Source organism: Streptomyces sp. DSM 110735, assembly GCF_016482685.1.
Taxonomy (GTDB): Bacteria; Actinomycetota; Actinomycetes; order Streptomycetales; family Streptomycetaceae; genus Streptomyces.
In genome coordinates this window covers 228,991-286,661 of record NZ_JACYHF010000006.1, presented here as the reverse complement: position 1 = coordinate 286,661, position 57,671 = coordinate 228,991, and the positions used below count along the sequence as shown (strand labels likewise).

39 protein-coding genes (1 of these 39 running past the window's edge) are annotated in these 57,671 nt (G+C 73.6%); 21 read left to right on the top strand and 18 right to left on the bottom strand.

The genetic code is table 11. The annotated features are described in order from the left end of the window. A protein-coding gene (locus tag IF655_RS12885) for a carboxylesterase/lipase family protein (RefSeq protein WP_199584729.1) crosses the window boundary here: on the top strand, positions 1-1,339 show its 3' portion. The gene continues 236 nt to the left of window position 1, outside the view; the window shows 1,339 of its 1,575 coding nt (coding positions 237-1,575); the start codon falls outside the window, past its left edge; the stop codon is at positions 1,337-1,339. Between the two features lie 704 nt (positions 1,340-2,043). Here IF655_RS12885 and mmuM read toward each other — a convergent pair. Genes mmuM through IF655_RS12865 form a run of 4 tightly spaced genes read right to left on the bottom strand, consistent with a single transcriptional unit; the run spans position 2,044 to position 5,576 of the window. After that, positions 2,044-2,976 carry a homocysteine S-methyltransferase gene (gene mmuM / locus IF655_RS12880; RefSeq protein WP_199584728.1) on the bottom strand — a complete coding sequence of 311 codons (933 nt, stop codon included), beginning with the start codon at positions 2,974-2,976 and terminating at the stop codon, positions 2,044-2,046. After that, positions 2,973-3,677: an alpha/beta fold hydrolase gene (locus tag IF655_RS12875; protein ID WP_199584723.1), complete on the bottom strand. Its 705-nt coding sequence runs from the start codon at positions 3,675-3,677 to the stop codon at positions 2,973-2,975. The genes mmuM and IF655_RS12875 overlap by 4 nt, the downstream gene beginning before the upstream one ends. After that, entirely contained in the window at positions 3,670-4,251 is a 582-nt protein-coding gene (locus IF655_RS12870) for a TetR/AcrR family transcriptional regulator (RefSeq protein WP_199584721.1), read from the bottom strand. Before IF655_RS12870 ends, IF655_RS12875 begins: the two co-directional genes overlap by 8 nt. A gap of 53 nt (positions 4,252-4,304) precedes the next feature. Further along, positions 4,305-5,576 (bottom strand): FAD-binding protein, encoded by a 1,272-nt coding sequence (locus IF655_RS12865; protein WP_199584719.1) that lies wholly within the window; start codon positions 5,574-5,576, stop codon positions 4,305-4,307. Positions 5,577-5,782: 206 nt separating this feature from the next. Between IF655_RS12865 and IF655_RS12860 the strand changes: the two genes are divergently transcribed. Together IF655_RS12860 and IF655_RS12855 are read left to right on the top strand one after the other, a co-directional pair. Beyond that, entirely contained in the window at positions 5,783-7,102 is a 1,320-nt protein-coding gene (locus IF655_RS12860) for a radical SAM protein (RefSeq protein WP_199584716.1), read from the top strand. 236 nt (positions 7,103-7,338) lie between these two features. Beyond that, entirely contained in the window at positions 7,339-8,823 is a 1,485-nt protein-coding gene (locus IF655_RS12855) for a cellulose-binding domain-containing protein (RefSeq protein ID WP_199584710.1), read from the top strand. Positions 8,824-8,830: 7 nt separating this feature from the next. On the opposite strand, the gene IF655_RS12850 is transcribed toward IF655_RS12855, so the two are convergent. From IF655_RS12850 to IF655_RS12840, 3 genes are all read right to left on the bottom strand, one after another. Beyond that, the gene (locus IF655_RS12850; protein WP_199584709.1) at positions 8,831-11,611 is read right to left on the bottom strand and encodes a hypothetical protein; all 2,781 of its coding nucleotides are present in this window, start codon (positions 11,609-11,611) and stop codon (positions 8,831-8,833) included. Continuing rightward, a complete protein-coding gene (locus IF655_RS12845; protein WP_199584708.1) occupies positions 11,608-19,791 on the bottom strand; it encodes a hypothetical protein in 8,184 nt (2,727 codons plus the stop codon). Before IF655_RS12845 ends, IF655_RS12850 begins: the two co-directional genes overlap by 4 nt. A gap of 234 nt (positions 19,792-20,025) precedes the next feature. Continuing rightward, positions 20,026-20,535: a hypothetical protein gene (locus tag IF655_RS12840; RefSeq protein WP_199584705.1), complete on the bottom strand. Its 510-nt coding sequence runs from the start codon at positions 20,533-20,535 to the stop codon at positions 20,026-20,028. Positions 20,536-20,907: 372 nt separating this feature from the next. Here IF655_RS12840 and rsgA point away from each other — a divergent pair, with 372 nt between their 5' ends. From rsgA to IF655_RS12825, 3 genes are all read left to right on the top strand, one after another. Continuing rightward, the gene (gene rsgA, locus IF655_RS12835) at positions 20,908-22,014 is read left to right on the top strand and encodes a ribosome small subunit-dependent GTPase A (protein ID WP_199584703.1); all 1,107 of its coding nucleotides are present in this window, start codon (positions 20,908-20,910) and stop codon (positions 22,012-22,014) included. 139 nt (positions 22,015-22,153) lie between these two features. Beyond that, positions 22,154-23,527, top strand: coding sequence for a bifunctional transcriptional activator/DNA repair enzyme AdaA (locus IF655_RS12830; RefSeq protein ID WP_206775798.1), 1,374 nt, complete (start codon positions 22,154-22,156; stop codon positions 23,525-23,527). Positions 23,528-23,669: 142 nt separating this feature from the next. Beyond that, a complete protein-coding gene (locus tag IF655_RS12825) occupies positions 23,670-24,863 on the top strand; it encodes a GDSL-type esterase/lipase family protein (RefSeq protein WP_199584920.1) in 1,194 nt (397 codons plus the stop codon). A 21-nt stretch (positions 24,864-24,884) separates the two neighbouring features. Here the strand turns inward: IF655_RS12825 and IF655_RS12820 are convergent, their stop codons facing one another. Next, positions 24,885-25,367, bottom strand: coding sequence for a DUF456 domain-containing protein (locus IF655_RS12820; RefSeq protein ID WP_199584699.1), 483 nt, complete (start codon positions 25,365-25,367; stop codon positions 24,885-24,887). A 189-nt stretch (positions 25,368-25,556) separates the two neighbouring features. Here IF655_RS12820 and IF655_RS12815 point away from each other — a divergent pair, with 189 nt between their 5' ends. Together IF655_RS12815 and IF655_RS12810 are read left to right on the top strand one after the other, a co-directional pair. Further along, positions 25,557-27,311 carry a protein phosphatase 2C domain-containing protein gene (locus IF655_RS12815; protein ID WP_199584698.1) on the top strand — a complete coding sequence of 585 codons (1,755 nt, stop codon included), beginning with the start codon at positions 25,557-25,559 and terminating at the stop codon, positions 27,309-27,311. A 70-nt stretch (positions 27,312-27,381) separates the two neighbouring features. Then, entirely contained in the window at positions 27,382-29,124 is a 1,743-nt protein-coding gene (locus IF655_RS12810) for a pyruvate dehydrogenase (RefSeq protein WP_199584696.1), read from the top strand. Between the two features lie 45 nt (positions 29,125-29,169). On the opposite strand, the gene IF655_RS12805 is transcribed toward IF655_RS12810, so the two are convergent. Next, positions 29,170-29,367 (bottom strand): hypothetical protein, encoded by a 198-nt coding sequence (locus IF655_RS12805; protein WP_199584694.1) that lies wholly within the window; start codon positions 29,365-29,367, stop codon positions 29,170-29,172. A gap of 62 nt (positions 29,368-29,429) precedes the next feature. Between IF655_RS12805 and IF655_RS12800 the strand changes: the two genes are divergently transcribed. Further along, entirely contained in the window at positions 29,430-29,906 is a 477-nt protein-coding gene (locus IF655_RS12800) for an ATP-binding protein (RefSeq protein ID WP_374100273.1), read from the top strand. 78 nt (positions 29,907-29,984) lie between these two features. Here the strand turns inward: IF655_RS12800 and IF655_RS12795 are convergent, their stop codons facing one another. Then, positions 29,985-31,025 (bottom strand): DUF2637 domain-containing protein, encoded by a 1,041-nt coding sequence (locus IF655_RS12795; protein ID WP_199584691.1) that lies wholly within the window; start codon positions 31,023-31,025, stop codon positions 29,985-29,987. A gap of 222 nt (positions 31,026-31,247) precedes the next feature. Continuing rightward, positions 31,248-32,093 (bottom strand): (2Fe-2S)-binding protein, encoded by an 846-nt coding sequence (locus tag IF655_RS12790; protein WP_199584690.1) that lies wholly within the window; start codon positions 32,091-32,093, stop codon positions 31,248-31,250. Between the two features lie 201 nt (positions 32,094-32,294). On the opposite strand from IF655_RS12790, the gene IF655_RS12785 reads away from it, so the two are divergent. Next, complete coding sequence (locus tag IF655_RS12785; RefSeq protein ID WP_199584689.1) at positions 32,295-33,125, top strand: GntR family transcriptional regulator; 831 nt, start codon at positions 32,295-32,297, stop codon at positions 33,123-33,125. 717 nt (positions 33,126-33,842) lie between these two features. Here IF655_RS12785 and IF655_RS12780 read toward each other — a convergent pair. After that, positions 33,843-34,625, bottom strand: a complete 783-nt coding sequence (locus IF655_RS12780; protein WP_307814915.1) for a hypothetical protein — start codon at positions 34,623-34,625, stop codon at positions 33,843-33,845. Between the two features lie 1,220 nt (positions 34,626-35,845). After that, a complete protein-coding gene (locus tag IF655_RS12775; RefSeq protein ID WP_199584918.1) occupies positions 35,846-37,519 on the bottom strand; it encodes a PucR family transcriptional regulator in 1,674 nt (557 codons plus the stop codon). Positions 37,520-37,816: 297 nt separating this feature from the next. On the opposite strand from IF655_RS12775, the gene IF655_RS12770 reads away from it, so the two are divergent. The 5 genes from IF655_RS12770 (at position 37,817) to IF655_RS12750 (ending at position 43,636) form a co-directional block, all read left to right on the top strand. Further along, positions 37,817-38,713 carry a xanthine dehydrogenase family protein subunit M gene (locus IF655_RS12770; RefSeq protein ID WP_199584688.1) on the top strand — a complete coding sequence of 299 codons (897 nt, stop codon included), beginning with the start codon at positions 37,817-37,819 and terminating at the stop codon, positions 38,711-38,713. Then, positions 38,713-39,264, top strand: a complete 552-nt coding sequence (locus IF655_RS12765; protein ID WP_199584687.1) for a (2Fe-2S)-binding protein — start codon at positions 38,713-38,715, stop codon at positions 39,262-39,264. Before IF655_RS12770 ends, IF655_RS12765 begins: the two co-directional genes overlap by 1 nt. A gap of 1 nt (position 39,265) precedes the next feature. Next, entirely contained in the window at positions 39,266-41,677 is a 2,412-nt protein-coding gene (pucD, locus tag IF655_RS12760; protein WP_199584685.1) for a xanthine dehydrogenase subunit D, read from the top strand. Between the two features lie 28 nt (positions 41,678-41,705). Continuing rightward, on the top strand, positions 41,706-42,857 hold the full coding sequence (locus IF655_RS12755) for an XdhC/CoxI family protein (RefSeq protein ID WP_199584683.1): 1,152 nt from the start codon (positions 41,706-41,708) through the stop codon (positions 42,855-42,857). Positions 42,858-42,991: 134 nt separating this feature from the next. Next, positions 42,992-43,636 carry a LysE family translocator gene (locus IF655_RS12750; RefSeq protein WP_199584917.1) on the top strand — a complete coding sequence of 215 codons (645 nt, stop codon included), beginning with the start codon at positions 42,992-42,994 and terminating at the stop codon, positions 43,634-43,636. Positions 43,637-43,679: 43 nt separating this feature from the next. Here IF655_RS12750 and IF655_RS12745 read toward each other — a convergent pair whose 3' ends face one another. From IF655_RS12745 to IF655_RS12730, 4 genes are all read right to left on the bottom strand, one after another. Beyond that, complete coding sequence (locus IF655_RS12745; protein ID WP_199584681.1) at positions 43,680-44,120, bottom strand: SRPBCC family protein; 441 nt, start codon at positions 44,118-44,120, stop codon at positions 43,680-43,682. A gap of 303 nt (positions 44,121-44,423) precedes the next feature. Then, on the bottom strand, positions 44,424-45,215 hold the full coding sequence (locus IF655_RS12740; RefSeq protein ID WP_199584679.1) for a trypsin-like serine protease: 792 nt from the start codon (positions 45,213-45,215) through the stop codon (positions 44,424-44,426). Positions 45,216-45,450: 235 nt separating this feature from the next. After that, complete coding sequence (locus IF655_RS12735) at positions 45,451-48,282, bottom strand: AAA family ATPase (RefSeq protein WP_199584677.1); 2,832 nt, start codon at positions 48,280-48,282, stop codon at positions 45,451-45,453. A 172-nt stretch (positions 48,283-48,454) separates the two neighbouring features. After that, on the bottom strand, positions 48,455-49,303 hold the full coding sequence (locus tag IF655_RS12730; protein WP_199584675.1) for a helix-turn-helix transcriptional regulator: 849 nt from the start codon (positions 49,301-49,303) through the stop codon (positions 48,455-48,457). A gap of 164 nt (positions 49,304-49,467) precedes the next feature. Between IF655_RS12730 and IF655_RS12725 the strand changes: the two genes are divergently transcribed. The 3 genes from IF655_RS12725 (at position 49,468) to IF655_RS12715 (ending at position 53,530) form a co-directional block, all read left to right on the top strand. Next, complete coding sequence (locus IF655_RS12725; RefSeq protein ID WP_199584673.1) at positions 49,468-51,141, top strand: AMP-binding protein; 1,674 nt, start codon at positions 49,468-49,470, stop codon at positions 51,139-51,141. Continuing rightward, positions 51,138-52,760 carry an AMP-binding protein gene (locus tag IF655_RS12720; RefSeq protein ID WP_199584672.1) on the top strand — a complete coding sequence of 541 codons (1,623 nt, stop codon included), beginning with the start codon at positions 51,138-51,140 and terminating at the stop codon, positions 52,758-52,760. The genes IF655_RS12725 and IF655_RS12720 overlap by 4 nt, the downstream gene beginning before the upstream one ends. A 326-nt stretch (positions 52,761-53,086) precedes the next feature. Beyond that, positions 53,087-53,530 (top strand): hypothetical protein, encoded by a 444-nt coding sequence (locus IF655_RS12715; RefSeq protein WP_206775756.1) that lies wholly within the window; start codon positions 53,087-53,089, stop codon positions 53,528-53,530. Between the two features lie 23 nt (positions 53,531-53,553). Here IF655_RS12715 and IF655_RS12710 read toward each other — a convergent pair whose 3' ends face one another. Next, complete coding sequence (locus tag IF655_RS12710) at positions 53,554-53,784, bottom strand: hypothetical protein (protein WP_199584670.1); 231 nt, start codon at positions 53,782-53,784, stop codon at positions 53,554-53,556. Between the two features lie 563 nt (positions 53,785-54,347). Here IF655_RS12710 and IF655_RS12705 point away from each other — a divergent pair. The 3 genes from IF655_RS12705 to IF655_RS12695 all read left to right on the top strand — a co-directional run bounded on the left by IF655_RS12705 (position 54,348) and on the right by IF655_RS12695 (position 57,552). Continuing rightward, positions 54,348-56,762, top strand: a complete 2,415-nt coding sequence (locus tag IF655_RS12705; protein ID WP_199584669.1) for a GH92 family glycosyl hydrolase — start codon at positions 54,348-54,350, stop codon at positions 56,760-56,762. A gap of 167 nt (positions 56,763-56,929) precedes the next feature. Beyond that, positions 56,930-57,187, top strand: coding sequence for a hypothetical protein (locus IF655_RS12700; RefSeq protein WP_199584663.1), 258 nt, complete (start codon positions 56,930-56,932; stop codon positions 57,185-57,187). Beyond that, positions 57,184-57,552 carry a helix-turn-helix domain-containing protein gene (locus tag IF655_RS12695; RefSeq protein WP_199584661.1) on the top strand — a complete coding sequence of 123 codons (369 nt, stop codon included), beginning with the start codon at positions 57,184-57,186 and terminating at the stop codon, positions 57,550-57,552. Before IF655_RS12700 ends, IF655_RS12695 begins: the two co-directional genes overlap by 4 nt. Positions 57,553-57,671 lie beyond the last annotated feature (119 nt).

Here is a 57,671-nt window from a genome sequence, read left to right as displayed (position 1 = left end):
CGACCCGGTCGTCCCGGGCGAGGAGTGCCTCAACCTCAACGTCTGGACCCCCGAGCCCGGTCCCGGCGCCCGGCTCCCCGTCCTGGTCTGGCTGCACGGCGGCGCGCTGACCAGGGGTTCCTCGGCGGTACCGGTGTACGGCGGCGGTGCCTTCGCCCGTGACGGGGTCGTCCTCGTCTCGGTCAACTACCGGCTCGGTGTGGAGGGCTACGGGCTGTTCCCGGACGTGCCCGCCAACCCCGGGCTGCGCGACCAGCTCGCCGCGCTGCGCTGGGTCCACGAGAACATCGCGGCGTTCGGCGGCGACCCGGACAACGTGACCCTGGCCGGCCAGTCGGCCGGTGCCATCAGCGCGGGCGTCCTGCTCACCGTCCCCGAGTCGCGGGGGCTGGTCCGGCGGGCCGTGCTGCAGAGCGGCGCGCCGGAGGTCTCCGAGCGGGACAAGGTGCGGCGGATGGTGCGCCGTATGGCCGCCCGGTTGAAGGTCCCGGCCACCGCGGTCGCCTTCGCCGCCGTCGACCGCGACCTGCTGCTGCGCGCCCAGGCCGAGGTGGGGCGGCTGAGCAGCCCCGTGCTCGGCGGACCCGCCTTCGGCATCGTCCCCGACGGCGACCTCGTGCCCGCCGACCCGCTCCAGGCGCTGGTCGACGGCACGGCGGCACCCGGCGTCGACCTGCTCATGGGCTGGACCCGGGACGAGTACCGGCTGTGGCTGGTCCCCGGCGGGCTCGTGGAGCGCGTCGACCGGCTCGGCGCCGTCGCGCTGGCCGGAGCCATGGCCCGCTGCCGGGTCGGCCACGAGGTGCCGCGCGGCTACCGCGCCCTGCGCCCGGGGGCGGGCGCCGCCGAGATCGTCGGGCAGATGGTCACCGACCACATGTTGCGCGTGCCCATGCACCGCATCGCCGACGCCCGTCCCGGCACCGCGCACCTCTACGAGTTCGCCTGGCCGTCCCGCCGACCGGGGCTCGGCGCCTGCCACGCCCTGGAGCTGGGCTTCGTCTTCGACACCGGCGAGTTCCCGGAAGCCGTCAAGCTGGCCGGGCACGGCGCGCCGCAGCACCTCGCCGACACCATGCACGCCGCCTGGGTCCGCTTCGCCGCCACCGGCGACCCCGGCTGGCCCGCGTGGGACGCCACCCACCCCGTGCGGGTCTTCGACGACGGCGACGCCCCCGCCGTCGCCTACGGCCCCCGCGACCCCGAGATCGCCCTCTGGGCCACCGCCCCACCCCTCCGGGACCCCACCCCCACCCCCTCCATCGTCCGCATCCCCCACACCGACCTCTCCTCGGCGGTACGCCGCCTGCGCCGGTCGTCTGCGACGCGGAAACACTGAGGACTCTCGGGGCGCGGGCTCCTCCGGCGCGGGCGTTGCGGCCCGTGGCTGTGCGGGACCGAGACGCGGGCTGCGGCAGGTGCGCGGTCGCGGCGGCCGTCCGGCCTGGGCGCACGCGTGCTGTCGGTCCGACCGGAGAGGCACCAGCCGCCGGTACCGCCGCCAGGCCCCGTCCCCGCTCAGCGGACTCCGTCCCCGGCGGACAGCGCCCGCTGCGGTCGCGGCCACCGTTCAGTGCCGCGCGCACGCCGCCACCGGTCCGCCCGCGAGCTACAGCCCGCCAGGGCCCGCCGACGTCGCCCTTGCGCGCGGTTCAGCGAGGCTTAGCCCTCGGCGGGCAAGCCCCTGTTGCGAGGGCGGCTGCTGTTGGGGGGCGTGTGCACGCCGCGACCGGCCCGTCTGGCGAGGGGTTCCCTTCAGGGCCTGCCGACGTTGCCCTTGTGCGGTGTCCGGTGGGACTCCGCCCCCGGCCGGACAAGCGCCCCGCTGCGGTCGCGGTCACCGTTCAGCGCGTGTGCACGCCGCCACCGGTCGGAGCGGCGAGGGGGGTCTGTCAGGGTCCGCCGACCGGCCCTTGCGTGCGGCTCGGCGGGACTCCGCTCCCGGCGGGCAAGCCCTCGTTGTGGACGCGACTGCTGTTCCGGGCCGTGCACACCCGCCACCGGCCCGCCCAGAGAGGCACGCCCCGCCAACCCCACCCCCGGTCACCGCACCCCCGCCACCCGCCCCGCCACCGCCCCGATCGTCTCCGGTCCCACCCGGCAGCACCCCCCGATCAGCCGCGCCCCCGCCGCGCGCCACGCGTCCACCAGGCCGGTGTCGAAGGTCGTGCGGCCGTCCCACGTGCGGGTGTCCGCGTTCCAGGACTCGCCGCTGTTGGGGTAGACGACGACCGGTTTGCCCGTCACGCGGTGGGCTGTGTGGACGGCGGGCAGCGCGTCCTCGGGGGCGCAGCAGTTGACGCCGACCGCGATCACCTCGTCCGTGTCGGCGGCGAGCCGGAACGCCTGCTCCAGGGGCTGCCCGGCTCGGGTGTGCCGCCCGGAGACGGTGTAGGACAACCACACCGGCACCCCGAGCCCCCGTACCGCGCGCAGCAGCGCCTCCGCCTCGACGGTGTCCGGCACGGTCTCCAGGGCCAGCACGTCGGGCGCCGCCTCCGCGAGCACCTCAAGGCGTGGCCGGTGGAAGCGTTCCAGGTCCGCGGTGCTCAGCCCGTACCGCCCCCGGTACTCCGAGCCGTCCGCGAGCATCGCCCCGTACGGTCCCGCCGACGCCGCCACCCAGAGCGGCCGGGCCACGTCCGCCGCGCGGGCGGCGTCCCGCGCCAGTTCCACGCTCGACGCCATCAGCCGCGCGGCCGTGGGCCGGTCGATCCCGCGTCTGCCGAAGCCTTCGAAGGTGGCCTGGTAGCTCGCGGTGATCGCGACGTCGGCGCCCGCCGCGAAGTAGGCGAGGTGCGCCTCGGTCACGGCCTCGGGGCGCTCGGCGAGCAGACGGGCGGACCACAGCTCGTCCGAGAGGTCGTGCCCGGCGGACGCCAACTGGTTGGAGAGACCGCCGTCCAGCACGAGCGGACCGGCGGCCAGTGCCTCGGCCAGTGAGGGGATGCCGCGCGTACCGGGATCGCTGCTCATGCCCCCGAAGCTAGTCCCCCGAGCAGCACCTCGGTCAGCCGGTCCGCGAACTCCGCCGGATGCTCCAGCGTGCCGAGATGCCCGCCGGGGAACTCCAGCGACCGGCTGCCGAACCGGGCGGCCAGGAACTCGGCGGACCGGCGCGGCAGTTCGCCCCGCGAGTCCGCCCCGACGGCGAGGGTCAGCCGTTCCGGCTCGTCCGGCGCGGCGGGCACGTACGCCGTGAAGGGGCGCAGCACATGCGCGAGGAAGACCCCCATCGGACCCTCGGGGCGCGCTCGGTCGTCCCCGTCCAGCGCCGCGATCAGCTCGCGCCGCCGCTCCTCCCCGTCCGGCAGGACCAGCGCGCAGGGCGGCTCGTGCGCGACCACGTGCGCCAGCCGCCCGGGGTGCCGGGCGAGCAGGTCGAGGGCCGCGATGCCGCCCGAGCTGGTGCCGAACACGCGGGCCCGCTCGTCCGGCGGCAGGACGGCTTCCAGCACCCGCCGCGCCCCGCCGCTCCAGTCCCGCGGACGCTGGTCCGGCACCGGCAGCCCCAGCCGCCCGTGGGCGAGACCCAGCGGGTCGTACGTCACCACGGTGAACCGGCGGGCCAGCCGCTCGGTCAGCGGGTCCAGACCCATGGGATGCCCGGCGCCGCCCGGCATCAGCAGCAGCACGGGACCGCCACCGGTCACGTCGTAGTACGGTCCCTCACGCATCGCCGGACTCCCTCGGCCAGTGGGTCAGCGCCCGGTGCAGAGCCTCCACGCCCTTGTCCCAGGACGCCGTGACGTCGCGGTCGGCGCCGAAGCCGCCCGCCGACTCCAGGACGCAGTAGCCGTGGAAGGTGCTGCGCAGCAGGCGGACGGCGTCGGTGAGGTCGGGCTCGGCGAGGCCGTAGGCGCGGAGCATCCCGTAGGTGATCTCGGCGGTGCGGCGCAGGGCGGGGGAGTCGGCGATCAGGGACTGGTCGACGCGGATCTGGGTGGCGGCGTAGCGGCCGGGGTGTTCGAGCGCGTAGGAGCGGTAGGCGCCCGCGAACGCGGTCAGCGCGTCGCGGCCCGCGCGCCCGGCCACCGCCGCCGCGATGCGGTCGATCAGCTCGCCGCCCGCGTGGAGCGCGAGCCGGGTGCGCAGGTCGTGCAGGTTGCGGACGTGCGAGTAGAGGCTCGCGTCCTTCACCCCGAAGCGCCGCGCGAGCGCGGACAGCGTGACGTTCTCGAAGCCGGACTCGTCCGCGAGTTCGGCGGCGGCCGCGACCAGCCGGTCCACGGTGATGCCCGCGCGGGCCATCGGTCCACCTCCCTAGGATTCCTCGGCTGAATCCTAGGGCATCTAGGAAGTCGTTACGGCAGCTCCAGCGCCTCCCGCACGAACGCGTTCGTGAACTTGCCCGTCGGGTCCAACTCCCGCGCCAGCGCCCGGAAGTCGCCCAGACGCGGATAGCGCTCGCGCAGCACCTCCGGGGGCGTGGCGAACACCTTGCCCCAGTGCGGGCGCGGCGCGAACGGGTCCAGCGCCGCCTCCACCGCGCGCACGGCGGGCAGGACGGCAGGCAGGTCGTCCACCCAGGTGAAGTGCAGCGCCACCGAGTCACGGCCGTAGGCGGGGCTCAGCCACTGCGTGTCGGCGGCGATCGTGCGGACCTCGCAGGTCAGCAGCGGTCCGGAGACCTCCGCGCGGACGGCCTCCAGCGCGCGCAGCGCGTCCGTGGCGGCGGTCCTCGGCAGCAGGTACTCCGACTGGTACTCCGCGCCGCTGCTCGGTGTGAACTCGGCCCGGAAGTGCGGCAGTCGCTCGTGCCACGGACCCGGCACCCCGAACTGCCCGGTGCAGTTGACGGCGGGCATCCCCGGCACCGGATGCGCCGCCTCGGTGGCGGGCGCCGCCCACGGGAAGTCCACGGGCGCCTGATCGGTGCGCCGCTTCACCCACACCGTACGAAAGCCCGGCGCCCGCCAGTCGGTGAACAGGCTGACGCTGTACGCCGATCCGGCGACCGCCTCGAAGTCCAGCCCGTCGAGGGGCAGTTCGGTGAAGACATGCTGCTCCACCTCGTACGCCGGTTCCAGGTCCAGGGTGAGCGCCGTGACCACCCCGAGCGCGCCCAGCGAGGTCACCGCGCCGTCGAACCCGGCGTCGCCGCGCGCGAGTTCCACCGTCGTGCCGTCCGCCGTGAGCAGCTCCACCCGCCGCACCGCCGAGGCGAGCGGGGCATTGCCGATGCCCGAGCCGTGTGTGCCGGTCGCCACCGATCCCGCCACCGAAATGTGCGGCAGCGAGGCCATGTTGGCGAGCGCGAGCCCCTGCGCGTGGACCGCGCGGGCGAGTTCGGCGTACCGGACGCCGCCCGAGACCCGGACCGTACGCGCCTCGGTGTCCACGTCGACGACCGGCGGCAGCGCGGCCAGCGAGACGAGGACGCCCTCGCCGCCGGGGTCCGCGACCGTGTTGAACGAGTGGCCGCTGCCCAGCACCCGTATCCGCGCGGCGGCGGCGACCAGGTCCCGCAGCGCCGCCACGGACTCGGGGCGGTGGAACTCCTTCGCCGTGTAGGTGATGTTGCGGGCCCAGTTGGTGACCGCCTGCCGCCCGGCCGTGCGCGCCGTCTCCGTCATCGTCGTCGTCCCTCCCCGAGAGTGCTCTACGGCCCGACCTTCTCACCCCGCGACGCCCCGGGGAAGATCACTCGGGGGACGGCGCACCGCACGTCAGGGGCTCCTTACCGGCGCGGACACCACGCGCCGGGGCGCCCCCGGGACGCCTGCACCGGGAACGGGGGCATACGGTGAGGGGTGAACGCGTGAGCCGGGAGGAGACAGGGATGGGCAGCCGTACCGCGCTGGTCGAGGATCTGATGGAGCGGTTCCCGCATGTGCCGCGGGAAGCCGTCTTCAAGGAGGACCTGCTCCGGGGCGGAGTCGCCTTCGACGCCTCGGCCCTCAGCGACAACGAGGACGGCGAGGTCAAGCCGAAGTCGTACTTCATCTTCTCCTTCGACCACGGCACCCTCCCCGAGCTGGGCGAAGCCGCCCTGCGCAGGCCCCCGGAGGAGATCATCCTCACCGGTGGCCCCTACGACCTGCGCCGAACGGTCGTCTCCGTACGGGTGAACCCCGCCTCCCCCTACCGGGTCGCCGCCGACGAGCACGGCCAGCTCGGTCTGTACCTGGACGGCAAGCGGATCTCCGACGTCGGTGTGCCGCCGATGCCGGAGTACTACCGGCACAAGCTCTCCAACGGGAAGTCCGTCATGGAGGTCGCCCCCACCATCCAGTGGGGCTACCTGATCTACCTGACCGCGTTCCGCGTCTGCCAGTACTTCGGCGCCAAGGAGGAGTGCCAGTACTGCGACATCAACCACAACTGGCGCCAGCACAAGGCGGCGGGCCGGCCGTACACGGGCGTGAAGGACGTCGACGAGGTCCTCGAGGCGCTGGAGATCATCGACAAGTACGACACCGCCAAGATCTCCACCGCGTACACCCTCACCGGCGGCGCGATCACGACGAAGGTCCAGGGGCTGGACGAAGCCGACTTCTACGGGCGGTACGCCAAGGCCATCGAGGAGCACTTCCCCGGCCGCTGGATCGGCAAGGTCGTCGCCCAGGCGCTGCCCAAGCCGGACGTGCAGCGCTTCAAGGACTACGGCGTCCAGATCTACCACCCCAACTTCGAGGTGTGGGACGAGTATCTGTTCAAGATGTACTGCCCCGGCAAGGAGCGGTACGTCGGCCGCGACGAGTGGCACAAGCGCATCCTGGACTCCACCGACGTGTTCGGCGCGCGCAATGTGATCCCCAACTTCGTGGCGGGCGTGGAGATGGCCGAGCCCTTCGGCTTCAAGACGGTCGACGAGGCCATCGCCTCCACCACCGAAGGCCTGCGCTTCTTCATGTCGCAGGGCATCACGCCCCGCTTCACCACCTGGTGCCCCGAGCCCACCACCCCGCTCGGCAAGGCGAACCCGCAGGGCGCGCCGCTGGAGTACCACATCCGGCTGCTCGAGGCGTACCGCAACACCATGGACGACTTCGGTCTCTCCTCCCCGCCCGGCTACGGCCCGCCCGGACCGGGCAACGCGGTGTTCTCCGTCAGCTCCTTCATGGACAGCCTGCCCGCCGAGACGCCGGTGGAGGTCTGACGGCAGGACCGGACGGACAGATGAGGGGCGCCCGTGTTGAACACGTGGGCGCCCCTTGCCGTATCCCCCTCAGGAGTGGCGCGCGCGGTCACACCGAGCAACCGGAGGCTCACCGGATTCGCACGGTCCGCTTGTCAGCCGCCGTAGTGGCGTGAAAAGCTCCTGCCGCCGCGGGGTATCGCCAACTCCATCGCCTCTGTGGTGAGTTGACCTCGTTCGTGGACGCGGGAGTTCGATTGTCCGACCTGCCGACCCCTCAGGACGCCGACGAGACCGCGCTGTTCTCCGAATGCTGGGACGCGGTCCTGTCGTACGCGGACCTGTGCACCGCCGGCTCCATGACGGCACGCCGACTGGCCGACGAAGCCTTCACGCTGGGTGTACGCCGACTGCGCGCCGAGGGAACAGCCGTACGCGGACCGGGCCGACGCCCCGCCCGGCTGCCCGTCGTCCCCGAACTCCTCACCGCCGTACGCGAGACGGCCGCCGTGTGGGAGAGCGAGGGGCAGGGACAGGGGCTGGACCCCGACCTCAGGCTGTGGCTCAACTCCGAGGCAGCCGCGCGGTATTCAGGACCGCCGCTCACCCGCCCCGTCGCGCTGCGAGGACTGCGGGACATGCCCGAGGCGGACGCCTCGCTGCTCTGGCTCGCCGAAGTGGAGGCGCTCCCGCTCAGCGTCGTCGCCCGCCGCCTCGGACTCGACCCGCAGACCGTCGGCACCGAACTCGACCAGGTACGCGTGCTGTTCCGCGAGCGCTGTCACCGCGCCCACCGGGACACCCCGCTGGACGCCGAGTGCCGCAGCTACGCCCGGCTGCTCGACGCCGTCACCCGCTCGCCCGGCGCCGAGGAACCCGAGGACCTCTCCCGCCACCTCGCCACCTGCGTGCCCTGCGCCGAAGCCGCCGCCTGTCTGCGCCTGACCGGCGGAGCCCTGCCCGCGGCGCTGGCCACAGGCGTCGTCGGCTGGGGCGGGCTCGCCTATCTGGAACGCCGCCGCCGCGCCGCCGAGGTCCGCCTCGGCGCGGGCGCACCGGGGCGCACCGGACCCGGCGACCTGGACCGGGACGCGTCCCGCGGTCGCGTGGTGCGCGGCGGGCTGCTCGCCGCCGCCGGGCTGATCTCCGTCGTCGCGCTCGGCGCCTCGCTGATGCCGTTCGGCGGTTCGGACGGCGACGAGACCGCCGCCGCCCACGACGACCAGCGCCCGGTCGCCGTCCCCAGCGCCACCCGCCCCAGCCACGCCCCCTCCCGCTCGGCCGCCCCCGCCACCACCCGCACGGTTCCCGTCTCTCCGGGCCCGAGCACCCCGAAGACCCGCACCCGGCACGCCACCCCGAGCCCGAAGCACCGGGGCAGCGCCTCCGCCGCCGCGCCCGCCCCCACCGCCACGGTCACGCACGCCCCCACCTGCCAGGTCGCCTACCACCTGGACGACCAGTGGAGCGACGGCTTCCAGGCGACCCTCACCGTCACCACCGACGACGCCCTCGACGACTGGCGACTCGCCTGGACCTTCGACGACGGCCAGCGCATCGGCCAGACCTGGGACGCCACCCCGCACCAGTCCGGCTCCCAGGTCACCGCCTCCGCCAAGAGCTACAACAAGTCCGTCGCGGCACACGGGTCCTTCGCGTTCGGCTTCGTCGGCACGCACGACGGGGCGAACGACGACCCGCGCGCCTTCACGCTCAACGGAGAGTCCTGCGCCGTGAAATGACGAAACGTCAGGTCGCGTTCGCCGCCGCCTGCATCCGGGACGCGAAGTCCCGCACACTCCAGCCCGGCCGGGTGCTCCCCGGCCGCAGCGCCGCCGTGATCAACCCGATCAGCGGGCGGGGCACGTCGTGCGCGGCGAGGACCGCGCCCACCTCGTCGGCGGCGCGGTGGTACGGCGGGTCCTGACCGGTGAGCAGCCAGTGGGCGACCCCGGCGAGCGAGTACAGATCGCATGCCCGGGCCTTGAGTTCGTCGCCGTCGCGGATCTCGGGTGCCACGTACGGCGACGGGAAGCGCGTGAAGAGCCGGGAGACCGCCGCCGTGGACACCTGTGGGACCCGCATCCACTCGAGCATCGACACCTTGTAGTACGGCTCGTTCGGCGGCGCCCCGGGGGGCGGCGGGCACCGGTAGGCGGAGTCGGGGGAGAGGTCCCGCAACACGACGCCGCCCGCGTGGAGTTCGGACACGGCAGCCGCGAGCCCGGTGACGACCTCGGCGGCCCGAGCGGCGGGCAGGGGTGCGGGCAGGTGCCGTACCGGGTCGTCGTGCTCCCAGACGTAGGCGATGAGCAGGTGGGGTTCGACCTCGGGGGTGTCGCGGGGCAGCTCCACGGGGCGGAAGACGCGGCGGGCGAGTTCGGGGCGGGCGGCGAGCTTGCGGGCCACGCTGCTGACCCGCAGGCTCAGCTCGTTGCGCAGTCGCTTCGCCTCGGCGCCCGGCAGGGTGGTCATGTTCTCGCCGATGACCTTGAGGTAGTGGGGCAGCCCATTGGCTTCCGCGCGGTACGCCTGCCAGTTGTCGCCGAGGGCGTGCGGTGCCTCCAGACGGAAACCGGCGAGCACCGGAGGGAGGGCGATCTCGCCGACCAACCGCCGCAGACAGTCCTCGAATCGGGCTGGGCGGTTGCCGCCGGGCGCGATCTCCCGTACCCGGCGCAGGAGTTCGGCGGGCTCCTGGGAGACGAGCGTCTTCGCGTCCTGCGAACCGGGGTTGGCGAGGGCGGGCACCCGGGGGACGGCCAGCAGACAGGCGGTACCGCCGGGCCAGTTGATCTGCCGCTTCAGCGCCGGGGCGAGTTCGCGCAGCAGGGGCAGCGGGGAGTGACTGGTGTAGGCGCGCACTCCCGGGCCCGGCGGCCAGGTGTCCGCCGCCGGGTCCAGTCCCTCGGGCAACCGCCAGTTCTTGCATTCGACCGCGATCAGCACGTCACCGCGCAGGACCACGCAGTCCACGTCGGTCGCCCGCCCGCGCCGGTCCGCCCGTGCCGCGACGATCACCGCGTCGTCCGGGTCGAGCCCCTGCGCCAGCGTGTGGGCGACCTTGCGCTCCTGCTCGGTCTGGTACGGGCCGAGTTGGTACAGCCGCGCCCCACGCGCCCGTGCCGGAGCGGGAGTCGGGCGCCGCGGTGCCGTCGGCTGCTCCGGACGCGCGGAAGCGGGCGCCGAAGTGCCGGACGAAGTGACTGAGTTGCCGTCCAGGAGCGTCAGCAGTGCGGCGGCGCGGGGGCGTTCCCCCTGGCCACGCAGGGCGTTCTCCAGCGCGCGGCGCCATACGACGGGCACGTCCGCCGGGAGCCGGTCGAGGTCGGCGGCGGGATGGTCTCCGGCACCTGGTCCGAGCAGCAGCCCCACGGTGACGGTCGCCCAGGACCACACGTCCGCCGCCTGGGGCACCGCGCGGGTCGAACCGTCACGGATCTCGGGCGCGATGTGCACGTCCCGTACGGCCGAGCGCAGCAGGTCCGTGCCGCCGCGTCGGCTGTCGATGCGGGCGTAGACGGCGCCGATCAGGGTGACGGTGCGGCCGTCCTCGTTCGGGAAGACGAGCTCGGGGCGGATCGCCTGGTGCACGATGCGCAGGGAGTGCCGGTCGGCGATGGTCCGCAGCAGGGCGAGGGAGTGCTCCAGCGCCTCGGCCGTGGTGAGACCGGCGCGCAGTCGGGCGCCGAGGTCGGGACCAGGGGGCAGCGGCAGGGGTACGACGAGACGCGAGCCGTTCTCCACCGTGAACGGCGCGAGCACCGGACCGAGGGCAGCCCGATGCGCGACGGCGAGGTCGCGGTCCGCCCGGTTGCGGGCTTCCGCGTCGTTCGGCCCGATGACCAGCGCCACCCGGTGCTCCTGCTCGGCCTGGTCGACATGGACGCCCTCGTGCACCACCCAGGTGTCCTGGTAGGTGAGCACACGCCCCCGGCGGTAGCCGTTCTCGGGCCAGGAGCCGGGGCGGCGCGCCTGGAGACGGCGGCGCAGCTCCTCCGGGCGTACCGCCGGCCGCCGCCCCGCCGGAAGCGCGGCCAGCCAGGCGTCCAGCCCGCTCAGCGGGACCAGCGGATGTCCGGCCTCCCGCTCCACCCCGCTGACGTCGACCTCGTCGTAGTGGACGACGACACCCTGGGTGGCGATGCGCAGCCGCGAGTGGAGGACGGACGACTTGTGCCGGATGCGGGCGATCGGATTGGGCACGACGGTGCGCACGGCGCCGTGCTCGTGGTGCCAGTGGTACGCCGCGTGGTGGCCCAGCACCCTGCCCTCCTCGGCGGGCAGCAACTGCACGACGACGGCGACGGTCGGCAGCAGCACGATGGCGTCGTGCTCCGTGCCGTAGGAGTACGACGACCCCTGCCCCACGGGGGAGTGGTGCGGCAGCACGATCCGGCCGGGGGTGCCGGACAGGGCGGCGGCGAGCCGTGCGGGCCAGCCGGAGCCCGCCGGTCCCGGCGTCGGCGCCGGACCGGGTTTCGGCACGGGACGGGGACCGGGGGCGGGGCTGGAGGCGGGCGCGGTCATGGGCGGGGAAGCTCCCTCAGGGCGGCGGACAGTTCCTCGGCGTTCTGGAAACGGCGGGCGGGCCGGGACAGCAGCGCCTTGTCCAGGACGCTCTTGAGCTGCAGGGACGTCGCGTCCTCGATGGCGTCGAAGTGGACGTCGAGGAGCTGCGGGTCCGTCTCCCCGGACGCCAGATCGGCGAGCGGCTTGCGGTCGGGATGGACCAGGTGGAACAGGGTCGCGGCCAGGGAGTACGCGTCGTCCTGGGGAAGAACCCCTGGGCCGTCGTGCTCGTCCTTGTTGAAGACCCCTTCCTCGGAGGCGTACTTGGCGTCGAAGGCGTGGCCGCGCAGGATCGGACTGCACACCCCCGCGAGGTTGCCGCCGCCCCAGTCCAGGACCGTCACCCGGCCGTCCGGCGCCAGGACGAGGTTCTCGGGCTTGATGTCGCCATGGGTCAGGTCGCTCTCCCGGTAGACGCGCATGACGACGTCGGCCGCCTCGACGATCCAGTCCACCGACTCCCGCCAGTGATGGGGAATGCGGTCCTCCTCCCGCATGACCTCGGCCAGGGTCCGGCCCTCGGTCCACTCGAAGACGAACCAGCGGTCATCGATCACGGACTGCTCGGGCAGCAGGAGGGGCACCCCGCTGACCGCGCTGCGCTTCAGGGCGTCGAACCGGGAGGTCAGCGCGGCGAGGCAGGAGTCGTCGCCTTCGGGGTTGAGGAGTTTCGCGACCGCCTTGCGGCCGTTGAGCGTGACCGACCGGACCATGGGGTGTCGTTCGTCCAGCCTCTGCACACCCAGCCCGACGCCCACCTCGAACCCCGCGCCGCGCAGCGCCGCCGCCGGATCGTCCGTGGCCAGGGTGTCACCGGGGACCACCGGCGTCTCGGCAGCCGGGGCCACCACGGGGACGGGATGGGCTGCCTCGCGCGCCTGCTCCTTGAGCCGCTGCTTGACGTGCCGCTGCTTCAGCCAGGTGTGGATCAGGCGGTTCGACCAGATGTAGTCGTCGTGGCCGTACTTCCGGATGAGCCCCAGTTCCTTGATCCGGTCGAGACCGCGGTCGACCTCCGGCTCGGTCGCCATGTCGACCGCGTCGCCGTCGATGGTGAGCAGGTCGTCCTCGTCGGGGGCGGTCTCGTTCTCCAGCAGATAGGCGATCGCGTCGGCCACCCCGGGCTCCCGCTCCATGTCCGAGAACGGCTTGACGACCTCGGGGCGTTCCATGAGCGCCTGCGCGGCCGACTCGACGTCGTCCGGGGTGATGATGGACGCCTTGCGGCGGGCCAGCAGCTTCGCCAACTCCTCGCCCATGCAGTGCACGTGGTACGGATAGCCGCCGGTGTAGTCCACCACCCGTTCCACCACGTCCTGTTGGCGGATGACCTCCTCGTTGAAGCCCAACTGGAAGATCTCCCGCGCCTGTTCCGGCTCCATGAAGCCGACCGGGAACTCGCGGATCTCGTCGGTGAGGTTGCTGCCGTGCGGCACGAGCCGTGCCTTGAGGCTCTCGAAGCTGCACGAGCCCAGGGTCAGCAGCAACAGCGGTGTGTCCGGGTCGCTCGCCATCGCCCGCAACTGGTCGCCGAGATGGGCGATCGGCAGCCCCGACTCGCCGACCCGGTCCAGCAGGGTCTGGAACTCGTCGATCATCAGCAGCAGCCGCCAGCCCTTCAGACCGGTGAGCCGCATACCGGTCAGCCACTCGCTGAACTCGTCGCCCTCCGTGGGGAGTTCGTCGTCCTCCCAGGTCACCCCGGCGGGCCATGCCTTGAGCGCGCTCTTGCGGATCTGGCGGGCCAGCCACGTCCACAGGGGCATCCGGTGCAGATGGCTCCACATCTCGCCGTTGACCTCCACGGCGAGCACCCCGGGCAGCGGCCAGTCGGCCGGGTCCGGGGGGAGCGGGTTGCCCGACAGCGAGCGGGCCAGGGTGGTCTTGCCGACCTGCCGGGGCCCGTGCAGGAAGCGGACCGGGGCCACCTGCCGGTCGCGGTACTGGTGGCGCAGCAGGGTGAGTTCCGCCTTGCGGGGCACCCGGATGCGCGGGTCGGCGGGGCTGCCCGCGGCGAAGGCGTGCGCCGCCAGCTCCTCGCGCCAGGGTCTGCGCTCCACCGGGAAGGGCCACTTGAGGGTCTCCGAGGCGTCCGGACGGTAGATCCAGCAGTCCAGCTCCACCCGGTCGGCGCCGTACAGCTCGTCGTCCACCCGGAAGACGACCTGCTGGCGCCGCCCCCGGTCCAGTTGCACCTCCACGTACGGCGAGCCGTTGTAGCCGATCTGGACGCGCCCCTCGCCCTCCTGCGGCACCACGGTGAGGCGGACGTGCAGCGGTCCGTCGTCGTGGCACCACAGCTCCGACTCGATCACCTGGAGGGCGCCCTCGACCCGCGGCGGCAGCAGCCGGCGCCCCGACTCCTCCCAGAGCCGGTAGGTGACCACGCTCACCTGTTTCGCCGCCTCCCGCAGCGCCCGGTCGCCGACCCTGCTGCTCAGCTCCCTCGCCTGCCGTCGCAGCACCATCAGATGGGCGCGCCCGTCCTCGGTGTCGATGTCCTGGGCGAGCTGGAGGTACCAGACGTTCACCAGCTCGTCGACGACCACCTCGTCCTGGCTGCCCGCCGCCAGGGAGCGCACCGACTCCACGACCCGCTCCAGCCGGTACGACGCCTCCGGGCGCCCGCCGACGACATCGGCAGCCCGGAAGGAGACGAGGTCCGCCTCCAGGTCGAGCAGCAGACTCTCCTGCGCCACCTCGTCACCGCGCAGGATCTCCAGCTCCCGCGTCCGCATGGGGAGTCCGAGTTCCTGCTTGGTGGCCAGCGCCTCCCGGTGCCGGTCGGGGTCGCCGCTGGAGCGGGCCGCCTGGATCCAGTCCTCGACGGCGTGCGCCAGCCGGGGACGCCCCGGGGTCACCGCCAGCTCGCGGACGACCTCGCCGTACTCCTGCGCCGCCTCCGCGCTCTCCCCGTCCTGCCACAGCATCCGCGCCCACAGCCAGCGGGTGTCCGCGGAGACACCGCGCCGCTGCTCAAGCAGCGCGCGCATCACCTGGAGCCTGCGGTGCGAGGGCTCCTCCCTGGCCAGCTCCACCGAGCGGGCGTCCGCGAGCCGCTTGAGCTGGCCCGCGCCGAGCAGACCCCGGACCCACAGGAGATGGTCGGGGCGGCGGTCGGCCAGGGCCACCGTCACGATCTCGTTGACGTGCGGCATCGGCGCGAGCAGCGAGCGGTACGCCTCCTCCACCAGCGCGTCGTCCCCGGCGTCCTGCCCGAGCAGCAGGGCCACGGCGGCGAACATCCGGGCCAGACCCGTGGGGCGGTCGACCGCGACGGACAGCAGGGTGCGGGCGGCGGCGTGCGGGTCGCCCAGGCGGTGCAGTTCGAGCCCCGCCTGCGCGAGCGGCAGCTCGGTCCTGCCGAGACCGAGATCCTCCGCGCGCATCCGGGCGATCTCCTCCACCGCCGCGCGGGGGCCGCCGAGCGCGTGGGCCAGCGCGGCGCGGGGGCGGATGAAGGAGGTGCTGAACGCGAACCCGTCGACCAGCGTGCGGGCGAGCGTCAGTTCCTCGGTGTGCACCAGGGCCAGCATGAGATCGGCGGCGATGACCTCGTTGCGCGGGTGGGCGTCGTAGGCGGTGCGCCAGGCGTCGGCGGCCTCGGTCCAGCGCTCCTCCTGAGCCGCGGCGAGACCCGTGGTGAAGGCGGTCGCCGCCGCCGGGCTCACCCGCTTCAGCAGGTCAGGACCGAGCGGGCGGGGCGCGGGTCGCACGAACCGCTCGGCCTCCCCGGCCAGCCCCTCGATGAGACGGCCGCACCCGGCGCGCATCAGCAGGGTCTGCTGGGCGAAGCCGCCGGAGCCCGGCTCGTGCCCGCGCAGGGCGCCCGCCAGAGAGGTGCTCTGCACGCGGTTCTCCCACTCCTCGGGCTTGGCCCTGAGCGGGAGCGGGGGCGCCGGTTCGTGCGGGTGGACGGGGAGCACCTCACGGGCGGGACGCGGTGCCGGGACCGAAGCCGAGCCGTCCGGTGCCGTATTGGTGTGCGCGGGTGCGAGGTCGTCCTCGTCGGACTGCTCAGGCGTCGCCGCCGGTCCGGGCACGGAGAACGCGTTGTTCGGGGTGAGCAGCCTGCGCGGCGACGGCCTGCCCACCTGGCGGAAGATCTCGTCCACGCCGGTCCGTGCCTCGGCGCTGAGCGCCGTCCAACTGCTGATCCGCGCCTCGATCTCCAGCGTGTCCGCCGCCTGCTCCAGCAGCCCCAACTGGGCATACGCGGCAGCGATGTTCCACGCCGCCGCCGAGCCCGTCCAGAAGCGGTCCGCGTACCGCCGGAACAGCCCCAGCGCCTCCTCCGCGCGCCCCGCCGTCACCAGGGCGCCCAACGTGTGCGGATACGCCAGCACATGCCCGGCCTCCAGCGCCGCGCACCAGGCGTCGGCGGCGGCTCCCGGACCCCGCTCCTGCTCAAGGTCCTGAGCCTCGTGCAGCGGTGCGGGTCCCTCCTCGGGGCGCGGCGGCAGCACCAGGTGGGAGTGGTGGGGCGGCAGTCGTACGGTCCGGTCCGGGTCGGCGGACAGCGGCTGCGGGGGCAACGGCGGGGAGGTGGCGGCCATCACCTTGTCGGCTTCCTCCGACTCCCCGTGGCTGCGCAGGAGTACGACCATCCGGTGCCAGATCCTCGGCCGCTGGGCGGGGCGGCACTGGTCGGCGAACTCGGTCAACAGGCGGATGGCTTCCTGGTGTTCGCCGGAGTCGTCCAGCGCCGAGGCGAGGCGTTCCACCAGCTTGGTGTCGCCGCCGCCCACCACCTGCTCCACGAGCCCGGCCGGTGCCTGCCGGTCCGGCTGCTCGGCGACCCGGTCGATCAGCAGGTCCAGCAGGGTCAACCGGGCCCAGGGCGCGGTGCGTTCGAGCTGACGGGCGACCGCGAGGACGGGCGAGGGACCGCGCTCGTCCAGCAGTTGCCGCGCCGGGTCCAGAAGAGCCGCCTTGTCCTGACGCCCACTCAACGCCTGCTGCACGATGTGCTGTTCGGGCGCCTGGACGGTGCGGGAACCACTGGACACCTGCGGCCCTGCCGTCGTCGGCGGCACACCGATCCGCCGGTCCAGTTGCTCGATCCACTCGGCCGGACCGCCCAGCGAGACGACCTGGCGCCGCATGTCCTGGGCGACCGTCGGCCGCCCGGCCGCGACCGCCACCAGACCCGCCTCGTAACACAGCCGCCAGTCGTCCTCCCCGAACGCGCGCCGCCGCGAGACGAGCGTGAGGGCGTCGTCCAGTCGGCGCCCCTCGCGCCAGATCTTCATCAGCAGCAGCCGCCCCGGAGTACGCGGCGCGGCTTCCACCAGCGAGCGCAGCAGCCACTCCGCGTCACGGCGGCGCCCGATCGTGTAGAGCCGCTTGGCCAGCGACTCGAAGTGCTGCACGGTGGCGTTGCCGATCCGGGTGGGCGGGTTCGGCGCGACGACGGTGCTGTACGGCGACGGCGGCACCGCTCTGCCCGCGGCGGCGAGACGCTCGGCGAGGAGCGGCCACACCCCCGACGGCGGCTGGTCCCCGCTGTCCAGCGCCAGCTCCAGCGTGCGGGCCGCGCCCTCGGCATCTCCCGTCAACTCCTGTGCGCAGGCCCGGTTCCACAGCAGCCAGCCCGTCGCGTCGGCGGGCAGCAGGCTGTCCGCCCAGTCGGCGGCGAGCCCGGCGTCCCCGGCCCGGCACGCCCAGCCGACCGCACACGCGGCGGCTGCCCGCGCGGCGTCGCCCTGCGCCTCCGCCGCCCAGTCGGCGAAGCCCTGCGCCACCTCCAGCGGGTTCTCCACCCGGGTCAGCGCCGCCAGCAGCCCGGACGGCAGGCTGTCCGCGTCCAGTGCCAGCAGATCCTCGTGCAGCAGCACGGGCGGGAGGTTCCCCTCGTCCCCGTCCCCGGTGGCGGGCGGGCGGTGCGAGGGGGTGCCCTGCGGCTGCGGGTACGGCTGCGTCCTCGGATACGGCTGGGTCTGCGCGGGCACCTGCGGTACGCCGACCACGGGACGCGCCAGCGCGATCCGCCGCTCCAACTGCAGCAGATGCTGCGTCGGCGCCCCGGCCGCCGCGAGGGAGTCCCGCAACTCGCCCGCCCGGCCGAGGTTCCCGCTCTCCGCGGCCACCAGGGCGAGGTCGAAACCGAGCATCCAGTCGGCGGCGCCCCGCTCGGTCATCCGGGCCACGAACTGCTCGGCGTCGGACAGCCGGTGCTCCTCCCGGTAGATCTTCATCAGCAGGGAGCGGCCGGGCGCCAGCGCGGACACCTCGGTCAGCGCCTCAAGGAGCAGCTCGGCATCGGCCGTACGCCCGCCGAGGCGCAGCCGCTTGGCCGTCGCCTCGAACCGCTGCATCACAAACGTGTCGGTACGGCCGTCGGGCACCGGACCGTGCCGCAGCGGCTGCCGGAACGGGCAGGGGCGCCCCGCCACCCGGAACAGCTCCCGCACCGGCGGCACGACGAGCTGCGGCGGGCTGTCACCCAGCCGGGCGACAGCCTCGAAAGCGGTGACGGCGCCGTCCAGGTCACCGAGCGCGGCGCGGGCACAGCCCTCGTTCCAGTACCGGGTCGCCGAGCGGCTGGCGCGCTCCGCGAGCCGCGCGTGCCGCTCCAGCGCCCGCTCCGGGTCGCCGCCGAACACCGACCAGCCGATGGCGCACACGGCGGCGGCCCGCTGCGCGGGACCCGAACCCCGCGCCGCCATCTCCTCGAACACGGCGGCTGCCGGGCCCGCGTCCGGCACCGCCCGCAGCGCGCGGGGCAGCAGCGGATGCCAGGGCTCCTCCAGCAGCTCCGCCAGCAGCAGGATGGGCGGCACGACCACGGGCTCGCCGCTCGGCACGACGGCGGTCCCGCGCGCACCGGGACGGCTCTCCTCGGCGGGGGACAGCCCCTGCGCCAAGTCCTCCGCCGCCGCGAGGAGTTGCTCGGCAGCCTCCTCGTCCTCGGTGCGCTCGACCACGTCCACCATGCCCGCGAGGCGGGTCAGCGCGGGGTCCTCGGCGCCGGTGCCCTCCGGGTCCTCACCGGTGCGGCTCTCCGCGATCCTCTCGCGCAGGGCACGGGTCCGCTCCAGGCGTCTGCCCCGCGCGACCAGCGGCTGCGCCAGCTCCAGCAGGGAGTCGACCTGACGGGTCCAGCCGCCCGCGACCTCCGCGCGGACCTCGTCGAGGAACTCGACCAGCTCGGGACTCTCCGAGACGTGCCGGGCGACACCGTCGAGCCTGCTGCGCACCGACGCCAGATACGACTGCGCCTGCGCCACCACCCCGCCCTTGCGCCCCGTCTCCCCGAGCGCCAGCGCGGGACGCAGCGCGTCCTGCGCCTCCAGCAGCGACAGCCGCTCCTCCAGCCGCTCCAGCACGGGAGCCGGGCTGAACACCTCCGCCTCAGGACCGGTCAGATCCAGCAGGACCAGCGGCAGCAGAGCGGCGGCGGCCGGGGACAGCCGGGCCACGTCGTCCTTCGACACCTGCAGCGGCACCCGCGGCGGCGCGTCCCGCACGATGCCGTCGAGTGCCTGCACCTCCCGCATCCGGTCGGCGATCCGCGCCGCCGTCTCCACCGTCTGCTGATAGCGGACGCCGCTCATCGACAGCGGCTTGAGCAGCGCGCCGTTGACCGACTTGACCGCGTCCGCCGGGGACTTGGCCAGCAGCAGGCACGCGTCGGGGCCGTCCTCGGTGAACGTCTGCAGCGGGCGCAGGAACAGGTCCTTGCCCATCACGTGGTTCGCGGCGGCCGCCGCCCGCGTCTCCGTCTCCAGCCTGCGCCGCGCCTCGTGCAGCAGTCCCTCCTGCGCCGCGTGCAGCGCGGGGCGGCCACCGGCGGACGCGAGAGCCTGGAGCGAGGACTTCAGCGCGGGCGGCAGGGTCTCGTCCCCGTGGAAGACCCCGGTGGCGAACCTGCCCGTCCACGCGAAGTGCCAGAAGTCCAGCAGCGCGCCCACGCCTTCGGGGTCGTCTCCGGCGAACGCCCGCGCCAGCACCTCCACCTGGCGTACGGCCACCGACTTGTCCGGGGCGATGGCGTGCGCGTGGAACAGCGCCTCCCGCGCGACCACGACCGCCACGGGTGCTGCTGCCGTCGCGGTGTCCCGCTCCGGCGGGCTGTCCGTCCCCAGCGAACCGGCATAGCACTCCACGCCCGTTGCCCAGTCGACAGCCTCGCTCACCCGGCACCCCCGCACCAGCCATGAGTTATCCGACGGTTCGTCAAACACCTTTGCGAAACGGCCGAAACGGTACGCGCCTCACCCGGAGCATCCCAGGCTATCAGCAGGTACCGCCCTTATCTCCTGGCGTGACGGGGGGCGTTGGACGGGGGCGCGGGGTGGGGTACGACGACGCGAAAACACCGCTCCTCAGCCTGCCGTCACCTGCCTGAGACGCAGAGAGCCGCGGCGGTCTCACGCACACGCATCGGTGCGCCTCACAGCCTTCGTGTACGCGGTGGCCAGCTTCTTCATGGCGGCGGGGTCACCGAGGTCCGCGTCCCGCACCCGGAGCGACGTGTACAGCGTGTGCCCGGCATGCCCGGGGCTGGAGCACCCCTTCACGCCCACCACCGCCCCCGTGCCGCTGTAGAAGAAGGCGCTGTCGGAGGAGACATGGCTCTCCTTGCCCAACTGGGGATTGGCGCCCGCGACGGTGGCGGCGGACACGTCGTCCGCCCACCACTCCAGGTTCGCCATGAACGCCCACTTCCCGGCGACGTCCAGCCGGCACATCCTCCTGCTCGGCACCGGCCGCTCCTCGTGGACCTTCAACCCCTTGCCGCCGGGCAGGAACGGAGCGACCAGCCCGGACCCCACCGAGACACCGCACAGCGCGTCGGGCACGGCGTACTCCCGCTTCTCACCGGACTCCCCGCATCCGGCGAGCATGCCGAACGCCGCGACCAGGACGGCGGCTTGCACGCGTCGTCGAATCGGTCGTTCCCGCTCGCCCCGAGCCACCGCCAGGAACCTCCCCCGTGTAAACGTTCTGGTGTTCGACCAAGCTGGCAAGCGCGAATGGTGCGGTCGGCGGACCGGGAAGTAATTCAGTGGTGCCGCACGCCGCGTGCTCCTAGGCTGACGTCGCATCCCGCGGTGGCCCTCGGTCGCCGCCATTGACCGTGTTCGAGGAATGAGAGGTGAGCCCGATGACCGTCTTCGTGACGAGCGCTGCCCGCGCTCAGCAGACCGTACGTGCCACCTCCGTGGTCTCCGGCTGAACTCTCCCTGATTCAGGGTCACTTCCGCGCACAGGCGCGCTGTCGGCCGGGGGCGCCCCTTGAAGGGTTTCCCTTGAACTTCCTCGATGGTTCCTCCGTTTCCTCCTCGCGTACGCTCGACCCGTACGGCTGGGACGCCGACTGGCAGGGCGAGTTCGCGCCGTATGCCGAGCGCGGGCTGCTGCCCGGGCGGGTCGTGCGGGTCGACCGGGGGCAGTGCGACGTCGTCACCCCCGTCGGCACCGTCCGCGCCGACACCGCGTTCGTCACGCCCAACGACCCGATGCGGATCGTGTGCACCGGCGACTGGGCGGCCGTGGACCCCGGCGGTACGCCCCGGTACGTACGGGCGCTGCTGCCCCGCCGTACCGCCTTCGTCCGCTCCACCTCCTCCAAGCGGTCCGACGGGCAGATCCTCGCCGCCAACGTGGACCACGCGGTCATCGCCCTGTCCCTCGCCGTCGAACTCGACCTCGGGCGCGTCGAGCGCTTCCTCGCCCTCGCCTGGGAGTCCGGGGCGCAGCCCGTGGTCGTCCTCACCAAGGCGGACCTCGTGGCGGACCCGGTGACGCTCGCGCACCTCGTCCAGGACGTCGAGACGACCGCGCCCGGCGTGCCCGTGCTCACGGTCAGCGCGCTGTACGACGAGGGGCTCGACGTGCTGCGCGCCCTCGTCGGCTCCGGTACCGCCGTCCTCCTCGGCCAGTCCGGCGCGGGCAAGTCCACGCTGGCCAACGCCCTGGTCGGGGAGGAGGTGATGGACGTACGGGCGGCGCGTGACGTGGACGGCAAGGGGCGGCACACCACGACCACCCGCAACCTGCTGCCGATGCCCGGCGGCGGTGTCCTCATCGACACGCCGGGGCTGCGCGGGGTCGGTCTCTTCGACGCGGGCAGCGGGGTGGGACAGGTCTTCTCCGACGTCGAGGAACTGGCCCGCGACTGCCGCTTCCCCGACTGCGCCCACGACACCGAACCGCACTGCGCGGTGCGCTCCGCCGTGGACAGCGGCGAACTGCCCCACCGCAGGCTCGACAGCTACCGCAAGCTGATGCGCGAGAACCAGCGGATCGTCGCCAAGACCGACGCGCGGCTCCGCGCGGAGATCAAGCGGGACTGGAAGCGGAAGGGCGCGGAGGGGCGGGCGGCGGCGCAGGCGAAGCGGGGGCGGTGGTCGTAGGCGGGGGCGCCCCTTGAGGAAGCACCCCTCCCTCCCCTCAAGGGGCGCCAGCCAGCCCCAGGTCCGATCAAGGGACCCCAACCCCATGTCCGATTCCCGCTGGCCGCACCCCCTCCCCCCGCCCCACACTGGACACGTGATGGACGAGGACAGCAGGTACGAGGCGGTGCGGGGACGGGACGGGCGGTTCGACGGGGTGTTCTTCTTCGCCGTGCGGACCACCGGGATCTACTGCCGCCCGAGCTGCCCCGCGGTGACCCCGAAACGGGAGAACGTGCGGTTCTTCGCCACGGCCGCCGCCGCGCAGGGCTCCGGTTTCCGGGCGTGCCGCCGCTGCCGTCCCGACGCCGTACCCGGATCGGCGGAGTGGGACGCGCGGGCGGACGTCGCCGGGCGGGCCATGCGGCTGATCGCGGACGGCGTCGTGGACCGCGAGGGCGTCACCGGACTCGCGTCCCGGCTCGGCTACAGCACCCGCCAGGTGCAGCGGCAGCTCACCGCCGAACTCGGCGCCGGACCCGTGGCCCTCGCCCGCGCCCAGCGGGCGCACACCGCGCGGGTCCTGCTCCAGACCACCGCCCTGCCGGTCACCGAGATCGCCTTCGCCGCCGGTTTCAGCAGCGTGCGCCAGTTCAACGACACGGTCCGCGAGGTCTACGCCCGCACCCCGACCGAGGTACGCGGCGCCGCTCCCGCCCGCCGCGCCGCCCCCGGCACCGGCATCCCGCTGCGCCTCGCCCACCGGGGCCCGTACCAGTACGGTCCCGTCTTCGACCAGCTCGCCCGCGAGGCCGTACCCGGCGTCGAGGAGGTCGCGGGCACGCCGGGCGACCGGGTGTACCGGCGCACCCTGCGGCTGCCGTACGGCACCGGTGTCGCCGCCGTGCGCGAGCGCGGACGCAGGCACGCGGCGGGCGGCGGCACGCACCCCGGCGGCTGGCTCGACGCGCGCGTGCACCTCACCGACCCCCGCGACCTGACCACCGCCGTGCACCGGCTGCGCCGCCTCTTCGACCTCGACGCCGACCCGTACGCCGTCGACGAACGCCTCGCCGCCGACCCCCGCCTCGCCCCGCTGGTCGCCGCCCGCCCCGGTCTGCGCGCCCCCGGTACGGTCGACCCGCTGGAGGCAGCCGCCCGCGCCCTCGCCGGGTCACCGGAGGCGGTGGGGCGCCTGGTACGCCGTCACGGCAAGACACTGGACGCCCCCAGCGGCGCCCTGACCCATCTGTTCCCCGACCCCGCCGCCCTCGCGGACCTCCCCGGTCCCCTCGGCGCCCTCGCCTCCGCCCTGGCCGACGGCACGCTCCGCCTCGACCCCGGCGCCGACCGCGCCCACGCCGAGCGGATGCTGCTCACCCTGCCCGGACTGACCCCGACCGCCCTCACCACCCTGCGCGCCCGCGCCCTCGGCGACCCCGACGTGGCGCCGCCCGGCATCGAGGCTCCGGCTGCCTGGCGACCATGGCGGACGTACGCGGTCCGGCATCTGCGGGTGGCGGGGGAGGTCTGAGTACGGGCGCCCTCATCTCCGCCCGGCGGAACGGGGGTTGAGCCGAGCGGGTGGGGCGCTGGCGCCGTTGCCGTGGGCACGCGCCGTGCGTGTGGGACGGTCGGCCGTGACGGACGGGTACGGCGGCGAAGGGCGGGCGCGGGTGGGCAAGGTCGTGCGGGGACTCGCGGCGGTGTTCCTCGCCCTCGTGCCGGGTACGGCCACAGCCGCAGTGCCCCCCGACCGCGCCGGGCACTCCTGGACCGGGAGCTGGGAGGCGGCGCCCTCCGGGACGACCGCGGGGCTGCCCGGCGCCGCCGTGCGCAACGTCGTCCACCTCAGCGTCGGCGGCAGCGCGCTGCGGGTCCGGATCGGCAATCGGTTCGGGGACGCGCCGCTGCGCATCGGGGCGGTGACCGTCGCGCTGCGGCGCGGGAGCGGCGCGGGGGCAGTGCCGGGGAGCATGCGGAAGCTGACCTTCGCGGGCGGCAGTACCGCCGTCGTGCCGACCGGCGAGGACCTGCTCAGCGACCCGGTGCGGCTCACCGTCCGAGCCGCCGCCGATCTGCTGGTCACCGTGTTCGTCCCCGACGACTGCGGACCGGCGACCGAGCACCGCACCGCCCTCCAGACCAGCTACGTCGCCCGGGCGGGCGCGGGTCACGCCGCCGACGTGGACGAGGCGGCGTACACGGCGACCGCCGTCAGCCGGTGGTACTACGTCACCGGCGTCGACGTACGCGGCAGCGCCCCCGCGAGCGTCGTCGCCCTGGGGGACTCCCTCACGGACGGCACCGGGTCCACCCCCGACGCCAACCACCGCTGGCCCGACCTGCTCGCCGACCGCCTCCGCCGTCACCGCCTCGGCGTCCTCAACGCGGGCATCGGCGGCAACCGCCTGCTGCGCGACGGCACCGGTCCGAGCGCCCTCGCCCGGCTGGACACGGACGCGCTCGACCGCGCCGGGGTGCGGTACCTCGTCCTCTTCGAGGGCGTCAACGACCTCAACGGCACCCCCGCGGCCACCGACCCCGCCGCCTACGCGGAGGCGTACCGCACGATCGTCGCCCGCGCCCACGCCCGGGGCGTCAAGGTCGTCGGGGTGACCCTGGCGCCGTATCGGGGGCACCCCGCGTACTCGGCGGCGCGGGAGGGGGTACGGCAGCGGGTGAACGCGTTCATCCGGGAGGGCGGGATCTTCGACGCGGTGGCGGACGCGGACGCCGCGCTGCGTGACCCCGCCGATCCGGAGCGGCTGCTGCCGCTGTACGACCCCGGGGACCATCTGCACTTCGACGACGACGGCATGGCGGCGGTGGCGGCGGCGGTCGGCAAGGCGCTGGGACGGTGGCGGTGAGCCGCCTCCGGTGGCCGGCCGTCAGCCCCAGAGCACCGCGCCCAGCCACGCCCCCGCGATGAGCAGGCAGGCGAAGAACTCCGCCAGCACGCTGGAGCCGCCGGACCGCATCGCCGTACGGAGCGCGGCCATCGCCTCGCCGTGACGTCCCAGCCGGAGCCGCTCGCCGAGATAGATACCGCCCATGAAGCCGGGCACGGCGCCCACCACCGGGAGCAGGACGAAACCGAGCACGCCGCCGACGCCCGCGTACACCGCCATACGAGGGGTCGCCCCGCTCTCGCGCAGACGGCGCGGCGGCAGCACCCAGCGCACCACCTGCGAGAGCAGCAGGACGACCGTCGCACCGACGAGCACGGCCCACGCGACCGCCCCCGTACTGGTCAGCGCCCACCAGAGCACCCCGGCCCACACCAGCCACGACCCCGGCACACCGGGCACCAGCACACCGCACAGACCCAGCGCGATGACCAGCCCGACCAGCAGGAGTTCCCACGCTCCCATCTGTTCAGGGTGCCGGAGACGGGGGAGGAGCGCAGGTCACGGCAGATCCGGCGGCGCCTTCACCGGTGCGGGGTAGATTTTCGTACTATCGTCCACACGTTCACTCGATAGGACGTTCGAGATGCGTGGGAGCGCCGGATTTCTCCGATGCCCCGTTTTCGTACCGCCCCTGCGGTGAGAATCAAGGGCATGAGCCAGCAGGGGGGAAGGCCCGCCCGTCGTGACGACGACTGGTGGGGGCAGCTTTACGACGAATCGGCCGACGACACCGGCCCCACAGCCGCGCCCGATTCCCTGGACGACCGGTTCGCCTCGGCGAAGGACACGGTGTCGGCTCCGCCGGAGGACGCGACGCCCTCCGGGGGTGAGGGGGAGCAGGCGCGGGTTCCGTTGCCGGGGCAGCGGGGGTACTCGGACGGGGTCCGGGGCGTGGGTTCCGGTGTGGACCGGGGGCCCGACCCTGACGCCGATCGGGGTCTCGGCCCTGACGCCGCCCCGGACGCCGAGGCCCGCTTCGACCCCATCCCCGGTCAGCGCACCGACCCCGACCTCGACCCGGACTTCGAGGTCGATCCCCGTCAGGGGCGCGACGCGGCTGCCGAGCCCGACCTCGACCTGGACCCCGATCCGGCGGCGGGACCCACCGACCTCGCCCCTCCCGAGCCCCGGACCGGACCGCGCCCCACCTTCCCGCCGATGCCCGGCTGGCCCGCGACCGCGTCCGCCGACTCCCGGACGGACCCTCCGGGACACCCCCCGAAGTCCGACCAGGAGCCTCCGCCCCCGGAAGCCGACCCCGGCACGATCCGCCTCGGCGCCCAGGGGCACCGCCCCGAGCCCGTACACCCCAAGTCCCCCCAGGCACCCCCCTCCGAGCCGTCCGCCACCAGTGAGGGGACGGTCCACCTGGGAGTCCCCGCCTCCACCCCGGAGCCCGACCCCTCGGCGGACCCCCCGCCGCAGCCCACCCCCGCCATCACCTACGTGGGCACCCGTCCCCCCACCTACGACCCCGAACCCGTCGCCCTCCCCGCCGCCGACCCCGACGCCCTCGCGGACCTGGTCTCCGACACGATGCTGGACGGCGCCCAGTACGGGACGTGCACGCTGCGGGCCGCCTCCCTGCGGGGGGACTCGGCGAGGTACCGGGGCGAGCCGCGCCGGGACGCGATGCTCACCGCGCGGTTCGGGAGCGGGGAGCACGCGCTCGTGCTCGTGGCCATGGCGACCGGCGCCCGTGCCGCGCCGAAGGCGCACCGGGCGGCGGCCGAGGCGTGCCGGTGGATCGCGGGGGCGGTCGGGCGGAGCCATGAGCGGCTGGCCGAGGACGTGCGGGCGGGGCGGAAGGGAGCGCTCAAGTCGGGGCTGCACCGGCTGACCGACCGCAGCGTCGGGATGCTGCGCGCGAGCGCGGCGGAGCAGGAGCTGGACCCGGAGCTGTACACCGCGAGCCTGCGCTGTCTGCTGCTGTCCGCCGACCCCGACTGCCGCAACCGCGTGTTCTTCGGCGCCGGGGACGGCGGGCTGTTCCGGTTGCGGCGCGGGGAGTGGCAGGACATCGAGCCGAGCCCGCCGACCGCCGAGGGCGACACCGACACCGGCGCCCCCTTCGGCGCGCTGCCCGCCGCGACCCCCGAGGGCGACCGGCTCACCCTGGACCTCGGTCTGCCCGCCCCGCCGAGCGCGTTCGCCCCGGCGCCCGCCGCCGACCCCCAGCCCGCCTTCCGGTTCCGGGCCTCCGTAGCCCGCCCGGGTGATGTGCTGCTGATGTGTACCGGCGGTCTCGCGGAGCCCCTGCGCGGGGAGCCCGCGCTGGGCGCGTTCCTCGCGCGCCGCTGGTCCCGCGCCGCCGCGCCCGGTCTCGCCGCGTTCCTGGCGGACACCCAGACGCGAGTGAAGGGGTACGCCGACGACCGTACGGCGGCGGCCGTGTGGGAGGCGTGACGGCGGACCCTGTGACTTCATGGAACCGGAAGAGGCGTATTCCGGAACCGCGAAGGGGCAGCCGACCGCCATGGCCAGACAGAACGTCGCCGAGCAGTTCGTGGACATCCTCGCCCGCGCCGGGGTGCGCCGTATGTACGGCGTCGTCGGCGACAGCCTCAACCCCGTCGTGGACGCCATCCGCCGCCACCCCGGCATCGACTGGGTCCATGTGCGCCACGAGGAGACCGCCGCGTTCGCCGCCGGGGCCGAGGCGCAGATCACCGGCAGGCTGACCGCCTGCGCGGGCTCCTGCGGTCCTGGCAACCTGCACCTCATCAACGGTCTCTACGACGCGCACCGCTCCATGGCCCCGGTGCTCGCCCTCGCCTCCCACATCCCCTCCAGCGAGATCGGCCTGAGCTACTTCCAGGAGACCCATCCCGAGCGGCTGTTCCAGGAGTGCAGCCACTACAGCGAGATGATCTCCAACCCCCAGCAGATGCCCCGGCTGCTCCAGACCGCGATCCAGCACGCGATCGGGCAGAGCGGGGTCAGCGTCGTCACGCTCCCCGGCGACGTGGCCGACGAGCCGGCGCCGGACAAGTCCTTCGAGAGCGCCCTGGTCACCTCCCGCCCCGCGATCCGCCCCGGCGACGCCGAGATCGAGCAACTCGTGCGGATGATCGACCAGGCCGAGAAGGTCACCCTCTTCTGCGGCAGCGGCACGGCAGGCGCCCACGCCGAGGTGATGGACTTCGCCGGGCGTATCAAGTCCCCGGTGGGACACGCCCTGCGCGGCAAGGAGTGGATCCAGTACGACAACCCGTACGACGTCGGCATGAGCGGTCTGCTCGGCTACGGCGCCGCCTACGAGGCCACCCACGAGTGCGACCTGCTGATCCTGCTCGGCACCGACTTCCCGTACAACGCCTTCCTGCCCGACGACGTGAAGATCGTGCAGATCGATGTGCGCCCCGAGGTCATCGGCCGCCGCTCACGGCTCGACCTCGCCGTGTGGGGCGACGTCCGCGAGACGCTGCACGCGCTGACGCCCCGGGTCAAGGAGAAGACCAACCGCCGCTTCCTCGACCGGATGCTGAAGAAGCACGCCGACGCGCTGGAGGGCGTGGTCAAGGCGTACACCCGCAAGGTCGACAAGCACGTCCCGATCCACCCCGAGTACGTGGCCGCCGTGCTCGACGAACTCGCGGACGACGACGCGGTGTTCACGGTCGACACCGGCATGAACAACGTCTGGGCCGCCCGGTACATCTCGCCCAACGGACGCCGCAGGATCATCGGTTCGTTCTCGCACGGCTCGATGGCGAACGCGCTGCCCATGGCCATCGGCGCCCAGTGCGCCGACCGCGACCGCCAGGTCATCTCCATGTCCGGCGACGGCGGATTCACCATGCTGATGGGCGACTTCCTCACCCTGGTGCAACTGGACCTCCCGGTGAAGGTCGTGCTCTTCAACAACTCCTCGCTCGGCATGGTCGAGTTGGAGATGCTGGTCGCGGGACTGCCCTCGTACGGCACCACCGACGTGAACCCCGACTTCGCCGAAGTCGCCCGCGCCTGCGGGGTGTACGGCGTGCGCGTGGAGAAGCCCAAGCACCTCGCCGGGGCGCTGAAGGACGCCTTCCGGCACAAGGGACCGGCGCTGGTCGACGTCGTCACCGACCCCAACGCGCTCTCCATCCCGCCGAAGATCAGCGCCGAGATGGTCACCGGGTTCGCGCTGTCCGCCTCCAAGATCGTGCTGGACGGCGGCGTCGGACGGATGCTCCAGATGGCCCGTTCCAATCTGCGGAACGTGCCCCGGCCCTGATCCACCGTCACCGAGCGTATGTTTCCGGCCACTTTCACAACACGTTCACGGAGTGTGGACCTCCGGTGCCGGACCGTCGCGCACGCGGCCACGGGGGCGCCCGGGGCGCCGTACGGCCTCCAGGGCGCCCACCGCCCCCGCCGGGCGCCGTCGGCTGCCCCGGCGGCGCCCCGCCCGCACATGGCCGAACAGGCGGCGGTCGGCGCCCGCCCATGACTGCGCCCGGGGCCGCTGGGCAAGCATCCCGGGGTATGCGTTCGACGCTCGACCAGGAGGGGGAGGTCAGGCACGTGCGGGCGGGGGGCATCACCAGACGGGCACGAGGAGGCAAACCCGGGAACACCGGGGCGCCACCTGCGGACACGGGGGAAGGGACGGACCACCCTACGGACGAGGGGCGACGGCTCAGCCGCAGGCTGGCCCGCGCCGACCTCGCGGCGGTGCCCGAGGCGCGCCGCGACCTGCGACGGCTGCTGCGCGACTGGGGACGGCCAGGCGGCGCGGAGACGGCCGAACTGCTCACCAGCGAACTGGTCACCAACGCACTGGTCCACACCGACGACGACGCGGTGCTGACCGCCGTGGTCTCCCCGCGCGGACTGCGCGTGGAGGTACGGGACTTCCTGACCCGCAGACCCCTGCTCCGCGCGGCCGACCCGAACGACGACACCCACGGCCGGGGTCTCGTCCTGGTCCGCTCCCTCGCGGACGCCTGGGGCGTACGACCGCACCGGGTGGGCAAGTCGGTGTGGTTCGAACTCGGCGCCGAGGCAGGACAGTAGACCAGGTCGGTACACGGAAACGGGACAGGGCGCCCTCCGCGTGGGTGGCGCCCCGTCCCGTACCGCAGTGCGGCGTGCTCAGCCGAACTGCTGCTCCAGATCCTTCAGTTTGCGCTCCAGCGAGTCCAGGCGGGGGATGGCCATGGTGTCGTCCTCGGCGGTGAGGTCGACGGTGACCGGTTCAGTCGCCTTTCTTACGGGCTGGAGGGACGGCCGCGAGCGTCCGGGCAGTGTGTCCGGTGCCGATATGGCAGGCTCCGCGGACGCCGTCGCCGCGTCACGGTCCATCTGCACTTCGACCTGCCGGGCCGGCGTGCGCCCGACGACTCCGCTCGCACCCCGGCTCAGCGCCTTCAACTGGGCACGCTCCACGCGCTTCTGGTCGCGGCGGCGCTGCCGGGTCTCCTCCTTCTGCCGCTTGTCGTCACGGGCCTCCTCGACCGCCTCGTCCAGGCTGCGGACGCCCTCCAGGAGCATCAGCGACCAGGCGCGGAAGGTCTCACGGGGCGCCCGTACCCAGCGGACGATACGAATCTGCGGCAACGGGCGCGGCACCAGGCCCTGTTCGCGCAGCGCCGCCCGCCGGGTCTGCTTCAGCGCCCGGTCGAACAGCACGGCAGCCGAGAGCGACATGCCCGAGAAGAACTGCGGCGCGCCGTCGTGGCCCACGCCACGGGGCGCGTGCACCCAGTTGAACCAGGCCGCCGCCGCGGCGAACATCCACACCAGGATGCGTGACCCCAGCGCGGCGTCGCCGTGACTGGCCTCGCGCACCGCGAGCACGGAGCAGAACATGGCGGCGCCGTCCAGACCGAACGGCACCAAGTACTGCCAGCCGTCGGTCAGTCCGAGGTTCTGCTCGCCGAAGCCGACCAGTCCGTGGAAGGACAGGGCGGCAGCCACCGCCGCGCAGCAGAAGAGCAGGACGTAGGACGCCGTGCCGTACACGGCCTCCTTGCGCCTGCGGCGCTCCTCGCTGCGCTCCCACGAGTCGTCCGCGTTCGCGTTGTCCCCTGAGGCACGCTTGCCGCGCGCGAGCACCGCCACCGCCACCAGCATCCCGAGGAGCAGTACGGCGCCCGGCAGCAGCCAGTTGAGCGATATGTCGGTCAGTCGCATCAGCGGTCCCTCGCATTGGGATGGGGTGTAACGCCCGCCATAGTGGCCCATACCCGGCGTGACTCCGGGGATTTCGGGGCAAGAGACCGCCAAGGAAGTGCCCTGGGGTGACCGGAGTGGCAAATCGTTCGAACTACCGCTTGAGGGGCGGGAGTTGAGTTCGAATAAAGACTCCTCGTACGGACGGTTCCGTGACGGGGTTCCGGTGGTAGGCGAAGGCGCTCAGGCGGCCGCGGTGGTGGCGGTCAGCCGGGCGACCCGCTCGCTGTCGCAGGTGCGCGGGCAGGTGTCGCAGGCTTCCGCCGGGCGCAGGGTGTAGAACATGCAGCAGCTCACCCGGTCCCGGGTGGTCACCGGCGCCCCGTCGGCGGCGGTCAGCTCGCGGAACGCGGCCGAACCGGCGTACGGCTTCGTGGCGCCCGGCAGCAGTCGCTCCAGTTCGCGCATCGCGCGCGACTCCTCGCCCTCGCCGAGGAGCCCGGCGACGTACCAGAGCCCCTCCACGATCTCGTCGGTCGCCATGCCCCACAGCGCGCGCCCGCGGCGGCGCATCCGGGGTCCGAAGGCGCCGAGGACCGGCTCCAGGTGCTCCGCGACGGCCGCGCGCACCTCGGCGCGCAGTGCCTCCTCGTCGGCCACGACGACCGCGCCGGGCTCGTCCGCCGCCGGGTCGTCCGGCAGGCAGGCGAAGGCGCCCGGGCGCAGGGTCATGTGCGAGGTGGTGCGGTGGTAGGCGACGTGCGCGGCGGGCAGGCGGGGCACGCGGCGGTGCAGGAACCACGGCAGGGTGATCATCAGGCAGAGCGGCCAGGCGTAGCGGTGCAGACCGAAACTCGCGATGACGTCCGGGCGCCCCCGCTGCCCGTAGTCCCGCAGTACCTGCTCGTCGTCCCAGGCCAGGAAGGAGTCGAGCTGCTCGCCGCCCGCGGCGAGTCCGTCGCCGGTCACCCAGCCCTCGCCGTCGGGCAGCTCCTCCGCCGGGCCGTTCAGCAGCGTCACCTTGAGGTACGGGTAGACCTCGGCGAGACGGGCGTACGCGGCGGTGAGCGGCGTGGCCGCAGCGGGCATGGCGGGACCACCGATCTTGAGTCACGGGCGCTGACGTGCAGGTAAGGCTAACCTTACCCGTCCTGCGGGGAATTTGAACTGCCGCCCCGGGCGCCTAAGGTTCTTGACGGACATATGACAGACCGCCGTCGATGTCCCCCTCGGTCCCAGGACCCCACCAGGACCCCAGGACCCGACCGCCGACAGCCGGAGGAGGACCCCGTGAAGCAGGGACTGCACGACCTCGCCGGAGCGGGACTGCCATGGGGCGCGGCGCGGCCCACGACCCCCCGGGTCCCGCCCCAGCCCGGACCGTCCGAGTCCGGGGCGTCCCAGTCCGGCGCGGCGGCTCGCGAACGGGCCGTGGGCGCGGCGGGTGCGCGCGGTGAGCACACGCACGCCGAGACGCCTATCCGCGTGCCGCGTGCCGCCGTCCAGCGGTCCTCGGTGCGCGGACAGATCCTCGACGCGCTGCGCACCGCGCTGGTCACCGGCGAACTGGAGCCGGGCGAGGTCTACTCGGCGCCGGTCCTCGGTGAGCGCTTCGGCGTCTCCGCGACCCCCGTCCGGGAGGCGATGCAGCAACTCGCCCTGGAGGGCGCGGTCGAGGTCGTTCCCAACCGGGGCTTCCGCGTCGTCCGCCGGGGCGCCCGCGAACTCGCGGAACTGGCCGAGGTACGGGCCCTGTTGGAGGTGCCGGTCCTGCTACGGCTCGCCCGCACCGTCCCGCCCGCCCGCTGGACCGAACTCCGCCCGCTCGCCGAGGACACGCTCCGCGCGGCCGGCTCCGGCTGCCCCGCCGTCTACGCCGAGTCCGACCGCGCCTTCCACCGCGCGGTCCTCTCCCTCGCGGGCAACGAGCAGTTGGTCGGCATCGCCGAAGACCTCCACCGCCGCTCCCAGTGGCCCCTGGTCGGCCCCCAGTCCCGCCGCAGCCGCCCGGCACTGCTCGCGGACGCGACCGAACACCTCGCACTCCTGGACGCGTTGGCCTCCGGCGAGGTGGAGGAGGCGGGGCGGCTGGTGGGGGAGCACTTTGGGGCGGGGCGCTGAGGGGGCGGCTGCGCGGGGGCGTCTCGGCTGGGGGCTTCCTCTTCGGGTTCCGGGGCGGACCTGGGTTTCGCCTTGGGTGGGGTCGCTTGGCTTGACGTGCCCTGTGCGCTGATGCCGCGGGCGGGGGCGGCTTCCGGGGGTGTGAGCGTGCTTCCGTCGCTACGGGGGCTGGGACCTCCGGTCCGGGGTGGCGGGTGAGTGTTGCGTGCGGGATGTTTTTCGCGCGGTTGTCTGGCGTGGTGGGGCGGGCGCGCTGAAATGCGGCGCGGGAGTGGCTGTGGGGGTGTGCGGCTTCCGCTGCTACGGGGGTCGGGTCCTTCGGTTCGGGGCTGGCCAGGCGAGTGCTGCGTGCGGGAAGTTCTTGCCGCGCGGGAGTGGCTGTTGGGGCGGGAGTGCGGCTTCGTCGGCGCGGCGGCAGGGACCTCCGGTGCCGGGTCGGGGTGAGCGCCTGTGGGCGGGACGTTCTTGCCGCGCGGCTGCCCAGCGCTCCGCCCTTCGCGCTGAGCATGCCGCGCGGACGGGTGGCTGTCGGGGGCGAGTGCCCGGTGCGGGGCGTTTCGCCGCGCGGCTGTTCGGCGGCGCCGCCCGCGCGCTGAAATGCCGCTCAGGAGGTGGCCGGTGGGTCGGAGTGCACCGTGAGGGCATGGCCGGGGGCGCCACTTCGGTAGCCGGGGTCTCTGGGGCGAGACCAGGGCGCCCCCCACCACGCGCCCGCCGCTACGCCGTTGCCGCCCCCGGTGTTGGTGGGTTCAACTGTTCGGCCAGCCAGGTGGGGACGCCGCCCAGGAGGCGGAAGAGGCGGCGGGCTTCCTCGCGGAGACGGGAGGCTTCCGGTTCGGTTTCGGTGTCGGCAAGAGAGGCAAGCGCGGGGGCGGTGCCCACCAGGTAGCCCAACTCCTCGCGGATGCGCAGAGATTCGGCGAAGCCGTGCCGCGCCTCGGCCAACTCGCCCTCGCGCAGGGCGAGTCCGGCGAGGTGGCGCCAGGTGAAGGACAGCAGCAGCGGGGCGGAGTGGGCGGTTGCGCCCGCGTGAGCCCGGCGGTAGGCGGCGCGCGCCGCCTGCGGGGAGCTGCTCAGGTTCTCGGCGAGCAGTCCGCGCCGGAAGTCCAGCAGAGCCCGTCCGGGGGACCCGGGCGCGATGAGCGCCGCCGCCCGGCCGAGCGCGGCGCGTGCCTCGTCGGCGCGGTCCCGTACGCCGTGCAGCGTGGACGCGTAGGCGAGCTGACCGCGCTCGCACGCGGCGGCGCCCCGCTCGTCGTCGGTGTGCGCGCGTGCCTCGGCGGTGCGCAGGGCGTCCTCGGCCGCCTCCCAGCCCCGTTCGGTGTACAGGCAGCGCTCCACGAGCAGGGCGGCCCGCTGCAGGGCCGTACCGGGGGTGTCCGCCGGCAGCAGCGCCGCCGCGTCCGCCCAGCACGCCCGGGAGCGCAGCCGCCACACCGCGGTCTGGAGGGGATCGTCACCGGGGGTCGTTCCGTAACCAGACATGGCGGTGTACGCCACGTTGCCTCCTCCAGCACGCCGTCGAGCCGATGAGTGGTGGCGGCATTCCAGCACCGATCTCCGCGCGAGGCCAAGAGGATGGGTGAATGTTTTCACAAAGTTCCCGGCGCACGGGTGCGCCGGGGGCGCTCGCTCAGGTGTCCGAGACGCGGTGCCGGTACGGGCAGGCTGGGTTCGCCCGTCTCCGGCGGCGGGGGCGGCTTTCGGAGAGGCGCGCTGGTGAGGGCACGGGAACGCCCGCGTCCTTGCCGAGTGGCAGCCGGAAATGGCCCGTCGCTCCGTCGGATCCGTCGGCGGCGTCCCGTGCCGCAGCGTCGGAACAGCCGGAGGCGGCGGGGGAGCGGTGCCGGGACGGCCAGTGGCACCGGTGGGAGGGGGTCGAGTGGCCCCTGTCCCGCGCTGGAGGGCGGCGCTGGAGAAGGGCGCTGCTGAAGGCGTTGAGAACGCGTGTGTCCGGCGCCGGGACCGATCACGCGGCGCCGCGCGACCCCAAGGCGGCGGGGTGGCCGGACAGCGCCCGTCGTCCCCCCCCGTACCGACCGACGACGTCTTCGGCCGCCCAGGGACGGCCGAAAGCTCGGGACGCGGTCTCGCGGCGGGCCGAAGGCACCGGGCGCGGGCTTGGGGTCGGCGAGGAGCACCGGGCTGCGGGTGGCTTCGGGATGGCCGGGTGCGCTCCGCGAGGTTCTTGAGACGGCCATGCAGCGTTGTCCCGCGCGGTCTCGCGGCGAGCCGGAGACGCCGGGCAGCGCTTGGTGCGGCGAGGAGTACGCCGGCGAGTGGACGATCCCTGGCGGGCGCCCTCCGGACGGCCGGGCGCGCCCCACGAGGGGGTCTTGAGAGGGTCAGCGCCGTCCTGCGTGTGGTCCCGGGGCAGCCACTGGCGTTCCGGCCGCCGCCTCGGGGTGGCCAGAGGCGCCCCGCGCGGTCCTGGGGCGGGCTGGAGGCGCCAGGCTGGGAGGGCGGGTCGACGGGTGGGATGTCAGCGGGCGGGCCTGGTGCCCTGCTCCGCTGGCTGCCCGGGGGTGGCCGGAGGCGTCCCGCGCGCGATGCCAGGGCGCCCAAGGCGTGGTCCTGGCGTAGCTGTCGGCGTCCCGCGCGCGGTGCCAGTGGCGCACAGGGCTTGGCCCAGCCGGTGGTGCCCCGCGCGCCCGCACAGTGCAGCCAGTAGCACGCCCCCACCAGCCAAGGTCGTACCCCCCGCCGAACCCCCGGAGGGCTCAGCTCATGCGCAACGCCAAGAAGAAGTCCAGCTTGTCCTCCAGGCGGGACAGGTCCCGGCCCGTGAGCTGTTCGATGCGGCCGACCCGGTAGCGGAGGGTGTTGACGTGGAGGTGGAGGCGGGCGGCGCAGCGGGTCCAGGAGCCGTCGGACTCCAGGAAGGCTTCCAGGGTGGGGATCAGCTCGGCGCGGTGGCGGCGGTCGTACTCCTTCAGGGGGTCGAGGAGGCGGGCCGTGAAGGCGCGGCGTACGTCGTCCGGGACGAAGGGGAGGAGCAGGACGTGGGAGGCGAGTTCCTGGTGACCGGCGGCGCAGACGCGGCCGGGGCGTGCCGCCGCGACGCCACGGGCGTGCCGGGCTTCCTCCAGGGCGCCGCGGAGACCTTCGGCAGAGTGCACGGCGGCGCTGACGCCGAGGGTGAGGCGGCCGTCGTCGTCGAGACCCGCCGAGAGAGCCTCCCGTACCGAGCGCAGCAGGGCGTCCGCGAGCAGCCCCGTCTCGGAGCCGTCGTGCTCGGCGGAGACGGCGGGCAGCGGCACCAGCGCCACGGCCTCGTCGCCGGTGTGCGCGACCGCCACCCGGTCGGCGGCGTCCGGACCGGTGGCCAGCGGGTCGGCGAGGACCTCTTCGAGGAGCGACTGGGCGACCGGACCGCCCGCGACCGCGCCGTCCTCCCACTCGACGCGCGCCACGACCACCTGCCAGTGCGGGGCTGCCCCCAGACCGGGCAGCAGCACCGGCGCGGCGACCCGGAGCCGGGCGGCTATCTCGGCGGGCGCGGCGCCGGACTGCACCAGCTCAAGGACCTCCTGGGCGAGGCGGCGGCGCACCGTGCGGGACGCCTCGCGCCGGTCGCGTTCGACGGCGATGAGCTGGGTGACGCCCCGCAGCAGGTCGAGGCGCTCCTCGGGCCAGTCCGCCGCGTCCGCCGCCACGGCCAGCAGCCAGTCGGTGAGCACCGTCTCGCGCACGTCCGGCGCGGACCGCGGGGCGCGTCCGGAGGAGCGGACCGGGAAGAGGGAGTACGTCGTGCCGTCGACCACGACCCGGTGCGGACCGGGACGCCCCGCGCGGGTGGCCGCAAGATGCTCGGCGGCGAGCCGTGCGAAGGTCTCCGGGTCGGGAGCCGGGCCCGACGACTTGGGAGCAGCGATCGGGCGCCCGGTCGGCGAGAGCACCCAGGCGCGCAGGTCCAGGTCGCTGCCGAGCAGGTCGAGGACCACGTCGGGACCGCCGCCCGCCGGACCCGAGGTCATCATCCGCCGGTGCCGGTCCACCACGGCCGCCAGGTCACCGGCCCGCTCGCCGGACACCTGCCGTACGACGTGCTCGGTGATCGTCGCGAACGCCACCGACTCGTCCACCGCGAACAGCGGCAGACGGTGCCGCGCGCAGGCGAGCACCAGGTCCTCGGGTATGTCCCGCAGCTCGGCCTCGCCCGCCGCGAGCGCCGCGACCTGCGCCTGCACCAGCAGCCGGACGAACGCCTCCGAGTCCTCCGCGTCCCGGCGCCAGGCCAGTCCCGTCAGGACCAGCTCGCCGCCGGAGAGGTAGCGGCTCGGATCGCGCAGGTCGGTCGTCATGACCCCGCGCACCGTGCGGTCCAGCTCGTCCTCGCCGCCGAGCAGCCGCAGGCCCAGCGCGTCGGTGTCCAGCAGTGCGCGCAGCCGCATCTCGTCGCCGCCATTCTTTGTCTCGAAACACATGGTCCGTGCCGCCGGACCGTCCCCGTCTCTCCCGGGGGAAACCTCCCCGAGAGAGGGGGAAACGTTTCCGGGGGGAAACGGAGAGATTGCCGATGACCTCCGTTCATACGAATCTACAAGATGCCTGCCCTGGCCAGCCAACTCCTTCATGGTTTCCGTGACTGACCCGGGCCCCTCGCCCGGCGGTGTACTGAGAGCACTCCGTGTCAAAAACACTCGAATGAATCGGCTTTGCCGACGAAGAGACGAGGAAGAGAACCGGTCATGGACTTCCTTCGCCCCGCAAGCTGGGAGGAGGCGCTCGCCGCCAAGGCCGAGCACCCCAGCGCCGTGCCGATCGCGGGCGGCACCGATGTGATGGTGGAGATCAACTTCGACCACCGCCGACCGGAGCACCTCCTCGACCTCAACCGTGTCGGAGATCTCTACGAATGGGAGACCGGCCGGGACACCGTACGGCTGGGCGCGAGCGTCCCCTACGCGGCGATCATGCGCGACCTGCGCGCCGAGCTGCCCGGACTCGCGCTCGCCTCGCACACCGTCGCCTCCCCGCAGATCCGCAACCGGGGCGGCGTCGGCGGCAACCTCGGCACCGCCTCCCCGGCCGGGGACGCCCACCCCGCCCTGCTCGCCGCCGGGGCGGAGGTCGAGGCGGAGTCGGCGGCCCGGGGCACCCGCATGATCCCCATCGACGCCTTCTACACCGGGGTCAAGCGCAACGCCCTCAAGCCCGACGAACTGATCCGCGCGGTGCACATCAAGAAGGCCGAAGGACCCCAGCAGTACGCCAAGGTCGGCACCCGCAACGCCATGGTCATCGCCGTCTGCGCCTTCGGCATCGCCCTGCACCCCGGGACCCGCACCGTGCGCACCGGCATCGGCTCCGCCGCCCCGACCCCCGTACGGGCGCGAACCGCCGAGGAGTTCGTGAACGCCGCCCTGGAGGAGGGGCGGCACTGGGACACCGGCAAGCCGCTCCCCTCCTCCCTCCTCCAGCAGTTCGCGGACCTGTGCGCGGGCGCCTGCAACCCGATCGACGACGTCCGGGGCACCGCCGGGTACCGCCGCCACGCGATCGGCGTCCTCGCCCGCCGCACGCTCACCTGGACCTGGGAGTCCTACCGCGACACCCGCCGCGCCACCGAAGAGGGAGCCGCCTGATGCGCGTCAGCTTCACCGTCAACGGACGCCCCCAGCAGGCGGACGACGTCTGGGAGGGCGAGTCCCTGCTCTACGTCCTGCGCGAGCGGCTCGGTCTGCCCGGCTCCAAGAACGCCTGCGAACAGGGCGAGTGCGGCTCCTGCACGGTCCGCCTCGACGGCGTCCCGGTCTGCTCCTGCCTGGTCGCGGCGGGCCAGGTCGAGGGGCGCGACGTGGTCACCGTCGAAGGGCTCGCGGAACACGCCAGGCAGCGTGCGGACGACACCGGTGCGGCAGGTACGTCCCTGGAGGAGGCTCGGCGCTGGCAGCCCGGCACCGGCGGCGAACTCGCGCCCATCCAGCAGGCGTTCATCGACGCGGGCGCCGTGCAGTGCGGCTTCTGCACCCCTGGACTCCTCGTCGCCGCCGACGAGTTGCTGGAGCAGAACCCCGAACCGTCCGACGCCGACATCCGCGAGGCGCTCTCGGGCAACCTGTGCCGCTGCACCGGCTACGAGAAGATCATGGACGCCGTCCGCCTCGCCGCCGCCCGCCAGACCGAGGGGGCGTGAGATGGCACCGCGCGAACTGCCCACCACCACACGCCCGTCGGGCGCCCCCACGAAGATCACCCAGGGCTCGGGCGCCCGGGGCGGCATCGGCGAGTCCACGCTCCGCCCGGACGGCATCCTCAAGGTCACCGGCGAGTTCGCCTACTCCTCCGACCTCTGGCACGAGGACATGCTCTGGGGTCAGATCCTGCGCTCCACCGTCGCCCACGCCGAGATCGTCTCCATCGACACCGCCGAGGCACTGGCGCTGCCCGGTGTCCACGCCGTCCTCACCTACGACGACCTGCCCGCCGAGGCGCGCCACTACGGTCTGGAGATCCAGGACACCCCCGTCCTCGCCCACGGCAAGGTCCGCCACCACGGCGAGCCCGTCGCCGTCGTCGCTGCCGACCACCCCGAGACCGCCCGCCGCGCCGCCGCCAAGATCCGCGTGGAATACCGGGAGTTGCCCGTCGTCACCGACTACGCCTCGGCAACAGCCCCCGACGCGCCCCTCGTTCACGAGCACCGCGACGACCACCACTTCCCCTACGTCCCCCACCCCAACATCGTCCACCGCCAGCCCATCGTGAGTGGCGATGCCCAACTGGCAGCCGAGCGCGCCGATGTGATCGTCACCGGCGAATACACCTTCGGGATGCAGGACCAGGCGTTCCTCGGTCCCGAGTCCGGGCTCGCCGTCCCCGAGGAGGACGGCGGCGTCCACCTCTACATCGCCACCCAGTGGCTCCACTCCGACCTGCACCAGATCGCCCCCGTCCTCGGACTGCCCGAGGACAAGGTGCGGATGACCCTGGCGGGCGTCGGCGGCGCGTTCGGCGGGCGCGAGGACCTGTCGATGCAGATCCACGCCTGCCTGCTCGCCCTGCGCACCGGACGCCCGGTGAAGATCGTCTACAACCGGTTCGAGTCCTTCTTCGGGCACGTCCACCGCCACCCCGCCAAGCTGTACTACGAGCACGGCGCGACCCGCGACGGCAGGCTCACCCACGTCAGGGCCCGTATCGTCCTCGACGGCGGCGCCTACGCCTCCTCCTCCCCGGCTGTCGTCGGCAACGCCGCCTCCCTCGGCGTCGGGCCGTACCAGGTGGCCGACGTGGACGTGGAAGCCGTCGCCCTCTACACCAACAACCCGCCCTGCGGCGCCATGCGCGGCTTCGGCGCGGTCCAGGCGTGCTTCGCCTACGAGGCGCAGATGGACAAGCTGGCCAAGGCGCTCGGCATGGACCCGGTCGAGCTGCGGCAGCGCAACGCCATGGAGCAGGGCAGCGTGATGCCGACCGGGCAGATCGTCGACTCACCGGCACCGGTCGCCGAACTCCTGCGCCGGGTCAAGGCGTTGCCCCTGCCGCCCGAGCGCCAGTGGGAGTCCAGCGAGGGCGCCGACGTACGCCAGTTGCCCGGCGGTCTCTCCAACACCACCCACGGCGAAGGCGTCGTACGCGGGGTCGGCTACGCGGTCGGCATCAAGAACGTCGGTTTCTCCGAGGGGTTCGACGACTACTCCACCGCCAAGGTCCGCATGGAGGTCGCCGGAGGCGTGCCCGTCGCCACCGTGTACACCGCGATGGCGGAGGTCGGCCAGGGCGGTGTCACCGTGCACGCGCAGATCGCCCGCACGGAGCTGGGCGTGAGCCAGGTGACCATCAAACCCGCCGACACCCGCGTGGGCAGCGCCGGTTCGACCTCCGCCTCCCGGCAGACGTACGTCACCGGCGGCGCCGTACGGCACGCCTGCGGGCTGGTGCGCGAGAAGGTCCTCGCCATCGGGCGCCGCAAGTACGGCAGTCACCACCCCGCCTGGGCCACCGCCGAACTCCTCCTGGAGGACGGCAAGGTGGTCACCGACGGCGGTGAGGTCCTTGCCGCGCTGGCCGACGTGCTGGAGGGCGAGAGCGTCGAGGTCGAGGCGGAGTGGCGGCACCGGCCCACCCAGCCCTTCGACCGGAGGACCGGACAGGGCGACGGACACGTCCAGTACTCCTTCGCCGCGCACCGTGCCGTCGTCGAGGTCGACACCGAACTCGGTCTGGTCAAGGTGATCGAGCTGGCCTGTGCGCAGGACGTCGGCAAGGCGCTCAACCCCCTCTCGGTCACCGGCCAGATCCAGGGCGGCACCGTCCAGGGCCTCGGCATCGCGGTCATGGAGGAGATCCAGGTCGACCCGGTCACCGCGAAGGTCCGCAACCCCTCCTTCACCGACTACCTCATCCCGACCATCCTCGACACCCCCACCATCCCCGTCGACGTCCTCGAACTCGCCGACAGCAACGCCCCGTACGGGCTGCGCGGCGTGGGCGAGGCGCCGACCCTGTCGTCGACTCCCGCCGTACTGGCCGCCATTCGCGACGCGACCGGGCTGGACCTCACCCGTGTCCCGGTACGGCCCGAGCACCTGACGGGGACGGCATGAGACCGGCGCGCGGTCAGGAGGACGACTGATGCTCGACATCGCCGAGGAACTGGACCGGTGGATCACCGAGGGGCGCGACTTCGCCGTGGCCACCGTGGTGGGCGTCGGCGGCAGCGCCCCCCGCCCCCCGGGCGCCGCCCTCGCGGTGGACGCCGAGGGCAGCGTCATCGGCTCGGTCTCCGGCGGCTGCGTCGAGGGCGCGGTGTACGAGCTGTGCCGCCAGGCACTCGCGGACGGCGAGAGCGTGCTCGAACACTTCGGGTACGACGACGCGGACGCCTTCGCCGCCGGGCTGACCTGCGGCGGCACCCTCGACATCCTGGTGACCCCGGTCCGCGCCGACAGCCCCGGCAGGACCGTGTTCGCCGCCGCGCTGGCCGCCGCCGCCCGGGGACGTGCGGCGGCGCTCGCCCGGATCGTCTCGGGACCGGACCGGCTGCTGGGCCGCGCCCTGTTCGTACGCCCCGACGGCACCCCGCTCGGCGGCTTCGGCGCCCACCCCGAGCTGGACCGCACCGTCGCCGCCGAGGCGGTCGCCTTCCTGGACGCGGGCCGCACCGGGACTGTGGAGACCGGCGAGCGGGGTGCGCGCTGCGGGGCTCCGGTGACCGTCCTGGTGGAGACCTCGGTGCCGCCGCCCCGGATGATCGTCTTCGGCGCCGTCGACTTCGCCGCGGCGCTGGTCCGCGTCGGCGCCTTCCTCGGCTACCGCGTCACCGTGTGCGACGCGCGCCCCGTGTTCACCACCCGCGCCCGCTTCCCGGAGGCCGACGAGATCGTGGTCGACTGGCCGCACCGCTATCTGGAGCGCACCGCGACCGACTCCCGCACCGTGCTGTGCGTCCTCACCCACGACGCCAAGTTCGACGTACCGCTGCTGCGCCGCGCCCTGCGCCTGCCGGTCGCCTACGTCGGCGCGATGGGCTCCCGGCGCACCCACCTCGACCGCCTGGAGCTGCTGCGCGAGGCGGGGGTCACCGAGCGGGAACTCGCCCGTCTGCACTCCCCGATCGGGCTCGACCTCGGCGCCCGCACCCCCGAGGAGACCGCGCTGTCCATCGCCGCCGAGATCGTCGCCGGACGGCGCGGCGGCACCGGCGTACCGCTCACCGGGGCACACACCCCGATCCACCACGACGCGCCGGACCGGACCGCCCCGCGCATAGGATCGCCGGTCTGAACCGCGTAGGACACGGCTGCCAGGGGATTTCCTTGCGGGTGTGATCACCGGACGGGTCCGGTGTCCCGTGAATGCGGTGATCACAAGGGCATAATCGCTTGCCGCCCCTCCGTGCTCCCGTGCTTGCATGGGGCATGGTCTCCACCGACCGGCTGCTGGCGTTCGCGGCCCTCTCCCTCGTGCTCATCGTGGTCCCGGGTCCGAGCGTGCTGTTCGTCGTCGGGCGGGCGCTCGCGCACGGGCGCCGGGCCGCGCTGACGACCGTCGCGGGCAACACCCTCGGCGCCTATGTGCTCGTCGCCGCCGTCGCCCTCGGGGTCGGCTCGGTGGTGGAGCGTTCGGTGCTCGCCTTCACGGTGCTCAAACTCGCGGGCGCCGCCTACCTCGTGTACCTGGGGGTGATGGCCTGGCGGCGGCGCGGCTCGCTGCGGGACGCGGTCACCGCCGCCGAACCGGGACCGGAGCACGGCGCGCTGCGCACGCTGGGGGAGGGGTTCGCGGTGGGGGTGGCGAACCCCAAGACGATCGTGTTCTTCGCCGCCGTACTGCCCCAGTTCGCCGATCCGGGGCAGGGGCACGTCCCCGCCCAGATGCTGCTGCTCGGGCTGGTGTTCAACGTCATCGCGCTGACCTCGGACAGTCTGTGGGGGCTGGTCGCCTCCGCCGCCCGGGACTGGTTCGCCCGCTCGCCCCGGCGGCTCGCGGCGGTCGGCGGCGCGGGCGGACTCGCGATGATCGGGCTGGGCGTGACCGTCGCGGTCACCGGGCGCAAGGACTGACCGGACCCCGCCCGGGCGGGACCACCCCGGCGGGACGGGCGCCTCACTCCCGCCGCAGCAACCCGTTGACCGCGCGCCCGAACATCGACTGCGCCGCGCTCGTCGTCACCCCGTCGAAGGACCGGGGCAGGAAGCTCACCCGCAGCTCCTCCCGCCACACCACCCGGGTCCGCCCGCCGGGACCCGGCCGTACCTCGATCTCCGCCCAGCCCAGCACCACACGTCCGCGCTTCTCCAGTCGGCACAGCCCGGGTTCGTCGTCCACCGGCGGGCGCCAGACGGTGACCTCCATCGGGTCGTCGAAGGTCAGCGGACCGACACCCGTACGGGCGACGAAGCGGGTGCCCACCCCGGTCGGCGGGGGCGTGGCCACCGTGACCCGGGTCAGCGGCACCACGTCGGCGTGGCGGGGCCAGTCGGTGAGCCGGCGCCACGCCTCCGCGAGGGGAAGGGGGACCGTGCGTTCGAGCGTGAAGAGAGACACGCGACGATCGTAGGGAATCACCGGCGCCCACCGGCCCGTTCGCCCCCGCGCTCACCTGCCCGGCGCAGCGTCCGGAGCGACGACGGCGCCCCGGCGCGTCCGCCGGGTGGTCCCGCGCCCCCGGTCACCACCTTCGGTGGGCCGTACACGCGCCGTCGTCCGGCGGGCGCTCCGGGGCGCCCCCACTGGTCATCCCCCAAGGGAATGCCCGTAGTGGATAGGGGGACGCTGCGGGCCGCTCGTGGTCGCTCGCAGCGTCCCCCTGGTCTCGCACCCGGGGCAACCCCCGGGACGTTGCCCGGGTTACGAGTTGACCTGAGCGGTCACCAGGTTCGAGAAGGTGGTCAGCCGGGTGTAGACACCCGGGTAACCCGCCTCCGCGCACCCCTCTCCCCAGGAAGTGATCCCTGCCAGGACGCCCCCGATGATCAGGGGACCGCCGCTGTCGCCCTGGCAGGTGTCCACGCCACCGGAGCTGAGTCCGGCGCACACCATGTCGGACTGCACGTAGTCCGAGCCGTAGGAGGTACGGCAGCTCGAGTCGGACACGACCGGAACGGTCGCGGTCCGGAGCTGGTTGGAGGAGCTGCCGTTCTCCCGGGTCGTGCCCCAGCCCAGAATCCGCGCCGTGGTACCGGCCGCGTAGACACTGGTCTGGGAGGAGGAGACGTACGACACCGGGGAGTACGACATCGACGTCGACAGGGTCAGCACGGCCACGTCGTCGCCGTTGGTGGCGTCGGTGTAGTCCGGGTTGATCCAGATCTTGCTGACGCGGCTCACCGTGCCGTCGGTGCCGTTCAGATAGGTCCGCCCGCCGACCACGCGCACACTGCTCGTCGACTCGCCGACCATGCAGTGCGCCGCCGTCACGACCTTCTTCGCCGCGACCAGCGTGCCGCCGCAGAACTGACTGCCCGACGCGTCCGTGATCTGCATGACGTACGGGTACGCCGACGCCGTGGTCGTCGTGCCGCCCACGATGGGCTGGGGCGCGGCGCTCGCCGCGGGGGAGGCGATCAGCGCGGTGGCCGCCGCGGCGGCGGTCGCCACCAGGACTGCGGCGGTCTTTCTGGCACGAGTGAGCCCGAACATGAGTCTCCTCAGTGGGGGTTGCCGGTGGGGGTCGCGCGGGTGTGGGGGGTGAGGCACGGGGCTGGACACCCCCTGCTCCGGCGGAGCGGAGAGCGGGAGGGACCGACCCCGTGTGCCCGGGCGAGCGGCACGCCCTTACGCTAGGACCCGCGACTCCCGCCTCCCAATGAGGGAACCCCCTAGGGGGACAGGGGAGGGAAAACCCTCGGTCCGGCTCAGTTAACCGGGCGTGCCGTCACTTCGCGCGGCGACCTGCGGCCAATCGGACGATGTCCACCCGGGACCTGATGCCCAGCTTCCGGTAGACCCGGGTCAGGGTCGCCTCCACCGTCTTCACACTCACGAACAGCCGCGCGGCGATCTCCCGGTTGGTCGCCCCCTCCATGACCAGCGCGGCCACCTGACGCTCCATCGACGCCAGCCCCGCGAGCGCGTCCAGCGCCTCCGGCGCGGCGGGCGCGGACTCCGGCTCCGGCGCGGTGCGCGCCTCCTCCACCTGGCGCAGCCAGGGCAGCGCCCGGCAGCGCCGGAACAGCCGGGTCGCCTCGTCGTACGCCGCCTGCGGCCGCCTGCGCCCGCCCTCCGGGCGCCGGGCACGCAGCCGGGCCAGCGCGAACGCCGCCCGCGCCTCCTCCAGGCCGTAGCCGAGCTTGGCCAGCCGGTCCTGAGCCGACGTCAGCCGCGCCACCGCCCCCTCGTGATCCCCGCGCGCCGCCCTGACCTGTGCCTCCGCCCGGTCCAGGACCGCGAGGACGCTCTCCCTGCCGAGCCGCAGGGCGTGTTCGCGGCTCGCGTCGATGACGTCCTGCGCCTCGTCGGGTTCACCGGTACGGACCAGCGCCTCCGCCAGGTCGCCCTGCCAGCGTCCGCGCGCCGGGTCGGTGATGCCGAGGTCCCGCTCCAGGGCGCGCACCCGGCGCAGCGAACGCACGGTGCCCGCCGGATCGCCCGCGACCAACTGGGCGTATCCCAGCGCGCCGAGCGCCCGGGAGAGGTACATCTGGTCGCCGTCCCGCTCCGCCTGCTCCGCCGCCTCCCGGGCGAGCGCCACCGCCCGCTCCACGTCACCGCCGGACGCCTCCGCCAGCGAGGTGAGCATCGCCGAGGCGGTCTCGCCGATCCCGGAGTCACGGGCAAGACGCAGCGCGTCCCTGGCCACTTCGAGGGCGCGCCCGCAGTGCCCGGCGCGCAGCTCCGTCTCGGCCAGACCGCGCAGGAAGTGCACCTCGCTCTCCACCGAACCGCGCCTGCGCACCTCGCGCAGCAGCGCCGTCACCGTCGTACGCGCCTCGGCGAGACGGTCGCCCATGACCAGCCAGCGGAACCGGGCGCTGCCCGCGCCGTTGTGATGGCAGGCCACCTCCGGGAGCTGCGGCTCGGTCAGCGCCCGCTTGATGGTGCGGGGTGCCTCCGGATGGCCCATCAGGGTCTCGGTCTGCGCCTGGAAGGCCAGCGCCAGCAGCTCGGTGCGCCGGTCACCGCCGCGCGCGGCCAGCTCGGCGGCGTGCGCGGCGGCGGTCCGGGCGTCGGTGAAGTCGCCCTCCACGATGAGCGCCCGCCAGGCGAGCTGGTAGTGGACCTGAGCCAGCAGCCGGGCGTCGTCGCCCGCGTCGGCCAGCGCCTGCGGGAAGACCGCCTCGACCTCGGCCATGGTGTGCCCGGCGGTGTCGATCACCACGATCCACGCCCGCACCCGGTGCGCGGGCACGGTCGCCCGGGTCAGCACCTCGCGCGCGATGTCCCGCGCCAGGTCGACCTCGCCCGCCGTGATCGCGTCCTCCGCCGCCTGCAGCCGCCGCTCGTCCGGCCCGGGGACGCTGTCCGCCGGGGTGCGCCGGGCGGCGAGCAGTCCGAGCTGGGCGGCGACGGACGGCGCGCCCCGGTCGCGGGCGAGCGCCGCCGCCTCCGCGAGCCGGGTGGCCACCTCCGGATCGGCGCCCGTGGTGGCGAGGGCCAGATGACGAGCCCGCTCGATCGGGTCGGAGGCGGCCGTGGACAGCGCGGCGTGCGCGGCGCGCCGCTCGGGCGCCGGAGCCTCGGCGTACAGCGCGGCGGAGATCAGCGGGTGCGCGAACCGTACGGCGGGAGCCTCCTGCTCGGTGGCGAGCAGCCCGAGTTCGCTCGCCTGGGCGCACTCCGCCTCGGCGTTCTCCCGCCCCGCCGAGTGCAGCAGCGCCGTGGTGGGACGGGCGCCCGCGCTCGCCACGAGCAGGGTGCGGCGCGCCTCCACCGAGAGCATGTCCAGCCGGCTGAGCACCAGCGCGCGCAGCGAGGTCGGCACCGGCAGCGGCTCGCCGGGACGCGGCGGGGTCGGGCTGTCGGCGAGCGCGCGGCCCAGCTCCAGGGCGAACAGCGGATTGCCGCCGCTGGTGCGGTGGATCTCGCGCACGGTGGAGCGCGGCAGCGCGCCGTGCCCCCGGTGGTCGAGCAGCCGGGCGACCTGGGCGCGGCCGAGCGGTCCGAGCCGCAGCGCGGCGGTGCCCGGCGGACACGCGCGCAGATGACGGTCGTACTCCTGGGAGTCCGGACCCTCCGTGCGCACCGCGCACAGCATCTGCACCGGGGTGCCCTCCAGACGGCGGGCGGCGAAGCCGAGCAGCTCCGCGCTGGCCGGGTCGAGCCACTGGAGGTCGTCGGCGACGACCAGGACCGGGCCCTGCGCGGCGAGCGCGCGCAGCGCGGAGAGCACCGCGAGGCGCAGGGCGAGACCGTCGCGCTGGAGGCTGGACTCGCCGCGCCCGGTGAGCGCCGACTCCAGGGCGGTCAACTGGGCGGCGGGCAGCCCGGGCGCGATCTCGTCGAGCACCAGTCCGAAGAGATCGGCGAGCGCGAGGAAGGGCAGATGCGATTCGGACTCCGTCGCCGAGCAGCGCAACACGGTGCGCGCGTGCGCCCCGTATTCCTCGGCCAATGCCCGCAGCACGGTCGATTTTCCTATTCCGGCGGGACCGTGCAGCAGCACACTGCCTCCGGCGCCGAGATGGTCCTTCGCGGCAGCGAACAGTTCCTCGTGGCCGATGACCAGGTCGGAGCGGCATCGGGCAGGCTCCTGGAAGTCCCGTCGCACGGTCGCCGCTCCCCTCGTGTCGTGTCCTGGCCAAATTCTAGGCAACAGAGCCACGAATTCGGCCGGAAGTGGAGGTGAGGGAAATTACAACCGGCCGCGACCCGGAATTCAATCGGGTCCGGTAACTCCCTCAGGGGATGAGCCCCGCGGATGTTCCCCCAGGGGACACCCCCTACGGCAGCACCCCCGCCCGCCGGGCCGCCGTCACCGCCTCGCCCCTCGTGTGCGCGCCGAGTTTCCGCATCGCCGAGCGCAGATAACCCTTCACCGTCTCCGGACCCAGCCCCAGCCGCTCCGCCACCGCCGCGTTCGTCGCGCCCGTGGCGACCCACGCCAGCACGTCCAGCTCGCGCGGCGCGAGCAGCGGACCTGCGACCGGATCAGGACCGGGACCGGGAGCGGACAGCAGGTCACAGGCCGCGAGGAGTTCCGCGCGCAGTCCCGGATCGGCCATGCGCGGCGCCAGCGCACGCAGCGCCGCGTGCGCCTCACGCACCTGCTCCCACCCCGGCCCGGACTCCGCCCGCACGACGCCCGGCAGCCCCCGCGCCTCCCGACCCGGCGCGTCCGCCGCCTCCCGCACCGCCAGCGCCCGCTCGACCTCCCGCGCCGCCGCCACCGCCCCGCCGAGCACCCGGTCGCCCAGCGGCTGAGCGGTGCGCAGCGCGCCGTAGAGCACCCCGCGCACCCGGTGCCGCACCACCACCGGCACCGCGAGCACCGAGCGCAGACCCTCGGCGGTCACCGGCGCGTCGTACTCGTGGCTGATACGGCGCGAGACGGAGTAGTCGGTCACGGCGCACACCCGGCCGAGCGCGACCGCCTTGCCGCCGAGCCCGGTCCCGGAGGTCACCGCGAGCGAGCGCAGCGCGGCGGTCTCCGTCCCGCTCAGCTCGCTGATCCGGACGCGCGAGCCACCCGGTTCGACCAGCCCGCCGAACGCGACGGGCAGCCCCGTGGCGTGCCGCAGCCGGTTCAGCGCAGCCCGGATCTCCGCCGTCGCCACCGCCTCTGCCGCCACTTCTTTGCCCCTTCGCCCGGCTTTCGGTGTCCACGCACCCCCGTTCGGGGGTAGTGAGACCCGCATCACGGATTAGACGATGGCAACGAGCCGCCCGGCAATGGCCCGGGACGCGGGAGTTCCGCCCGATTCGGCGGGCGACCGCAGCCGCGAGGAGGACACCGATGACGACGCCGACGGAGCTGTTCCGCAGCGCCCGCGATTTCCTGCTGGAGAACCGGGAGGACTACCAGGCCGCCTACGAGGGCTTCCGCTGGCCCCGGCCCGAGCATTTCAACTGGGCGCTGGACTGGTTCGACGTGATCGCGGACGGCAACGACCGCACCGCCCTGCACATCGTCGAGGAGGACGGCGGCGAGACCCGGCTCTCCTTCGCGGACCTGGCCACCCGCTCGTCCCGGGTCGCGAACCATCTGCGCGAGCGGGGCGTCGCCGCCGGTGACCGCGTCCTCGTCATGCTCGGCAACCAGACCGAGCTGTGGGAGACCATGCTCGCCGCGATGAAGCTGCGTGCCGTGGTCATCCCCGCCACCCCGCTGCTCGGCCCCGCCGACCTGCGCGACCGGGTCGCCCGCGGTGACGTCAAGCACGTGGTCGTACGGGCCGCCGACACCGCCAAGTTCGAGGAGGTGCCCGGGACTTACACCCGCATCTCGGTCGGCGGGCTGCCCGAGGAGGGCTGGGAGCCGTACGAGGACGCGTACACGGTCTCGCCCGAGTTCCTGCCGGACGGTCCGACCCTCGCCGACGACCCGCTGATGCTCTACTTCACCTCCGGCACCACCGCCCAGCCCAAGCTGGTCGAACACACCCACACCTCGTACCCGGTCGGTCACCTCGCCACCATGTACTGGATCGGTCTCAAGCCCGGGGACGTCCACCTCAACATCTCCTCGCCCGGCTGGGCCAAGCACGCCTGGTCCAACCTGTTCGCGCCGTGGAACGCCGAGGCGACCGTCTTCGTCGTCAACTACAGCCGTTTCGACGCCGGTCGGCTGATGGCCGAGATGGACCGGGCCCAGGTCACCACCTTCTGCGCGCCGCCCACCGTGTGGCGGATGCTCATCCAGGCGGACCTCACCCAGCTCGCCACCAAGCCCCGGGAGGCGGTCGCCGCCGGAGAACCGCTCAACCCCGAGGTCATCGACCAGGTCCGCCGCGCCTGGGGCGTCACCGTGCGGGACGGCTTCGGGCAGACCGAGACCGCCGTCCAGATCGCCAACAGCCCCGGCCAGGAACTGCGTTCGGGCTCCATGGGTCGCCCCGGACCCGGCTACCGCATCGAACTCCTCGACCCGGTGACCGGCGCGCCCGGCGCCACCGAGGGCGAGATCGCGCTCGACCTGTCCGCCCGCCCGGTGGGGCTGATGACCGGCTACCACGGCGACCCGGAGCGCACGGAGGAGGCGATGGCGGGCGGCTACTACCGCACGGGGGACATCGGGTCGCGGGACGAAGACGGATATCTTACGTATGTCGGGCGCGCGGACGATGTTTTCAAAGCCTCCGACTACAAGATCAGTCCCTTCGAGCTGGAGAGCGCGCTCCTTGAGCACGAGGCGGTGGCGGAAGCCGCCGTGGTGCCCGCGCCGGACGAACTGCGGCTCGCCGTACCGAAGGCGTACATCGTGCTCGCCGAGGGCTGGGAGCCCGGACCCGGCACCGCGAAGACCCTCTTCGAGCACTCCCGCGAGGTGCTCGCGCCCTACAAGCGGCTGCGCAGGCTGGAGTTCGGTCCGCTGCCCAAGACCATCTCCGGCAAGATCCGCCGCATCGAGCTGCGCGAGGCCACGGCGGCGGGCTCGGACGACGAGTACCGCGAGGAGGACTTCCGGTGACCGCTGCCCTGTCGTACACGCACGGCACGGGCGACACCGCCCTGCTCGGCGACACCATCGGCGCGAACCTCCGCCGTACGGCGTCCACTTGGCCGGACCATGAGGCGCTGGTCGACGTGCCCTCCGGGCGGCGCTGGACCTACGCCGAATTCGCCGCCGACGTCGACCGGTTGGCGTGCGCACTGCTCGCGAGCGGGGTGGCCAAGGGCGACCGCGTCGGCGTCTGGGCGGTCAACTGCCCCGAGTGGATGCTGGTGCAGTACGCCACCGCCCGTGTCGGCGCCGTGATGGTCAACATCAACCCGGCGTACCGCACGCACGAGGTCGAGTACGTGCTCAACCAGGCGGGCATCTCCCTGCTGTTCGCGACCCCGGCTCACAAGACCAGCGACTACCGCGCCATGGTGGAGGAAGTGCGCGGCAGGTGCCCGGAGTTGCGGGAGGCGGTGTACTTCGGGGAGCCGGGCTGGGAGGAGTTCGGCACGCGGGGCGAGCGGTTGGGCGCCGCCGAACTGGACGCCCGCGACGCGGAGTTGTCCTGTGACGACCCGATCAACATCCAGTACACCTCGGGGACGACCGGTTTCCCGAAGGGAGCGACCCTCTCCCACCACAACATCCTCAACAACGGCTACTTCGTGGGTGAGTTGGTCTCGTACACGGAGCGGGACCGGGTCTGCGTACCCGTGCCCTTCTACCACTGCTTCGGCATGGTGATGGGCAACCTGGCGGCCACCTCGCACGGCGCCTGCATCGTGATCCCCGCGCCGTCCTTCGAGCCGAAGGCGACCCTGGAGGCGGTCCAGCGGGAGCGCTGCACCTCGCTGTACGGCGTACCCACCATGTTCATCGCGGAGTTGAACCTCCCCGACTTCGCGGAGTACGACCTCTCCACCCTGCGCACCGGCATCATGGCGGGCTCACCCTGCCCGGTCGAGGTGATGAAGCGGGTCGTCGCCGAGATGCACATGGCGGAGGTCTCCATCTGCTACGGCATGACCGAGACCTCCCCGGTCTCCCTCCAGACCCGCGTGGACGACGACCTGGAACACCGCTGCGGCACCGTCGGCCGCGTGCTGCCCCACCTGGAGGTCAAGGTCGTGGACCCGGCGACGGGTGTCACCCAACCCCGGGGCGCGGCAGGAGAGTTGTGCACCCGGGGCTACAGCGTGATGCTCGGCTACTGGGACGAACCCGAACGCACCGCCGAGGCGATCGACGCGGGGCGCTGGATGCACACCGGGGACCTCGCGGTGATGCGCGAGGACGGGTACGTCGAGATCGTCGGGCGCATCAAGGACATGATCATCCGGGGCGGCGAGAACATCTACCCGCGCGAGATCGAGGAGTTCCTCTACGGGCACCCCAAGATCCGCGACGTCCAGGTGGTCGGCGTCCCCCACGAGCGCTACGGCGAAGAGGTCCTCGCCTGCGTCGTCCCCCACGACCCGGCGGACCCGCTCACCCTGGACGAGCTGCACACGTACTGCCGCGACCGGCTCGCCCACTACAAGATCCCCAGCCGCCTGCAGATCCTGGAGGCGTTCCCGATGACCGTCTCGGGCAAGGTACGGAAGGTGGAGCTGCGGGAGACGTACGGGGAGGTCCGCGGGGGCTGAGGAGACTGAGGCGGGGCTCACCGGTGCCGGGTGCCGACCGGGGGCGACCGGCGTGAGGTCGGGCGGCGTGAGGTCGCCGTGCACATCCCCTGGGGGCATACCCCGTGGGGCGCGGCCACCCCCGTGGCCCGACCGGCCGGGCCACGCCCCACGAGTCCCCCGTACGGGACCTCGCCGCCCCCGTCCCGGCGCGCCCCGTGTGGACGTAATCTGCCCGTCCCGGCGGGCGGTTGAAGCATTCTCGGGCAGGTTCAGAGCTTGATTTGAGGTTGGGCGGGTTCGTCGGAGCGCCGGGCGTTGTCACTGGCCTGTGTCACGCTGCGTGCATGGGATTCTGCGACGATCCGGTCCCGCCGGAAGAGCCGGCCGACACGGGTGCCGTGCCATACCCGCGACCGCTCACCCCCGAGGAGGGACTCGCCGACGCCAAGGAGCGGCTGAGGCTTCCGCGTATCGTCGTGATCTGCGGCTCCACTCGATTCATGACGGAGATGACCGAGGCCGATCTGCGGGAGACCATGGCCGGAAGGATCGTCGTCAAGCCGGGCTGCGACCTGAAGTCGCCGCACGCGCTCTGGTCCGATCCTGTCGAGGCGGAGGCGCTGAAGGTCCGACTCGACGATCTGCACCGGGCGAAGATCCGGCTTGCTGACGAGGTGCTCGTGGTCGGCGGCTACGTCGGAGACAGCACCCGCGCCGAAATCGCCTACGCCCGGTCGCTGGGCAAGCCGGTGCGGTTCACGCACCCGGACGTCGACCCCGACGCCTGACCGTCCCCCCAGGCCCGCCAGGGCTACGGCTCCGGCTCCGACAACCCCGGCCACTCGTCCGGTCCGCCCCCCTGCCAGTCGATCAGGTCGCTCTCCTCGACCTCGACGCGGTCCAGGTCGGCCATGCGGAGGATCTCGATCACGTCGTCGAGGTGGGAGGCGAGGCCGAGGGTGACGTCGCCCTCGGTGACGCGGCGGGAGCCGTCGAGGGCGGGGGCGTGGACGACGATGTGGGGGTGGTGCGGTGCGGCCATGGGTCCAGCCTCCTGCCGACGGCGGGGGCGCGCACGTCGGAGGGGTCCGTGCCCCGTACCGCAGCGCAGACCGTCCCGGCAGGGCCAGCGGCGAAGGTTTGCCGCACGCGTCGGAGCAGTCCGCGCCGCGTGCCCGGCGCGTCCCCCGCCCGGGGGGCGCAAGAGTTCGCCGCGCGCCCGTCGAACCGGTCCGCGCCGCGCGCCTGCCGCGCCCCGCCCCCCCGGGAGGGCAACGGGAGAGTTCGCCGCGCGCCCGCCGGACCGATCTACACCGCGCGCTCGGCACACCCCCACCCGGGCGCGACGGAGAGGTCGCCGCGCATCCGTCGGATCAGTCCGCGCCGCGCGCCTGCCGCACCCCGCCCCCGGGAGGGCAACGGGAGAGTTCGCCGCGCGCCCGCCGGACCGGTCCACACCACGCGCCCGGCGCCCCCCACCCCCGGAGGGACACCGCAAGAGTTCGCCCAGGCTTCATCATCCGCAGCCCCCGGCCCCTTCCGCCGCACCCGCCGCCCCTCTAGCCTCGCGTCGCCCACTGTCCCTTTTGGAAAGGCGACTTGACGATGCGTCACCTGTTAGCGCGTGCGGTGAGACGGTTCGGTACGCGGACCGCCGTGGCGGCGGTCACCACCGCTCTCGCCGCGGCGGCCCCCTTCCCGGCCGTGGCGGCGACCGGCGGGGAGCCGCTCTCGCGGCTCGTGGACCCGCTCCTCGGGTCCGCGAACGGCGGCAACACCTTCCCCGGCGCCACCCTGCCCCAGGGCATGATCGCCTGGTCGCCCACGAGCACCACCGGGGACCAGACCAACACGGGGGCGGCGAACGGCTACGCGTACAACACCACCCGGATACGCGGACTGAGCCTCACCCACGTCAACGGCGCCGGATGCCACCCCGGCGCGGCGGGGGACGTGCCGATCATGCCGTTCACCGGGGACGTGACCTCCTCGCCGAGCGCGGACACCAGGGACGCGGTGTACGCCGCCGACTTCTCCCACGCCGACGAGAAGGCGGTGCCAGGGCGCTACACCCTCGGTCTCGCTTCCGGTGCCTCCGCCGACCTGGCGGTGAGCGAGCGCGCGGGCGTCGCGGACTTCAGCTTCCCGGCGGACCGCCCGGCCAGCCTGCTGTTCCGCGTGTCCAACTCCCTCAACGGCAGCGAGGACGCGCACGTCGACATCGACGCCGCCCACCGCAAGGTGACCGGCTGGGTGCTGACCGGCGCGTTCTGCGGTCGCCGCGCCAACGGCGGGACCAACAACCGCAAGAGCTACTACCGCCTCCACTTCAGCGCGACCTTCGACCGCGACTTCGCCACCACTGGCACCTGGCACGACGGCACGCTCTCGCCGGGCGGCACCTCGGCGGACGGCGGCGAGGGGTACGCCACCGGCAACGACCGGGCGGGACGCGGCTCCGGCGGCTGGGTCGGCTTCGACACCCACGCTGACAACGATGTCCACATGCGGATCGGCATCTCCTACGTCAGCCTCGCGGGCGCTGAGGCCAACCTCCGCCACGAGATCGCCCCGCACGCGAGCGTCGCCGACGTGGCAGCCGCAGGGGCGCGCGCCTGGGATCGCGAGCTGAGCACCGTACGCGTGGAGGGCGGCAGCGCAGCCCGTCGTACCACCTTCTACACCGCGCTCTACCACTCCCTCATGCAGCCCAACCTGATCAGCGACACCGACGGCCGCTACCGGGGCATGGACCAGGCGGTGCACCGGCTCGCGCGCGGACAGCGGGCGCAGTACAGCAACTTCTCCGGCTGGGACCAGTACCGCGCGCAGATCCAGTTGCTCGCCCTGCTACGGCCCACCGTCGCGGGCGACTTCGCGCAGTCGCTGTACAACTTCGCCCGGCAGAACGGGGGAGTGTGGGACCGCTGGGTCCACATCAGCGGCGCGACCCACGTGATGACCGGCGACCCCTCCGCCGCGACCCTGGCGACCTTCTACGCCATGGGAGTGCGCGACTTCGACTACAAGGGCGCCTACGCCTCGCTCGTCCACCAGGCCACCGTCCCCACCCCCGCCGACCTCTCCGACGCGGGCTGCCCCGGCCAGTGCGAGGGGCAACGCCCCAACCTCGCCCAGTACTTGACCTCGCACTACGCCGCCCAGGACGTGTGCCACTGCTGGGGCGGCGCCGCCGAGACCCTGGAGGACGCGGTCGCGGACTTCGGACTCGCCCGGTGGGCGAAGCTGCTCGGCCGCACCGAGGACGCCAAGTCCTTCACCGAGCGCGCCGGTTACTGGCGCAACGTCTTCAACCCGGACACCGGTTACATCCAGGCTCGCCGCCTCGACGGCTCCTGGGTCACGCCGTTCAGCCCGGGCAGCGACCTCGGGTTCGCACAGGGCACCAGCGCCACGTACACCTGGATGGTCCCGCAGGACGTCCAGGGTCTCGCCGAGGCGATGGGCGGGCGTGCGCAGGCAGAAGCGCGGCTCGACGGGTTCTTCCACAAGCCGGACGGCTCCTGGTCGGTGCGCGGCGGCGACGCCCTGCGCTACGACCCCACCAACGAGCCCGGAATCCACGCCCCTTGGCTCTACAACGCCCTCGGCGCCCCCTGGAAGACCCAGGCGACCGTCCGCCAGATCCTCGACACCGTCTACACCACAGGACCCGGCGGACTCCCCGGCAACGACGATCTCGGCACCATGTCCGCCTGGTACGTCTTCTCCGCCCTCGGTATCTACCCCGAGACCCCGGGCAGCGCCACCCTCCTGCTCGGCGCCCCGCTCTTCCCGAAGGCGACCGTCGCCCGCCCGCACCACCGCGACCTCGTCCTCACCGCCCCCGACGCCGACGACACCCACCTCTACGTCGACGCCGTACGCCAGAACGGGCGTCCCCTCACCCGCTCCTGGCTCGGTCCCGACGCCCTCCGCTCCGGCGGCAGGCTGGACTTCCGCCTGAGCGCGGCGCCCAACACCACCTGGGCGACCGACGAGAGCGAGCTGCCGAAGTGACGTACCGGCCCTGCGGACCGCACTCCGCAGGGCCGGTCCAAGCCGCAGCCGCCCCGGCCTCCGCCGACCCCCGTCCCCGCGCCCTCCGTTAAGGTCGTCAGCGAACGGCAGGGGCACGCCACGCCGGACGGGCCGCACTGCGCGATCCACCACGTCAGGGGGCACCCGTGCGACTGAGAGCGGAGTTCACCACCGAACCCTTCGACCTGGACGAGGCTCCCGCGCACGCGCTGGTGGCCCGCGAGGTCATCGAGGGCGCCGGGCTCGACGCCGTGGACGTGGGGCCGTTCGGCAACACGGTCGAGGGCAGCGCCGACGGGGTGCTCGCCGCCCTGGACGAGGTGCTGCGCCGCACCCTCGGCGCGGGCGCCACCCGGATCTCCCTCCAGGTCAACGTGATCGGCGCCGAGGAGGAGGGCAGATGACCCCCGCCCCGGACGAGCCCTTCATCGCGGCCGTGAAACCGCTGGTCGACGCCATGGGCGGCCGGCTCCTCCCGCCGGACGAGGCGGGACCCGACGACGTGGTCCTCGCCTGGGCGGGCGCCGACGTCGTCGCCGTACGGCTGCCCCAGCTCGCGGACTCCCTGGACCACATCCTCGCCGCCATGGAGCGCGGACAGGGCCGTCCGCTGGCCGACCTGGACCGCAAAGCCAAGCAGGAGGTCGTACGGACGCTGGAGGCGCGGGGCGCCTTCGCCGTACGGCACGGGGTGGAGACCGTGGCCGGGGCGCTCGGCGTCAGCCGCTTCACCATCTACAACTACCTCAACCGGGAGAAGGGGCGCTGAGGGGCGTCGACCGGACAGGGACCGCGCCGCCGGACAGGGACCGCGCCGCCTTCCGGGGTCTGTTAACCCGGAATTTTCAACAAAGTGTTGACGTGCCGTCGCCGTCGGGCGTTAGCTGA

Excerpts from the sequence above, each read along its gene's own strand:
- IF655_RS12815 (WP_199584698.1), top strand. The coding sequence starts at position 25,557 with ATGAGCCAGCAGGGGGGAAGGCCCGCCCGTCGTGACGACGACTGGTGG.
- IF655_RS12795 (WP_199584691.1), bottom strand. The coding sequence starts at position 31,025 with ATGCGACTGACCGACATATCGCTCAACTGGCTGCTGCCGGGCGCCGTA.
- IF655_RS12770 (WP_199584688.1), top strand. The coding sequence starts at position 37,817 with ATGGACTTCCTTCGCCCCGCAAGCTGGGAGGAGGCGCTCGCCGCCAAG.
- IF655_RS12750 (WP_199584917.1), top strand. The coding sequence starts at position 42,992 with ATGGTCTCCACCGACCGGCTGCTGGCGTTCGCGGCCCTCTCCCTCGTG.
- IF655_RS12725 (WP_199584673.1), top strand. The coding sequence starts at position 49,468 with ATGACGACGCCGACGGAGCTGTTCCGCAGCGCCCGCGATTTCCTGCTG.
- IF655_RS12755 (WP_199584683.1), top strand. The coding sequence starts at position 41,706 with ATGCTCGACATCGCCGAGGAACTGGACCGGTGGATCACCGAGGGGCGC.
- IF655_RS12740 (WP_199584679.1), bottom strand. The coding sequence starts at position 45,215 with ATGTTCGGGCTCACTCGTGCCAGAAAGACCGCCGCAGTCCTGGTGGCG.
- IF655_RS12710 (WP_199584670.1), bottom strand. The coding sequence starts at position 53,784 with ATGGCCGCACCGCACCACCCCCACATCGTCGTCCACGCCCCCGCCCTC.
- IF655_RS12810 (WP_199584696.1), top strand. The coding sequence starts at position 27,382 with ATGGCCAGACAGAACGTCGCCGAGCAGTTCGTGGACATCCTCGCCCGC.
- IF655_RS12830 (WP_206775798.1), top strand. The coding sequence starts at position 22,154 with ATGGACGAGGACAGCAGGTACGAGGCGGTGCGGGGACGGGACGGGCGG.
- IF655_RS12715 (WP_206775756.1), top strand. The coding sequence starts at position 53,087 with ATGGGATTCTGCGACGATCCGGTCCCGCCGGAAGAGCCGGCCGACACG.
- IF655_RS12765 (WP_199584687.1), top strand. The coding sequence starts at position 38,713 with ATGCGCGTCAGCTTCACCGTCAACGGACGCCCCCAGCAGGCGGACGAC.
- IF655_RS12805 (WP_199584694.1), bottom strand. The coding sequence starts at position 29,367 with ATGCTTGCCCAGCGGCCCCGGGCGCAGTCATGGGCGGGCGCCGACCGC.
- IF655_RS12850 (WP_199584709.1), bottom strand. The coding sequence starts at position 11,611 with ATGACCGCGCCCGCCTCCAGCCCCGCCCCCGGTCCCCGTCCCGTGCCG.
- IF655_RS12875 (WP_199584723.1), bottom strand. The coding sequence starts at position 3,677 with ATGCGTGAGGGACCGTACTACGACGTGACCGGTGGCGGTCCCGTGCTG.
- IF655_RS12790 (WP_199584690.1), bottom strand. The coding sequence starts at position 32,093 with ATGCCCGCTGCGGCCACGCCGCTCACCGCCGCGTACGCCCGTCTCGCC.
- IF655_RS12865 (WP_199584719.1), bottom strand. The coding sequence starts at position 5,576 with ATGACGGAGACGGCGCGCACGGCCGGGCGGCAGGCGGTCACCAACTGG.
- mmuM (WP_199584728.1), bottom strand. The coding sequence starts at position 2,976 with ATGAGCAGCGATCCCGGTACGCGCGGCATCCCCTCACTGGCCGAGGCA.
- IF655_RS12860 (WP_199584716.1), top strand. The coding sequence starts at position 5,783 with ATGGGCAGCCGTACCGCGCTGGTCGAGGATCTGATGGAGCGGTTCCCG.
- IF655_RS12870 (WP_199584721.1), bottom strand. The coding sequence starts at position 4,251 with ATGGCCCGCGCGGGCATCACCGTGGACCGGCTGGTCGCGGCCGCCGCC.
- IF655_RS12775 (WP_199584918.1), bottom strand. The coding sequence starts at position 37,519 with ATGCGGCTGCGCGCACTGCTGGACACCGACGCGCTGGGCCTGCGGCTG.
- IF655_RS12820 (WP_199584699.1), bottom strand. The coding sequence starts at position 25,367 with ATGGGAGCGTGGGAACTCCTGCTGGTCGGGCTGGTCATCGCGCTGGGT.
- pucD (WP_199584685.1), top strand. The coding sequence starts at position 39,266 with ATGGCACCGCGCGAACTGCCCACCACCACACGCCCGTCGGGCGCCCCC.
- IF655_RS12705 (WP_199584669.1), top strand. The coding sequence starts at position 54,348 with ATGCGTCACCTGTTAGCGCGTGCGGTGAGACGGTTCGGTACGCGGACC.
- IF655_RS12695 (WP_199584661.1), top strand. The coding sequence starts at position 57,184 with ATGACCCCCGCCCCGGACGAGCCCTTCATCGCGGCCGTGAAACCGCTG.